This window comes from Clostridium sp. 'White wine YQ' (genome assembly GCF_028728205.1).
In the GTDB taxonomy this organism is placed as follows: Bacteria; Bacillota; Clostridia; order Clostridiales; family Clostridiaceae; genus Clostridium_T.
Map to the genome: position 1 here is coordinate 115,343 of NZ_JAQYUU010000001.1, position 57,671 is coordinate 173,013.

Annotated in this window: 59 protein-coding genes (1 of these 59 cut by a window edge); 50 read left to right on the forward strand and 9 right to left on the reverse strand. The window is 28.7% G+C overall.

Annotation, left to right across the window (positions count from 1 at the left end; genetic code table 11):
• Positions 1 to 26: 26 nt before the first annotated feature.
• The 23 genes from PTZ02_RS00580 (at position 27) to PTZ02_RS00690 (ending at position 23,314) form a co-directional block, all read left to right on the forward strand.
• Positions 27 to 1,172, forward strand: a complete 1,146-nt coding sequence (locus tag PTZ02_RS00580; protein ID WP_274225889.1) for a DEAD/DEAH box helicase — start codon at positions 27 to 29, stop codon at positions 1,170 to 1,172.
• Between the two features lie 219 nt (positions 1,173 to 1,391).
• A complete protein-coding gene (locus tag PTZ02_RS00585) occupies positions 1,392 to 1,919 on the forward strand; it encodes a DUF3284 domain-containing protein (protein ID WP_274225890.1) in 528 nt (175 codons plus the stop codon).
• Positions 1,920 to 1,937: 18 nt separating this feature from the next.
• Positions 1,938 to 2,690 carry a carbohydrate deacetylase gene (locus PTZ02_RS00590; RefSeq protein WP_274225891.1) on the forward strand — a complete coding sequence of 251 codons (753 nt, stop codon included), beginning with the start codon at positions 1,938 to 1,940 and terminating at the stop codon, positions 2,688 to 2,690.
• A 92-nt stretch (positions 2,691 to 2,782) separates the two neighbouring features.
• On the forward strand, positions 2,783 to 2,983 hold the full coding sequence (locus PTZ02_RS00595) for a small, acid-soluble spore protein, alpha/beta type (RefSeq protein ID WP_274225892.1): 201 nt from the start codon (positions 2,783 to 2,785) through the stop codon (positions 2,981 to 2,983).
• Positions 2,984 to 3,157: 174 nt separating this feature from the next.
• The gene (locus tag PTZ02_RS00600) at positions 3,158 to 3,457 is read left to right on the forward strand and encodes a hypothetical protein (protein ID WP_274225893.1); all 300 of its coding nucleotides are present in this window, start codon (positions 3,158 to 3,160) and stop codon (positions 3,455 to 3,457) included.
• A gap of 18 nt (positions 3,458 to 3,475) precedes the next feature.
• On the forward strand, positions 3,476 to 4,198 hold the full coding sequence (locus tag PTZ02_RS00605; RefSeq protein ID WP_274225894.1) for a hypothetical protein: 723 nt from the start codon (positions 3,476 to 3,478) through the stop codon (positions 4,196 to 4,198).
• Between the two features lie 544 nt (positions 4,199 to 4,742).
• Complete coding sequence (gene rfbD / locus PTZ02_RS00610; RefSeq protein WP_274225895.1) at positions 4,743 to 5,624, forward strand: dTDP-4-dehydrorhamnose reductase; 882 nt, start codon at positions 4,743 to 4,745, stop codon at positions 5,622 to 5,624.
• A 120-nt stretch (positions 5,625 to 5,744) separates the two neighbouring features.
• Positions 5,745 to 6,425, forward strand: a complete 681-nt coding sequence (locus PTZ02_RS00615; RefSeq protein ID WP_274225896.1) for a sugar transferase — start codon at positions 5,745 to 5,747, stop codon at positions 6,423 to 6,425.
• 2 nt (positions 6,426 to 6,427) lie between these two features.
• Entirely contained in the window at positions 6,428 to 7,348 is a 921-nt protein-coding gene (locus PTZ02_RS00620) for a glycosyltransferase (protein ID WP_274225897.1), read from the forward strand.
• Between the two features lie 37 nt (positions 7,349 to 7,385).
• On the forward strand, positions 7,386 to 8,426 hold the full coding sequence (locus PTZ02_RS00625) for a mannose-1-phosphate guanylyltransferase (protein ID WP_274225898.1): 1,041 nt from the start codon (positions 7,386 to 7,388) through the stop codon (positions 8,424 to 8,426).
• 51 nt (positions 8,427 to 8,477) lie between these two features.
• The gene (gene rfbA / locus PTZ02_RS00630; RefSeq protein ID WP_274225899.1) at positions 8,478 to 9,389 is read left to right on the forward strand and encodes a glucose-1-phosphate thymidylyltransferase RfbA; all 912 of its coding nucleotides are present in this window, start codon (positions 8,478 to 8,480) and stop codon (positions 9,387 to 9,389) included.
• 14 nt (positions 9,390 to 9,403) lie between these two features.
• Entirely contained in the window at positions 9,404 to 9,976 is a 573-nt protein-coding gene (gene rfbC, locus PTZ02_RS00635; RefSeq protein ID WP_274225900.1) for a dTDP-4-dehydrorhamnose 3,5-epimerase, read from the forward strand.
• Between the two features lie 3 nt (positions 9,977 to 9,979).
• Complete coding sequence (rfbB, locus tag PTZ02_RS00640; RefSeq protein ID WP_274225901.1) at positions 9,980 to 11,029, forward strand: dTDP-glucose 4,6-dehydratase; 1,050 nt, start codon at positions 9,980 to 9,982, stop codon at positions 11,027 to 11,029.
• A gap of 46 nt (positions 11,030 to 11,075) precedes the next feature.
• Positions 11,076 to 12,071, forward strand: a complete 996-nt coding sequence (locus PTZ02_RS00645) for a glycosyltransferase family 2 protein (RefSeq protein ID WP_274225902.1) — start codon at positions 11,076 to 11,078, stop codon at positions 12,069 to 12,071.
• Between the two features lie 11 nt (positions 12,072 to 12,082).
• Positions 12,083 to 12,958, forward strand: a complete 876-nt coding sequence (locus tag PTZ02_RS00650) for a glycosyltransferase family 2 protein (protein ID WP_274225903.1) — start codon at positions 12,083 to 12,085, stop codon at positions 12,956 to 12,958.
• A gap of 17 nt (positions 12,959 to 12,975) precedes the next feature.
• Positions 12,976 to 14,202, forward strand: a complete 1,227-nt coding sequence (locus PTZ02_RS00655; protein WP_274225904.1) for an O-antigen polymerase — start codon at positions 12,976 to 12,978, stop codon at positions 14,200 to 14,202.
• A gap of 11 nt (positions 14,203 to 14,213) precedes the next feature.
• Entirely contained in the window at positions 14,214 to 15,302 is a 1,089-nt protein-coding gene (locus tag PTZ02_RS00660) for a glycosyltransferase family 4 protein (RefSeq protein WP_274225905.1), read from the forward strand.
• Between the two features lie 2 nt (positions 15,303 to 15,304).
• Positions 15,305 to 16,363 carry a glycosyltransferase family 4 protein gene (locus tag PTZ02_RS00665; RefSeq protein WP_274225906.1) on the forward strand — a complete coding sequence of 353 codons (1,059 nt, stop codon included), beginning with the start codon at positions 15,305 to 15,307 and terminating at the stop codon, positions 16,361 to 16,363.
• Positions 16,348 to 17,313, forward strand: a complete 966-nt coding sequence (locus PTZ02_RS00670) for a glycosyltransferase (RefSeq protein ID WP_274225907.1) — start codon at positions 16,348 to 16,350, stop codon at positions 17,311 to 17,313. Before PTZ02_RS00665 ends, PTZ02_RS00670 begins: the two co-directional genes overlap by 16 nt.
• A gap of 4 nt (positions 17,314 to 17,317) precedes the next feature.
• Positions 17,318 to 18,658, forward strand: coding sequence for a lipopolysaccharide biosynthesis protein (locus tag PTZ02_RS00675; protein WP_274225908.1), 1,341 nt, complete (start codon positions 17,318 to 17,320; stop codon positions 18,656 to 18,658).
• Positions 18,659 to 19,347: 689 nt separating this feature from the next.
• Positions 19,348 to 20,523: a polysaccharide pyruvyl transferase family protein gene (locus PTZ02_RS00680; RefSeq protein WP_274225909.1), complete on the forward strand. Its 1,176-nt coding sequence runs from the start codon at positions 19,348 to 19,350 to the stop codon at positions 20,521 to 20,523.
• Between the two features lie 270 nt (positions 20,524 to 20,793).
• Positions 20,794 to 21,774 (forward strand): UDP-glucose 4-epimerase GalE, encoded by a 981-nt coding sequence (gene galE / locus PTZ02_RS00685; protein ID WP_274225910.1) that lies wholly within the window; start codon positions 20,794 to 20,796, stop codon positions 21,772 to 21,774.
• A gap of 229 nt (positions 21,775 to 22,003) precedes the next feature.
• A complete protein-coding gene (locus tag PTZ02_RS00690; RefSeq protein WP_274225911.1) occupies positions 22,004 to 23,314 on the forward strand; it encodes a nucleotide sugar dehydrogenase in 1,311 nt (436 codons plus the stop codon).
• Between the two features lie 121 nt (positions 23,315 to 23,435).
• On the opposite strand, the gene PTZ02_RS00695 is transcribed toward PTZ02_RS00690, so the two are convergent.
• From PTZ02_RS00695 to PTZ02_RS00705, 3 genes are all read right to left on the reverse strand, one after another.
• A complete protein-coding gene (locus tag PTZ02_RS00695) occupies positions 23,436 to 24,062 on the reverse strand; it encodes a hypothetical protein (protein ID WP_274225912.1) in 627 nt (208 codons plus the stop codon).
• A 94-nt stretch (positions 24,063 to 24,156) separates the two neighbouring features.
• Positions 24,157 to 25,659 carry a cell wall-binding repeat-containing protein gene (locus PTZ02_RS00700; RefSeq protein WP_274225913.1) on the reverse strand — a complete coding sequence of 501 codons (1,503 nt, stop codon included), beginning with the start codon at positions 25,657 to 25,659 and terminating at the stop codon, positions 24,157 to 24,159.
• Positions 25,660 to 25,858: 199 nt separating this feature from the next.
• Positions 25,859 to 26,431, reverse strand: a complete 573-nt coding sequence (locus PTZ02_RS00705) for a sigma-70 family RNA polymerase sigma factor (RefSeq protein ID WP_274225914.1) — start codon at positions 26,429 to 26,431, stop codon at positions 25,859 to 25,861.
• 199 nt (positions 26,432 to 26,630) lie between these two features.
• Here PTZ02_RS00705 and PTZ02_RS00710 point away from each other — a divergent pair, with 199 nt between their 5' ends.
• The 25 genes from PTZ02_RS00710 (at position 26,631) to PTZ02_RS00830 (ending at position 50,874) form a co-directional block, all read left to right on the forward strand.
• Positions 26,631 to 27,662: a radical SAM protein gene (locus tag PTZ02_RS00710; RefSeq protein WP_274225915.1), complete on the forward strand. Its 1,032-nt coding sequence runs from the start codon at positions 26,631 to 26,633 to the stop codon at positions 27,660 to 27,662.
• Between the two features lie 133 nt (positions 27,663 to 27,795).
• On the forward strand, positions 27,796 to 28,557 hold the full coding sequence (locus PTZ02_RS00715) for a tyrosine-protein phosphatase (protein ID WP_274225916.1): 762 nt from the start codon (positions 27,796 to 27,798) through the stop codon (positions 28,555 to 28,557).
• 607 nt (positions 28,558 to 29,164) lie between these two features.
• The gene (locus tag PTZ02_RS00720) at positions 29,165 to 29,917 is read left to right on the forward strand and encodes a YveK family protein (RefSeq protein WP_274225917.1); all 753 of its coding nucleotides are present in this window, start codon (positions 29,165 to 29,167) and stop codon (positions 29,915 to 29,917) included.
• Positions 29,892 to 30,581: a CpsD/CapB family tyrosine-protein kinase gene (locus tag PTZ02_RS00725; protein WP_274225918.1), complete on the forward strand. Its 690-nt coding sequence runs from the start codon at positions 29,892 to 29,894 to the stop codon at positions 30,579 to 30,581. The genes PTZ02_RS00720 and PTZ02_RS00725 overlap by 26 nt, the downstream gene beginning before the upstream one ends.
• A gap of 149 nt (positions 30,582 to 30,730) precedes the next feature.
• Positions 30,731 to 31,264, forward strand: a complete 534-nt coding sequence (locus tag PTZ02_RS00730) for a NeuD/PglB/VioB family sugar acetyltransferase (protein WP_274225919.1) — start codon at positions 30,731 to 30,733, stop codon at positions 31,262 to 31,264.
• A gap of 58 nt (positions 31,265 to 31,322) precedes the next feature.
• A complete protein-coding gene (locus PTZ02_RS00735) occupies positions 31,323 to 31,982 on the forward strand; it encodes a sugar transferase (protein WP_274225920.1) in 660 nt (219 codons plus the stop codon).
• Positions 31,983 to 32,276: 294 nt separating this feature from the next.
• Positions 32,277 to 33,161 (forward strand): NAD-dependent epimerase/dehydratase family protein, encoded by an 885-nt coding sequence (locus PTZ02_RS00740; protein ID WP_274225921.1) that lies wholly within the window; start codon positions 32,277 to 32,279, stop codon positions 33,159 to 33,161.
• A gap of 16 nt (positions 33,162 to 33,177) precedes the next feature.
• Complete coding sequence (locus PTZ02_RS00745; RefSeq protein ID WP_274225922.1) at positions 33,178 to 34,269, forward strand: glycosyltransferase family 4 protein; 1,092 nt, start codon at positions 33,178 to 33,180, stop codon at positions 34,267 to 34,269.
• Between the two features lie 23 nt (positions 34,270 to 34,292).
• Positions 34,293 to 35,408: a glycosyltransferase family 1 protein gene (locus PTZ02_RS00750; protein WP_274225923.1), complete on the forward strand. Its 1,116-nt coding sequence runs from the start codon at positions 34,293 to 34,295 to the stop codon at positions 35,406 to 35,408.
• A 3-nt stretch (positions 35,409 to 35,411) separates the two neighbouring features.
• Complete coding sequence (locus tag PTZ02_RS00755) at positions 35,412 to 36,284, forward strand: glycosyltransferase (protein WP_274225924.1); 873 nt, start codon at positions 35,412 to 35,414, stop codon at positions 36,282 to 36,284.
• A gap of 557 nt (positions 36,285 to 36,841) precedes the next feature.
• A complete protein-coding gene (locus PTZ02_RS00760; protein ID WP_274225925.1) occupies positions 36,842 to 37,498 on the forward strand; it encodes an O-antigen ligase family protein in 657 nt (218 codons plus the stop codon).
• A 74-nt stretch (positions 37,499 to 37,572) separates the two neighbouring features.
• The gene (locus PTZ02_RS00765) at positions 37,573 to 38,652 is read left to right on the forward strand and encodes a glycosyltransferase WbsX family protein (RefSeq protein WP_274225926.1); all 1,080 of its coding nucleotides are present in this window, start codon (positions 37,573 to 37,575) and stop codon (positions 38,650 to 38,652) included.
• A gap of 116 nt (positions 38,653 to 38,768) precedes the next feature.
• Positions 38,769 to 40,187, forward strand: a complete 1,419-nt coding sequence (locus PTZ02_RS00770; RefSeq protein WP_274225927.1) for a hypothetical protein — start codon at positions 38,769 to 38,771, stop codon at positions 40,185 to 40,187.
• Between the two features lie 43 nt (positions 40,188 to 40,230).
• Positions 40,231 to 40,422, forward strand: a complete 192-nt coding sequence (locus PTZ02_RS00775) for a sugar phosphate nucleotidyltransferase (RefSeq protein WP_274225928.1) — start codon at positions 40,231 to 40,233, stop codon at positions 40,420 to 40,422.
• Positions 40,422 to 40,637, forward strand: a complete 216-nt coding sequence (locus tag PTZ02_RS00780; protein WP_274225929.1) for a sugar phosphate nucleotidyltransferase — start codon at positions 40,422 to 40,424, stop codon at positions 40,635 to 40,637. The genes PTZ02_RS00775 and PTZ02_RS00780 overlap by 1 nt, the downstream gene beginning before the upstream one ends.
• Positions 40,638 to 40,660: 23 nt before the next feature.
• Complete coding sequence (locus tag PTZ02_RS00785) at positions 40,661 to 41,026, forward strand: sugar nucleotide-binding protein (RefSeq protein ID WP_274225930.1); 366 nt, start codon at positions 40,661 to 40,663, stop codon at positions 41,024 to 41,026.
• A 232-nt stretch (positions 41,027 to 41,258) separates the two neighbouring features.
• Entirely contained in the window at positions 41,259 to 42,626 is a 1,368-nt protein-coding gene (locus tag PTZ02_RS00790) for a UDP-glucose dehydrogenase family protein (protein WP_274225931.1), read from the forward strand.
• A gap of 2 nt (positions 42,627 to 42,628) precedes the next feature.
• Entirely contained in the window at positions 42,629 to 43,654 is a 1,026-nt protein-coding gene (locus PTZ02_RS00795) for an SDR family NAD(P)-dependent oxidoreductase (RefSeq protein ID WP_274225932.1), read from the forward strand.
• A gap of 546 nt (positions 43,655 to 44,200) precedes the next feature.
• Complete coding sequence (locus PTZ02_RS00800) at positions 44,201 to 45,925, forward strand: hypothetical protein (RefSeq protein WP_274225933.1); 1,725 nt, start codon at positions 44,201 to 44,203, stop codon at positions 45,923 to 45,925.
• A gap of 141 nt (positions 45,926 to 46,066) precedes the next feature.
• Positions 46,067 to 47,725 (forward strand): SulP family inorganic anion transporter, encoded by a 1,659-nt coding sequence (locus PTZ02_RS00805; RefSeq protein ID WP_274225934.1) that lies wholly within the window; start codon positions 46,067 to 46,069, stop codon positions 47,723 to 47,725.
• 294 nt (positions 47,726 to 48,019) lie between these two features.
• Positions 48,020 to 48,298 (forward strand): hypothetical protein, encoded by a 279-nt coding sequence (locus PTZ02_RS00810; protein ID WP_274225935.1) that lies wholly within the window; start codon positions 48,020 to 48,022, stop codon positions 48,296 to 48,298.
• 255 nt (positions 48,299 to 48,553) lie between these two features.
• Positions 48,554 to 49,018, forward strand: coding sequence for a pyridoxamine 5'-phosphate oxidase family protein (locus PTZ02_RS00815; protein ID WP_274225936.1), 465 nt, complete (start codon positions 48,554 to 48,556; stop codon positions 49,016 to 49,018).
• 40 nt (positions 49,019 to 49,058) lie between these two features.
• Positions 49,059 to 49,775, forward strand: coding sequence for a gamma-glutamyl-gamma-aminobutyrate hydrolase family protein (locus PTZ02_RS00820; protein ID WP_274225937.1), 717 nt, complete (start codon positions 49,059 to 49,061; stop codon positions 49,773 to 49,775).
• A gap of 143 nt (positions 49,776 to 49,918) precedes the next feature.
• Positions 49,919 to 50,101, forward strand: a complete 183-nt coding sequence (locus PTZ02_RS00825; RefSeq protein WP_274225938.1) for an alpha/beta-type small acid-soluble spore protein — start codon at positions 49,919 to 49,921, stop codon at positions 50,099 to 50,101.
• A 254-nt stretch (positions 50,102 to 50,355) separates the two neighbouring features.
• Entirely contained in the window at positions 50,356 to 50,874 is a 519-nt protein-coding gene (locus PTZ02_RS00830; protein ID WP_274225939.1) for a signal peptidase I, read from the forward strand.
• 59 nt (positions 50,875 to 50,933) lie between these two features.
• Here PTZ02_RS00830 and PTZ02_RS00835 read toward each other — a convergent pair whose 3' ends face one another.
• The 6 genes from PTZ02_RS00835 to PTZ02_RS00860 all read right to left on the reverse strand — a co-directional run bounded on the left by PTZ02_RS00835 (position 50,934) and on the right by PTZ02_RS00860 (position 55,449).
• Positions 50,934 to 52,049, reverse strand: coding sequence for a hypothetical protein (locus tag PTZ02_RS00835; RefSeq protein WP_274225940.1), 1,116 nt, complete (start codon positions 52,047 to 52,049; stop codon positions 50,934 to 50,936).
• A 14-nt stretch (positions 52,050 to 52,063) separates the two neighbouring features.
• Entirely contained in the window at positions 52,064 to 52,651 is a 588-nt protein-coding gene (locus tag PTZ02_RS00840; RefSeq protein WP_274225941.1) for a TasA family protein, read from the reverse strand.
• Complete coding sequence (locus PTZ02_RS00845; RefSeq protein WP_274225942.1) at positions 52,644 to 53,372, reverse strand: LPXTG cell wall anchor domain-containing protein; 729 nt, start codon at positions 53,370 to 53,372, stop codon at positions 52,644 to 52,646. Before PTZ02_RS00845 ends, PTZ02_RS00840 begins: the two co-directional genes overlap by 8 nt.
• A gap of 46 nt (positions 53,373 to 53,418) precedes the next feature.
• The gene (locus PTZ02_RS00850) at positions 53,419 to 54,033 is read right to left on the reverse strand and encodes a hypothetical protein (protein WP_274225943.1); all 615 of its coding nucleotides are present in this window, start codon (positions 54,031 to 54,033) and stop codon (positions 53,419 to 53,421) included.
• 85 nt (positions 54,034 to 54,118) lie between these two features.
• Positions 54,119 to 54,811 (reverse strand): SipW-dependent-type signal peptide-containing protein, encoded by a 693-nt coding sequence (locus tag PTZ02_RS00855; RefSeq protein WP_274225944.1) that lies wholly within the window; start codon positions 54,809 to 54,811, stop codon positions 54,119 to 54,121.
• An 83-nt stretch (positions 54,812 to 54,894) separates the two neighbouring features.
• Entirely contained in the window at positions 54,895 to 55,449 is a 555-nt protein-coding gene (locus PTZ02_RS00860; protein WP_274225945.1) for a signal peptidase I, read from the reverse strand.
• A gap of 283 nt (positions 55,450 to 55,732) precedes the next feature.
• Between PTZ02_RS00860 and PTZ02_RS00865 the strand changes: the two genes are divergently transcribed.
• On the forward strand, positions 55,733 to 56,869 hold the full coding sequence (locus PTZ02_RS00865) for a metallophosphoesterase family protein (protein WP_274225946.1): 1,137 nt from the start codon (positions 55,733 to 55,735) through the stop codon (positions 56,867 to 56,869).
• Positions 56,859 to 57,671 carry the 5' portion of an AAA family ATPase gene (locus tag PTZ02_RS00870; RefSeq protein ID WP_274225947.1) on the forward strand. It continues 1,956 nt past the right edge of the window, so 813 of the gene's 2,769 nt are visible here — the first part of the coding sequence; its start codon is at positions 56,859 to 56,861; the stop codon falls past the right edge of the window. Before PTZ02_RS00865 ends, PTZ02_RS00870 begins: the two co-directional genes overlap by 11 nt.

Genomic DNA, 57,671 nt, shown 5'->3' on the forward strand with positions numbered 1-57,671 from the left:
TAATCAAAAATTAACGAGGTATAATAATGAAGAAAACATTTGATATGTTTGGATTAGATGAAAGCCTAATTGAAGCATTAACAAAATTTAAAATAGTTGAAGCAACAGAAGTGCAAGAAAGAACAATACCTATTGCATTAGAAGGAAGAAATATATTAGCTCAATCTGAGACTGGAACAGGTAAAACATTAGCTTATTTAATTCCTTTACTTCAAAGACTAGAAAAGGGAAAGAAAGAAATACAGTGTATAATATTTGCGCCAACTCATGAACTTATAATGCAAATACATAATACAATAGGGGAAATAAAAAGAGAATCTAATCTTGATATTACATCCACTCCATTGATCGGAAGTGCTAATATAACAAGACAGATAGAAAAATTAAAAGATAAACCAAACATATTAGTAGCTTCGCCAGGAAGAGCACTAGAGCTTATTAGAAAAAAGAAGATACCAGCACAAAACATTAAGGCTATAGTTCTTGATGAGGTAGATAAGTTATTGGATAAAAAGAATTTACCTATTATTAAGGATATTTTTAAATCAACTCAAAAGCAAAAACAGGTATTAATGTTTTCAGCTACCTTAAATAATGTCACATTAAGTCTTTCAGAAGAGTTAGCTGATAATATTGAGGTAATTAGAGTAAAAGAAAGAAATAGAGTAAATGAAGACATAACTCATAATTATGTACTAGTAGAGCAAAGAAAGAAAATAGATTACTTAAGAAGATTTATTCACGCTTCAAGGGCTAAAAAGATATTAGTATTTATTAATAAGGCATTTGATGCTAATGAAGCCCTTGAGAAACTTAAATTCCATAAAGTAAATGCTGCAACTATTCATGGTAATATAGATAAAGAAGAAAGAAAAAGAGCATTAGAATCTTTTAGAAACGGAAAGGTTCAAGTGTTAGTAGCATCTGACCTAGCAGCAAGAGGTCTGGATATTAAAGGAGTTACTCAAGTAATTAATGTAGATATTCCTGAAGATCCTAAAGAATACTTACATAGAGTTGGAAGAGTTGGAAGAGCAGGTGAAAAGGGAGAGGCGTACTCATTAGTAGATTTTAAAGAGCTTCCAATAATAGAAGAATATGAAAGAAGTTTGAGAATTAAGTTTAATAAAAAATATTTATACATGGGAAGAATATTACAAGCAGAAGAATAAAATGGATACAATAGATTAATAATAGTGATTTCAAAGCAGAAACAATGAGTTTCTGCTTTTTTATTTAGTAATAATAGTTTATATATAAATACGTTGAAAATAATTACATAAATAAGTATAATATTTATAGGGTAAAAAGTACCACTTAGTGGTGTTAAGAATTTTATTCTTAATGTGCAAATATTTAAAATAATAACAAAATAGCTTAGGGGGTAAAACATGAGCTTACATGAAAGTGAAGTAATATTAGATTATTCAGTAAAAGATGTATTCAGTATTTTTGCTAAAACTGCAAAAAGAGATTTCCCGGGATTTAATGAAAAAGATCCAATTGGAACAAAAGTAACTAAAGAAGTTGGAGCTTATTCCTCAAAAACTGGGAAAATGACTGTTGAGATAACAGATTATATAAAAAATGAAGTGTATGAAATTAGAAGTACCACTAGCTCTGGTTCAATGTCATACATATCAAGATACGAGTTTACAGCTTTAGATGAAAATAAAACTAAACTTGTATTAACAGAGAGTGAAGGTGCAAATGGTATTTTTTCAACAGTAAATGTATTTATGACGAAATATCTCTTTAAGAAAAGAATTAAGAGAAGGTTTGAATATTTCGTAAAATCACTTGAAAATGAATTACAAGCATTAATGGATAGAAGAAATGGTACTAATAGAAAGCCCGCAAATACAGAAGTTGATGCTGAGGAAGTAGTTGTTGATAGGGAAGAAAATAACGAAGAGTAATTTGTGGGAAGTGATATTATGAAAAAAGTTATAATAAATGCAGATGATTTTGGTATAACCAAAGGAGTCTCTTTAGGAATATTAGATTCAATGGAGCAGGGCATAGTGACAGAAACTACAGCTATGGCAAATGGCTTATATATTGAAGAGGCGTTAAAAGAAGCTGAAAAAAGAGGAATAAACAATATAGGAATTCATTTAACATTAAGCTGGGGAAAACCTATATTGCCTAAAGAGGAAGTCAGTTCTATCGTTGATGAAACTGGGAATTTTTATAGAAGAATTGAAAATGTAAAGAAACCAAATTTTGTTGAGGTTGAAAAGGAGCTTAGAGCTCAGATAAGTAAATTACTTTTATTGGGATTAAAACCAACTCATTTAGATGCTCATCATCATTTTTTTGTTATAAATAAGGAACTTACGGATATAGTTATAAAGCTAGCAAAAGAGATGAATATACCTCTTAGATGTGTATATTCAAAAGATTATGAGTATTATATTGAAAAAGGTGTTAAAACAACAAATAATACCTCGATAGATTTTTATGGGGACAAGACAACAAAAGAATTTTTAATTAAATTATTCGAGGATGCTGATGAGGATGAAACCTTAGAGATAATGTGCCATCCAGCTTATGTAGATGAAGACTTAATTAAGGCAACTTCCTATAATACAAACAGAGCTAAAGAGTTTGAAGTATTAACTTCCAGTTCAATGATAGAGTATATAAAAAATAATGATATAAAACTTATTGGATTCAATGAGATATAGGATTTAACATACAAGTTTCCTAGAGTTTCCTAGAATAGCCCAATTTATTTATTGAAACAATAAACCTATAAATAATTATAGGAGGTATTGTTGTGTCACATAAGAATAATAAAAATTCTAAGGATAATAAAAAATCAAGACAGAAAACTCGAAAAGAAGTAAAAAAGATGCAAGAGGAAACTGCAAATGAAATAGGATTTTCAAAACAATCTAGAAAGCTCGGAAAAAATAAATCGAGAATAGAAGAAGGTATAGAAAATAGAACACCTAGAACTCCAATAAGAGAAAAATAATTTTTGAAGGTAATTTTTAAAACTATATATTAAAGAAGCGGAAACTAGTAGTTTCCGCTTTTTATATTGCAAAAAAAAATTTTTGCATTAAATATTCAAAAAATTCTTTAAATACCCCAAAAAAATAAATATCTTCTTCGTATTTATTAACATAAGGTAGATAAGGAGGAAGTTATGAAGAAGGTATTATTGATAGTTGTAATTTTTTCTAGTCTTGTTTTAGCTGGTTGTGGAAATAAGAACAATGTAACCTCCAGTGAGACAGATGGTAATAATAAAGCATCGGTTACAAATTCTACAAGCACTAGCACAAAAGATAATATTAAAACAGTTAAGCCAGGTACTGTTAAGGAATTGACACCAACTCAAAAGGCTGAGGTAAATAATAAATTAGATTCAGCAATTAGTAACATAAAAGATTCTTTAAATTCACTTGATGATGTTAAAGATATAAATTTAGATTCAGTAAATTAATTTTAGGGGGTACTTATTATGAATAAAACAAAATTAGCTGCATTAGTTATTTCAGGAGTAATGTTAACTTCAACTGCTGTATATGCTAAAGGAAAACCAGAAAACCCAGGAGCGAATAAAGCAAACGTTGTAAGTCAAGACAAAAACCAATCATCAGATGCTAAACAAAATAATGGTTCAGCTCAAAAAGAAGCTAATCAAGCAAAAAAAGATGAAAAGAAACAACAGATTAGTGAATTCAAAACAGCAATGAAAGCTAAGCATGAAACAATGAAGCAAATAAGACAACAAACAATTCAAGTTAGACAACAAATTGAAGCAAAAACTGAAGAATTAAATTCAATATTAGAAGATATAAAAGCTGGAAATAAAACACTTCCAGAAGATATGTTAAATGATTTGCTAGCGAAAGCAGCTGTTCTAAATACTTCAAGTGGTGAAGTAAAGGCTACAACAGGTGTTAGCACTGTTGAGGCTGATACACAGGATAAAGTTGAGAAAAAAGATTTTTCAAATGCATTAGCATCAATGGATAAAGTTATAGCAAAACTTCAAGCAAGATTAGATGCACTAAATAAGTTAAATTCTAATTTAGATGATGCTTTAGCAATAGCAAGGCAAGCAGCGGCTCCAGCAAAAGAGGATCCAAGTACATCAACTGGTCAAACAAGTCCAACAGACACAACAACACCATCAGACACAACAACAGACACTTCTAATACTACAAACACAAGTAAGTAATTGAATATCTATAAATTAAACAATAAGGTATACAGAGTTTTCTAGTTTATTCTGTATATCTTTTTTTATTTAATATTATTTGAGTAATTGATAAAATCATTTCAATGGTACTTTTATTATAGTTTTTTTAAGAAAAGTATAGTAAAATTAAAAATGAACTATATTATTCGTAAAAAGTTTAAAAAAATTTAATTTTTCAAATAAAATGTTATTTACAATAAATTCATATTCTTTTCATATCACTATAATATTATTTTAATATTATAGGAAATTTTGTATATGATTGGAATGTTGGGAATGAAATATATGATGATTTGGAAATATTGTATATTTATAAATGAGTTCAAAAGTAGTTTTATGTCGATAAATAGAATAATAGGTCTAGATTTTTTGATTGATGGAAAAATGCTACTATGATATTATATATGAAGTTAAAGGCATGTAAAAAAGTTTTTATAATTTGACAATAGAATGTTTCGAATTCAATTTAAAATAAACATTAAAAGATGGATGTTTCTATTATATAAAAAGGTGAGGATATGACATGAAGATATTAGTTACTGGTTCAAAAGGGCAATTGGGAAAACAAATTATAAATATATTAAAGAACAAAAGGTCAGAAATTGGAGCAATCTCTACAGAATATGATAATTTAGAAATTATTCAAGTGGATGTAGAGGAGTTGGATATTACTGACTTTATTTCTGTAAAAGAATATTTTGGTAAAGTTATGCCAGATGTAGTTATTAACTGTGCTGCATATACAAATGTTGATGCATGTGAAAGCAAAGAGGATTTAGCATTTAAAATAAATGCACTTGGGCCTAGAAATCTTGCAATAGCTTCAAATAAATTCGGAGCTAAGCTGGTTCATGTATCTACAGATTATGTTTTTAATGGAGAAGGTACAAGCCCTTTTAAGGAATATGATATGCCAAATCCAGTAAGTGTTTATGGAAAAACAAAACTTGCAGGAGAAAACTTTGTAAGAGAGTTTGCAGATAAGTATTTTATTGTAAGAACTGCATGGTTGTATGGATATGAAGGAAATAACTTTGTTTATACAATTATGAAAGTGGGAAAAGAAAAGGGTAAGCTTACTGTTGTTAATGACCAAAGAGGAAATCCAACTAATGCAGAGGATTTAGCACATCATTTACTTAAGATTGCAGTAACAGAGGAATACGGAACTTACCATTGTACTGGTACAGGAGAATGTTCATGGTATGATTTTGCAAGTAAAATTATAGAGTTCTCGGAAATAGAATGTGTTGTACAACCAGTTACATCAGAGGAATATGTAAGAGCTGCAAAAAGACCTAGTTTTTCATCACTAGATAATATGATGCTAAGAGTTACAGTTGGAGACGAAATGAGAAAATGGGAAGATGCTTTAAAAGTTTTTATAAGTAAAATAAACAAGTAGATTCTGTTGACTATGTTATTCTTATGTGAATTAGGTTAAGCTATGAAATTTAATTGGCAATTGTGTTAAAATCTCTTTAATTAGGTATAGAAGAGTTAGATATTGTTTGGGAGGTACATGATGGAGAATGTTAATAGTGAAATACTAGATAATGAAGAAACAGAAGTAGGAAGAACTGATTTAAACCTTAAATTAAGAATATATGAATTTGTTAAAAGAATTTTCGATTTTGTTAGTTCAATAATTGGACTAATTGTATTTTCACCAATTTTCTTGATACTCATTATAATAGTTAAAATGGATTCAAAAGGTCCTGTATTTTTTGGACATAAAAGAATTGGATATAAGGGAAAAACGATAAGTGTTTATAAGTTTAGGAGTATGGTGCAAAATGCAGATGAAGTTTTTAAAAATTTTACGCCAGAACAAAAGGAAGAATTTCAGAAAAACTTTAAGTTAGATGATGACCCTAGAATAACTAAGGTTGGTGATTTTTTAAGAAAGACAAGCCTAGATGAACTTCCACAGCTTATAAATATTATAAAAGGGGACATGAGTGTAATTGGACCTAGACCAATAGTTCAGAAGGAAGTAGAAAAGTATGGTAAATATGCTGAAAAACTATTTTCAGTAAAGCCAGGTTTAACAGGATATTGGCAGGCTAATGGGAGAAGTGATACTACCTATGAGGAAAGAGTTCAAATGGATATGTATTACATCGATAATAGATCAACTTGGTTAGATATAAAAATTTTATTTAAAACAGTTATTTCTGTCATAAAAAAAGAAGGGGCAGTTTAGAAATGGCAAGATATAAGATAGATTTAATATGTCCGTTGTATAAAGCAGAGAAATATATTGAAGATTTACATAAGAGTCTGCTAATGCAGTCGGGAAGTTTTGATTTAAATATTAAATATGTATTAACTAAAGTAGAAAAGGACAATACAGAGAATATATTAAAGAGAATAAATGCCCATTACAAAGCTATTAAGCCGGAAGAATTTTCGCATAGTTTAACAAGAGAAAAAGAAGCTTTTGAATCTAATGGGGATGTCATTGTGTTTATTACTCAGGATATTATAATCAGGGATAGTAGTTGGCTTGAGAAACTTACATCTCCAATTATCAGAAAAGAATGTGAGGCAAGTTTTTCCAGACAAATATGTGAAAATAAATCTATAGAGAGATATACAAGAATTAATAATTATCCAGAAGATAGCAGAATAGTCTCAAAGGATGATATAGAAAGATTAGGAATAATGACATTTTTCTTTTCAGATGCGGCATCTGCAGTTGATAATAAAATTTTTAAAGAGTTAAACGGTTATGACGCTAAAAACTTATTAACAAATGAAGATATGTATTTTGCACATAAATTAATAAATAGTGGTTATAGAATTAAATATTGTGCTGATGCGCAAGTAATTCATTCTCATGACTACAAGTTTAGTGAATTGTTTAAAAGATATTTTGATCAAGGCGTATTTCTGAAACAAAATAGCTATCTTGCAAAATATAGAGCAAATGAAAGTGCTTTTAAGTTGTTAAGATTGGTACTTGTTAAATCATTAGTGGAGGGGAATTTAAAAGCCTTTTTTAACGTAATCCCAAATTTTGCTGCTAGGTTTTTAGGAAATAGTTATGGAAAGAAATATGATAAATTGTCAAGGAACAAAATAAAAAAATATTCATCCAATAAATATTATTGGGAAAATAACTAATAAATATTATTTGCTTACATATGGAGAGGTGTTTAATATGTTGTGTGGACTAATTATGGCAGGAGGAAAAGGAACTAGATTTTGGCCATTATCAACTGAAGAGAAACCTAAACAATTTTTAACTCTTTTGAGTGATAAGAGTATGCTACAAATGACTGTGGATAGAATAAAAAATTTGATTCCATTAGAAAGAATTTTTGTATGTACAGGAGAAAATTATGTTGGACTAGTAAAAGAACAATTACCAGAATTGCCAGATAGAAATATAATTATTGAACCAGAGGGTAGAAATACAGCACCATGTATTGCATTATCTGCAATGATAATAAATAGATATTATAAAAATTCAACAATGATAGTACTGCCGTCTGATCATTTAGTAAGAGATGAAGGGGCATTTCTAAATTGTGTAAGTTTGGGATATGAATTTGTTCAAGATTATACGAATGCAATAGTTACTTTAGGCATAAGGCCAACTAGACCTGAAACTGGATATGGATATATAAAAATTCAAGATGACAATAAAATTGAAAATAAAAATATTTATAAAGCTAATAGGTTTGTTGAAAAGCCCAATATTGAAAAAGCATTAGAGTATTTAAAGCAAGGTTCTTATTTTTGGAATGGTGGAATGTTTATTTGGAAGATTAATACAATACTTAATCTAACAGAAAAGCATTTAATGAGTACATTCAGTGCTTTAAAAGAAATTTTAAACTGTCCAGAAAATGAGATACAGTCAATTGTAGATGCTAATTATAGATTAACTGAAAATACTTCAGTAGACTTTGGAATAATGGAAAAAGCAGAAGATATTTATGTTATTACTAGTGATTTTGGTTGGGATGATGTAGGAAACTGGACTAGTATAGAAAGATACTCAAGTAAAGACGAAAATGGAAATGTATTTAATGCAGATGGTGTTTCTTTTAAATCTAATAATAATATTGTTTTAACGAATAAAAAAATATTGTTAAACAACGTAAATGATTTAATTGTTGTCGAGACAGATGATTACATAATGATTTCTTCAAAGCATTCTGAGCAAGAAATTAAAAAAGCTAAGGAACTTTTGTAGGAAAAATTTTAACAACTTAATTTAAAATGATATTTTAGTAAGGAGTCTATTATGAAGGGAATTATACTAGCAGGGGGATCTGGTACAAGATTATACCCTGTAACAAAAGCAATGTCTAAGCAAATGGTACCAATTTATGATAAGCCTATGATTTATTATCCTATGTCAGTTTTAATGCTAGCTGGAATTAGAGAAATATTAATAATATCAACTGAAAGAGATTTGCCTAACTTTAAAGAACTATTTGGTACTGGTTCTGATCTAGGATTAAAACTAGAGTATGCTGTTCAGGTAGCTCCTAATGGATTAGCTGAAGCATTTGTAATAGGTGAAAAATTTATTGGTGATGATAGTGTAGCTATGATTTTAGGAGATAATATATTCTATGGTCAAAACTTTAGTAAAAATTTATATAATGCTTCTAATTTAGAAAAAGGAGCAGTAGTTTTTGGATACTATGTTCAAAATCCTAAAGCTTTTGGTGTAGTGGAATTTGATTCAGAAGGAAATGTTATATCATTAGAAGAGAAACCTGAGCATCCAAAGTCTAAATATGCGATACCAGGATTGTATTTCTATGATAATTCTGTAGTTGAAAAGGCTAAAAATCTTAAACCTTCACCAAGAGGTGAATTGGAAATAACAGATTTAAATAGATTATATCTAGAAGAAGAAACTCTTAAAGTAGAATTGCTAGGAAGAGGGATGGCATGGTTAGATACGGGAACCCATGCATCTATGCTTCAAGCATCAAATTTTGTTGAGGCTGTACAAAATACTCAAGGAACTTATATAGCATGTCTTGAAGAAATAGCATATAGAAAAGGATGGATAAGTAAAGAGGAACTTTTAGAATTATCCAAACCTTTGCTTAAAACAGGTTATGGACAGTATTTACAGGATATAGCTGAAGAATGTGAGAATGAAAACTTATCCAAAAGAGAAGTAGCAGCAACTAAATAATTAGGAGTGTTAAAATGGGGAATTTTAAATTTATAGAAACAAAAATTAAAGATTTATATATTATTGAACCTAAGGTTTTTGGTGATAATAGAGGATACTTTATGGAAACTTACAATAAAAATGCTTTTTTTGAAGCAGGTCTTACAATGGAATTTGTTCAGGATAACGAATCGAAGTCTAAAAAGGGTGTTCTAAGAGGAATGCATTTTCAAACTAAACATACCCAAGGTAAACTAGTAAGGGCTACCCAAGGTGAAGTCTATGATGTAGCAGTAGACTTAAGGAAAGGATCTCCAACATTCGGGCAATGGGAAGGCGTTCTTTTAACAGCAGAAAATAAAAGACAGTTCTATGTACCGGAAGGTTTTGCTCATGGATTTTTAGTTATGTCTGATGAGGCTGTATTTAACTATAAGTGTACAGATTTCTATGCACCAGAGTATGATTCAGGGTTATTATGGAATGATCCAGAAGTTGGTATAGAATGGCCTTTAGATGGAATAGAAGAAATTCTACTATCTGATAAGGATAAAGTTCAAAAAACTTTAAAAGAATTAGATTTACCATTTGAATATAAAGGAGAGTAATTTATGAAAACTTATTTAGTTACTGGTGGAGCAGGATTTATAGGCTCAAATTTTGTTTTATATATGTTAAATAAATATAATGATGTTAAGATTATAAACCTAGATAAATTAACTTATGCAGGAAACTTAGAAAACTTAAAATCTCTCGAAGGTAATGATAATCATGTGTTTGTTCAAGGTGATATATGTGATAAGGATTTAGTTACATCCTTATTTGAAAAATATGATATTGATTACGTAGTTAATTTTGCAGCAGAATCTCATGTGGATAGAAGCATAAAAGAACCTGAAATATTTGCACAAACTAATGTATTAGGAACAGTTAACTTGTTAAATTGTGCAAAAAATGCATGGGAAATTGAAGATGGATGGAGACCAGGAGTTAGGTATCATCAAGTATCAACAGATGAAGTATATGGTTCCTTAGGCGAAACAGGATTCTTTATGGAAAATACACCATTAGATCCTCATAGTCCATATTCATCAAGTAAGGCTGGAGCTGACTTTATGGTGAAGGCATATTTTGATACTTATAATATGCCAGTAACATTAACAAGATGTTCTAATAATTATGGTCCATATCACTTCCCAGAAAAGTTAATACCATTATTAATTAATAATTGTCTAAATCATAAGGACTTACCAGTATATGGGGATGGACTTAACATAAGGGATTGGCTATATGTAGAAGATCATTGTAAAGCAATTGATATGGTTGTGAGAGATGGTAAAGTGGGAGAAGTTTACAATGTAGGCGGACATAACGAAAGAACTAACATACAAATAGTTAAAACAGTAATAGCATACTTACATGAAAATGTAGATAAAGAAATTACAGAAGATTTAATAAAGCATGTTGAAGACAGAAAAGGACATGATAGAAGATATGGAATAGATCCTACTAAGATAAAAAAAGATTTAGGATGGTATCCAGAGACTACTTTTGAAGTAGGGATAGTTAAAACAATTAAGTGGTATTTAGATAATAAACAATGGATGGAGAATGTTACTTCGGGAGAGTATGAAAAATATTATATTCAACAGTATAAATAGTCATTTTATTTCTCAAAACATTAAAAGCTTAGGAATGTGAATGTATATGGAAAAGATCTCAATAATTATAGTTAATTGGAATGGAAAAGAGTGCCTTGAGAAGTGTATTACATCTTTAATAAATCAAACATATTTAAATAAAGAAATTATTATGGTGGATAATTCTTCAGAAGATGGGTCTATAGAATTTGTAAAGAGTAATTTTAAATCAGAAGTCCAAATTGTTGAAAATATTAATAATGGTTATGCAGGAGGAGCAAATGTAGGAATAAACTCCACAAATGGTGAGTATATAGCAATTGTAAATCCTGATGTAGTATTTGAAAAAGATTATTTTTTAAATTGCGTTAATTACTTAAATCGAAACTCAAAAGCTGGAGCAATTTCAGGAAAACTATTAAAATATGATTTTAAGACAAATACAAAAAAAAATATAATTGATAGTGTTGGAATTTCAGTCAAAAAAAATAGAGCAGCATATGATATCGGACAAAACATGGAAGATAAAGGACAGTATGAAAATGCAAAAAGAGTTTTTGCCGTTTGTGGTGCTGCTCCAGTGTATAGGAGAGAAGCACTTGAATTAATAAAATTTCAAAATGAATATTTTGATGAAGATTTTTTTGCGTATAAAGAGGATATTGATTTATGTTGGAGATTAAACTGGATAGGAATTGAATCTCATTATATTCCATGGGCAATAGCTTATCATGGGAGAGGAATGAATGGAGCTACAGGAATAATTAAAAAGATATCAAATAGAAGGAATCAGTCTAACTACCTGAAAGGAATTTCGTTTAGAAATCAATATCTTATGATTTACAAAAATGATTGCTTAAATACTGTGAAAAAGGATTTAATAAGAATTGGATTTAGATTCCTACAATATATTCTTTACTTTCTTATATTTGAGCCAGGAAACTTAAAATATCTGAAGGAATTGATTAGACTTAAGAATGAAAAATTTTTATTAAAGAAACAACATTTATTAGATATTAGAAAGATAAATGAAAATACAATTAATGGACTTTTCGAAAAATAGTGGAGGAAAACGTGGGGAAGATTCTTGCAGTAATTGTAACTTATAATGTAGAAAGTGAAATCAGTAAAAATGTAATTAGGTTAAAAAACATAGTTGACGAATTACTTATAGTTGATAATGGCTCAGATATTAGGACAAAAAAAAGCTTAGAAGCACTTGAGTCTCTAGAAGGTGTGAGAATTAAATTTTTAACTAGAAATATGGGTATTGCATATGCAATAAATACTGCCTTTAAATATGCAGAAGAGAATGGCTTCGAATGGGTTTTAACGTTGGATCAGGATAGTAAAATTTTTGATGATATGATAGAAAATATGCTGAAGACATATGAAATGATATCGGATGATGTAAGAGACAAGGTTGCTATACTTGCTCCCAAGTATTATGAAGAAAAGTTTTATGATAAAGATAACTTGAATAGCTCTGAAGAAGGATATTCAACAGTTTTAACAGAAATAACATCAGGAAATTTAGTGAAGATAAACCTATTAAAAGAAATTGGATATTTAAGAGAAGACTTTTTTATTGACTATGTAGATCATGAGTTTTGCTTAAGAATCAACAGAGAAGGATATAAAGTTTTAAAAATAGAAAATGCATTAATGTTACATAACTTAGGGAATAAGTCTGAAAATATAATTGGAAAGTACAAATTAACTAGTAGTAATCATTCTCCAATAAGAAGATATTACATGACTAGAAATAGGATGTGGACTTGGAAAGAGTATAAGCATATTTATCCTGAATGGGTAAAGGCGGATAAAATAAAGTTTTGGAGAGAATTATTTAAGATTGTTCTTTTTGAAAAACATAAGTTGAGTAAAATTAGAATGATAATCTTAGGTATTTGTGACTTTAGAAAAAAGAAATTTGGAAAGTATGAATAGAGTGAAAAGGAGAGTATATGATTAATCCATTTTTTGTATATCTAGTTAGCTTTGTAGGTGTTTTATTGACCTATTTATTAGGTTGGTCTAACTTGTATCCAAACTTGAGTTTGAGTTTGATAGTATTTTTAATAGTGACATTTCTTTCATCCGGTTTTTTGGGAAGATATTATTATAAAATTAATGGTACAGAGTTTAATTTGATAAGTTATAAAAAGAAATATATGTATGGGGTTTATTTTATAATAATTGGATTTTTACTCGAGTTTATTTATACAAAAGGAATGCCATTAACAAATTCAAGCATCATTTATGCAGATTATAAAGGAATACCAACTATTCATGTAATCTTATATACCTTTACCATATTTTATTCTATTTTTCTATTTTATTTGTTTATATGCACTAGAAAAAAGATATTAATTGGGGGATTTATTGTAACATTGATTCCATCCTTTCTATTAATATCACGCGGTATGCTTTTGAATATATTTATTGGATGCTTTTTTGTTGGACTACAATATATTGTTTCAAAAAAGCTTATAAATAAGAAAGTTATATTAGGAATAAGTTCAAGTATTTTAGTAGTATTCTTTATTTTTGGATTGTTTGGAAATTACAGAAATAATAAGCAAATTAGCAGTGTTGAAAATAAATTTAGTAGTGATTATATTTTATCTATTGGTGAAGCATCTAATGGATTCAGGAATTCTATCATACCGAAGCCATTTTTTTGGGCATATTTATACATTTCTTCTCCATTAGCAAATTTACAAAAGAATATTGATGAATATAATCCAAATATAAATAACGTTAATTTTAAAAAATTTATAACAGTAGAGATTATTCCTGATTTTATATCAAAAAGGATATCTTCGACATATGTGAAAGACAGTAGTAAGAAGGTGAAATTAATAAAGCCTAATCTTGTAGTGGGGACAGTTTTTATGGGAGCTTACTATTACCTAGGATGGGTAGGGATAATACTAATTTATTTGTATATGGCTATATTTATATTCATATATTTGAAATTAATTAAAGAGAATAAGACTTATTATGTTGTTGGTATAGCATCTTTATGTAATATAATTGCTTTAAATACATTTTCAAATATGTTATCCTATTCTGGTATGTTATTTCAGTTAGTATATCCATTAGCCTTTTTCTATTTTAGTAAATTTATTAAAATAATTAAGAAAAATGAGTATCTAAATAAGAAATTTAAGAAATTAAAAAGAATATAAGAGGTAACTATATGAAGGTATTAATTGTAAATAGAGTAGATGCGTTGGAGAATTTCGGCGGAGATACTATGCAAATGCTAGAGACACAAAAGGCTTTAAAGGAAATGGGTATTGATGTTGAAACTGTATTAGGCGTTCAAACTATTGAAACGTACAGTAAATATGATATAATTCATTTTTTTAATATACAGACGGAGGAATTTACTTATGATGAAGTGATTAAAGCAAAATCATTAGGAAAAAAGATAGTTGTTTCTCCAATATGGTGGAATTATGAGCAATTAATGAATGACCTACCAGATAATTTTTATACCAAGAAAGCAAGGATAGTAAAAAAAATACTTGGTAAAAAAATGTTGATTTTTTTAAAAAAATTAAATCAGAAGAAACGAAATAAGAAAAGGATAAAAATACTAGATATAGCAGATCAAATACTACCTAATTCAAATATGGAAATTGATTGCTTAAAAGAATCATTTGATAAGGATTATAGTTACAAATGTAAAGTTGTATATAACGGAATTTCAGAAAAATATAAGGATGTTGGAAGTGTAAAGCAGTTAGAAGAAATAGAAAAACAAGGATATATTCCTTTTAATTATGCAACACAGGTTGGAAGAGTAGAAATAGGAAAGAATACCTTGTTGACAATAAGAGCTTGCAAAGAGTTGAATATTCCATTAATTATAATTGGTAAATGGAGTAATGATGAATATTTTTATGAGTGTAAAAAAGAGGCAGAAGGGCATAAGGTTCTTTTTTTAGGTAAAAGAAGTACTGAAGAAATAATTAGTGTAAATAGTAATGCAAAGTTACATATATTGCCTAGTTTTAGGGAGACTCCTGGATTAGCAAGTTTAGAAGCAGGAGCATTGGGGTGCAATATTGTTTCAACAATTGTAGGAAGTACTGAAGAGTATTTTGAAAACTATGCTTATTATTGCAATCCTCTTGATTATAAGAGCATCAAGTCAAGTATTAGGGAAGCGTGGGAAAATGACAAAAATAAGAAATTGAGAGAACTTATTTTAAATAATTATACTTGGAATATTGCTGCAAAACAAACACTAGAAGCATATGAATTTTGTTCAAGAGGTTAAAAATGAGAATAATTATGTTTACAGATAGATTCTATCCACATATTGGTGGTGTAGAAAAGCATGTTGAAAAGTTATCCGAAGAATTAATAAAAATGGAACATGAAGTTACAATATTTACTCGAAGAGATTCTTATAAGGAATTTGAAGTCTATAAAGGAATAAAAATTATTAGGTTAAAATGTGATGGGAAATTTTCAAGAATAAAAATATTTTTAGGAATATTAAGAAATATTTCTAAGATAATAAAGGCGGATGTAATTCATTGCCATGATTATTCAACATTTTGGTACTGGTTTCTTCCATTTAGATTTATCTTACCATTTAAAAAGGTGTTTATAACATTTCATGGATGGGAGGGGATTTTTCCTCCAGAAAGAAAAGTTGTTAAAATACGTAAAAAGGTAGAAAAGTTAACTTCGGGGAATATATGTGTTGGAGATTTTATAACAAAATGGTATGATACTAAAGCAGATAAAGTTATATACGGAGCTACAGATATTAGTGATTTATCACGTGAGGAAGAAAATAAAGTAAACAAATCAGAAACTAGTATCTTGTATTTAGGAAGGCTTGAAAGCGATACTGGAATAATAATGTATATTGAAGCACTAAAAAATTTGAAAAAAGAATTTGGTGCAGATTTTAGTTTGGATGTATGTGGAACAGGAACATTATCTGATAGTATAAAGAAAATGTGTGATGAATATGAAATACCAACACATTTTCATGGGTTTGTAAGTGACGTTGAAAAATATATTATTAACTCGGACTATGTATTTACATCAGGATATTTAAGTATTCTTGAAGCAATGTCTATGAAAAAGATAGTAATATGTAATTATGATAACGAATTAAAAGAAGATTATCTAAAAATGATTCCAGAGTATAATAAAAAAATTATAATTGCAGATAATTCGGAAGCTTTAGCAAATCAATTAAACGAGATTATAATAAATAAAAATAAAAAAGACGAGTTGATACAAAACTCATATAAATGGGTAAAAGATATGAGTTGGACTAATATGGCTAAGGAGTATATGAATTTATGGACGAAATTATAAGTGTAAAAAAAATTATAGATGTATCATTAATTAGTACAGTTTATAATGAAGAAAAAGGTATTGATTCTTTCTTTTATAGTGTATTAAATATGTCAGTACTACCTAGAGAAATAATTATCGTAGATGCTGGATCAAAAGATGGCACTCTAGAAAAGTTAGAAAGTTATTCTAAAAAATATAATTTCGTAAAGATTCTAGTAGAAAAAGGATGTAATATTGCGCAAGGAAGAAATATAGCAATCAATGCTTGTAAATGTGATATAATCGCTGTAACAGACGCAGGGTGTGATATTGATAAGATTTGGCTTGAGAAAATAGCAGAGCCATTTCAATCAAAAGAGATTGATGTAGTATCAGGTTGGTACGAGCCCAAAATATATAACAAGTTTCAAGAATTAACTTCAAATATCTTATTTACAAAAGTAGAATTTGTAAATGAAGAAACATTTTTACCTTCATCTAGATCAATTGCATTTAGAAAATCAGCTTGGAAATCAGTTGGGGGATATCCTGAACATTTAAGTTTTGCTGGTGAAGATACTCTTTTTGATATCAGATTAAAAGAAAAAAATAACAAGTTCTTTTTTCAAAAGGATGCTATTGTTTTTTGGGAACCTAGAAAAAATTTAAAGCAATATATAAAACAAATATATTTATATAGTATTGGAGATGCTGAAGCGAGTAATTCTGAATACGATTATTTGAAAAAAATAGTATTTTATTTTATTGTATTACTTGGTATATTAGGGTCACTTTTATATGTTGAGATTGGTATTTTTTTATTATTATTAGTAGTTTATAAATATAGAATAGCATTAAGCAAAAAAAATAAGTTAAAACTATTATTTCTGTATATTTTTACAGAACTAATTCAAATAGCTGGTTATATTAAAGGGAAAACCAACTTGAACGTAATTAAAAAGAATAAAATATATAGAAGTGTGGAATAGAAATATGAAAAAATTGAACTTAAAAGAGATAAAGAATAAAATTCTACATAATAGAATACTAAATAATCTAATCATAATGTTAACAGGTGATACGTTAGTATCGCTTATAGGAATAGTAAATTTAAGTTTGGCATTATGGACCGTGGGACTTGAAGGAAATGGTATTATTGTAATGATACAAACTTATTGTGTAATGTTTAGTGATATCTTCAATTTTCAGTCATTTAATGCCTTAATAAAATTTTTGCCTATATATATACAGGAAAATGATAGTGTGAAATGCAAGAAAGTAATAAAACAAGCACTTACCCTAGATATAAGTACTGCCATTATAGCAACCTTGGTAGGATATGCTTGTATTTACCCAATTTCTAAAATTATGGGATGGGATAGTACAGTCATTCTATATCTAAATATATATATGGTTACAGTTATATTTAATATTAATGGGACTTCAGTAGGTATATTAAGAATTTTTAACAAGTTTAATTTAACAACATATACAGCAATTATAACAGCATTATTTAAATTGTTTTTCTATTTTGTTGGATTCTTCTTGAAATTTAATTTTATCTATTTCTTAATGGTTGAAATAACTTTGGAGATAATCAGAAATATTCTTCAATTAATCTTTGCATATAGGGTATTAAAAGAACAGCAATTAAATGATTTTTATAAATATAATTTTAAGTTTGAAAAAGAATTTTTAGTCTTTAGTTTTTATAGCAATATAGTTTCTACATTGGATATTCCAGTTAAATATTTAACTACTTTTGTAATAAATAAATATCTTGGATTCAATGAAATTTCTATTTATAAAATTTTTCAAAAGATTGGTACTATTATAGAAAAAGTAGGAGTTCCACTAAGTCAAATAGTTTATCCAGAAATGTCTAAAATGATTGCTAAGAGAGAATATGAAAATGCATTTAAATTAAACAGAAAATTGATGAAGTTATTACTATTGGGTGGCATAGTGGTATTAGCAGCTACTGGTTTAACATATAAGTTATGGTTACGTTTGTTTATTTCAGACTACAATCTATATATCAATCAATTGATTGCCTATCTGTTAGTAATTGTAATAGCATATTCAGCAATTGGAATACATTCGATTTTTATGGCATTGGGATATATAAAATATAATTTACCAATACTTTTATTTGTAAATTCTACGTATCTTATCCTATTATTTTTTGGTGTTAAAAATTATGAGTTGATTGGAGTAATATTTTCATTACTTTTACAGACGGTAATGGTAATTTCAATTAAAATCATTATTTTGAAAAGAAATGATTATAGTATTTTTGAATTTAAAAAATTAAGCATGAGTAAGAAGGAATAGAAAACAAAAGAGTAAGCGGGGAGTTTATAAGTTTTTAGAAATATTAGTGTACTTTTCTTTAAATATCAATTAATATCTCACTACATTATATTAGAAAAGTATGAATTGGTAGGTACTTGATTGGTTGTCAATTTATTCTATAATTAAATATTAAGTAATAAAACTTGTTATTGGCTATATTTCTTAGATGCATGATCTTTTTTATACAAATAAAGAGAATGCAATATTAATAGGAAATGTAAAATTAGACAAGTTTTTTTTGAGTAATTTGTAAATATATATGTCAGCGAATATATTTTGATTTCAAGCGTATCTTTAATTATCTATATACAAAGGATAATATATGAAAAATGCTTTTCTTATTTCTTCCCAATATATTAATAAAATGTTAATATAGAAATTGGTATAAGAATCAATTATATAGTATATACAATTTTGATATATGGCCAATATACATATTTTGCTCAATGTTATATTTTTATTTAAAAGCAGGAAACTTTATGTATAATCATACTTATTCATATAAAATTCACATTAGGAATATATAATTATTTTTGTAGATAAATGATATGAAGATGCAAGCTTCAGAAAATAATAGAAATACTATTTTATAAGTAAGTAGATTAGATGTTATGTAATAAATTAAATTTTGATAGATTGACCTCAAGTCATACAAAGGAGAAGATAAAATGAAGAATATTGTGATTTCTGGATGGTACGGAAATGAAAATTGTGGAGATGAAGTAATATTACAGGAGATAGTAAGAAATGTTAAGAGTATAGATAAACACTCCAATATTGTTGTAATGTCATTTAATATAAAGCATACGAATGATGTTCATAATTTAACAGCAGTAAATCAAATTCCTATACATAACTTGTCAACAATAAAATCTTTTATTAAGGGAAATTTATTTGAAACAATTAAGAATATTAGAAAATGCGATTTATTCATGATGGGTGGAGGTGGCTTCCTTTCTGATTGGCAAAATGAAGTACCATTTGGGTGGCTAAAACAAATGATTTTAGCAAAAATGTATAATAGAAAGACAATTCTCTATGGAATTGGAGCAGGCCCGTTTAATACTAAAGGTGGAAAAAGAAAGGTTGCATTTATTATTAATAAATTTGTAGATTATGTACTTGTAAGAGATAAGATATCTGAAGAAGAGTTAATAAGCTGTGGAGTAAATAAAGCCAAAGTTATTTTAGGTATAGATCCAGTTTTTAATGTTATGACAGAAAAACAAAATAGTTTAAAAAAAGAAAAAGTTATAGGAATAAATTTAGTTGAACTATTCAATAGTGAAGAGTATTGGAGCAATTCAAAAAAAAGACATAAAATTTTGATTGATAAATTTATTAGTTTAATATTTAATATTAATAAAAAATATCCAGATTATAAATTAAGATTTATTCCAATGATGAAAAGTGACGCATCTTTTATTGAAAATATTTTAAAATCAAATCCACTTTTAAAAATGGAAATCGATAAAAATTGCTTAAATAATATTGAATATACAAAGAAGTGTATAGCAGAGTGTGAAATATTTATTGGAATGAGATGTCATTCACTGATATTATCACTATCTTATGCAATTCCAACGATAGGTATTGTTTATCATCATAAGTCATTAGAAGCAATGAAAAACTATGGAATGGAAGATAAATGTATTTACATAACAGATGAAAAACAAAGTAACTTGGGAAACTTTGACCTAGATGTGGATAAGTTGCTAATGAATTTGGAAGAGATAATTAATAAGAGCAATGTCATTAAAGAAGATATTATATCTAACAGAAATGGAATAGAAGAGAGAATGAAAAAAAACATCGATATATTGAAGGAAGCTTTGAATAATTAACTATTCAAGATAAATATGAAAAAATAATCATAAAAGGTGCTATAATGTACATATTACTTCTGATGAATAAATTATTTAAATAAGCACATAATTGATAGAAATATACCAATTAATATAATGTTATAATAATAAAAAATTTATGTTTATGAATAAAATATGTGAAAAAGTAAGAGAATTATGTAAAAAGTATGTTATTATGAGCGAATCATTTTCTTATAAAACTTGTTTTGCTATAATATATGTAAAGAAGTAAATAAAGGAGAGGTTATAATGGCAATTCTAGTTTGTGGAGGGGCAGGCTACATTGGTAGTCATATGGTAGCTCATTTATTAGAAGAAGAGAAAGATGTAATAGTTGTAGATAGTTTAGAGACTGGGCATAAGGAAGCTATAGACAATTTGAAATTATATATAGGTGATTTAAGAAACAAGGAATTTTTAAGTAAGGTATTTAAGGAAAATAGTATAGATGCAGTTATAGATTTTGCAGCATTTTCTCTAGTAGGAGAAAGTATGATAGATCCACTAAAGTATTTTAACAATAATGTTTATGGTACTATAAACCTACTTGAAGTTATGAATGAGTATAATGTTAAACATATTGTATTTTCATCAACTGCAGCAACTTATGGTGAACCTGAAAATATACCAATTTTAGAAGAGGACAAGACTTTCCCAACAAATGCATATGGAGAATCAAAGCTTATGGTTGAAAAAATTCTTAAATGGTGTGATTCTGCTTATGGAATTAAATATACTGTTTTAAGATATTTTAATGCAGCTGGAGCTCATATAGATGGAAATATTGGAGAAGATCATAAGACAGAAACTCACTTGATTCCATTAATATTACAAGTAGCATTGGGCAAGAGAGAAAAAATAATGATATTTGGGGATGATTATAATACCTCTGACGGAAGTTGTATAAGAGATTATATTCATGTGTCTGATCTTGCTTCAGCTCACTTATTAGCACTTAAAAGACTCGAAAATGGTGGAGAAAGCAGGATTTATAATTTAGGAAATGGTACAGGCTTTACTGTAAAAGAGGTTATTAATGTTGCTAGGAAGGTTACTAAACATGAAATTCCTGCAGAGATTGCAGAAAGAAGAGCAGGGGATCCAGCAATATTAATTGCCTCATCAGATAGAGCAATAAAAGAACTAGGATGGAAGCCAAGATTTAACACCTTAGAAAATATAATAGAAACAGCTTGGCAGTGGCACTCAAAGCACCCAAATGGATTTTAAGTAAATAGTTTTAATTTAATAGATTAAAATGTTGTTAAAACCACTGATAATAAGGGGTTAGCAATATTTTAATCTATTTTTATGCTAAGTATTGATATTTATATAACATATAAACTATAATAATAAGGATGACTTGAAATAGAGACATAATAACGTAGGTTTTGTAAAGATAGTTTAAACTATTAACAACCTGAAATAATTAAAGCTTAACATATAGGGGGATAATAAGATGGATTTATTCCAAAAGATTATTGAAAGAGAAGAAAAAGTAGCAGTTGTAGGATTAGGATATGTAGGAATGCCGCTTGCAGTAGCATTTGCAAAGAAAATTGATGTTATAGGATTTGATGTAAATAAGGCAAAAGTAGATCTTTACAATAATGGTATCGATGTAACTAATGAAGTTGGAAATGAAGAATTAAAAGCTAGTAACTGTAAGTTTACTTATGATGAAGAAGAACTTAAAAAAGCTAAATTTTTTGTTGTAGCTGTACCAACACCAACAAATAAAGATAACACACCAGATTTAAGACCAGTAATTGGTGCATCAAGAACAGTAGGAAGAAATTTATCAAAAGGTTCAATAGTAGTTTTTGAATCTACAGTTTATCCAGGAGTTACTGAAGAAGTATGTATTCCTCTATTAGAAGAAGAATCAGGATTAAAGTGTGGAATAGATTTTAAAATTGGCTATTCACCAGAGAGAATTAATCCAGGAGATAGAGTTCACACATTAGAAAAGATAACTAAAATAGTTTCTGGAATGGACGAAGAAACATTAGAAGTAGTTGCAAAGACTTATGAACTTATAATAGAAGCTGGAGTATATAGAGCTGAAAGTATAAAAGTTGCAGAAGCAGCTAAACTTATAGAAAATACTCAAAGAGATGTAAATATAGCATTTGTAAATGAGCTTTCAATGGTATTTAATAAGATGGGAATTGATACAAGAGCAGTATTAGATGCAGCAGGAACAAAGTGGAACTTCCTTAAGTTTAATCCAGGGTTAGTTGGAGGTCATTGTATAGGAGTAGATCCTTTCTATTTAGTGCATAGAGCTCAAGAATTTGGAGTAGAAGCAAATCTTGTTGCAGCTGGAAGAAAAATAAATGATGGAATGGCTGCCTTTGTTGCTGAAAATGTAGTGAAATCCTTAATTAAAGGAGATAAAAAAGTTAAGGGTGCAAAGGTTGCAATATTAGGACTAACATTTAAAGAAAATTGTCCAGACACAAGAAATTCAAAGGTATTTGATATTATTAAAGAATTAAAAGAGTATGAAATAGAGGTATTACCATTTGACCCAGTAGCTGATAAAAATGAGTTGAAAGAAGAATATGGTATATCATCATTAGAGCTTAATGACATAAAGAATGTAGATGCAGTAGTATTTGCTACTAGCCACAGTGAATTTAGAGAATTAGATGCTCAAAGTATAAAGAATTTTTATGGAGAAGGAAATCCTGTTTTAATAGATGTAAAAGGACTTTATAATAGAAAAGATTTTGAAAAGGCTGGTTATGTTTATTTTAGACTATAGTGAATAGTTATATTTATATAATAATCATAAAAAGAAAGAACCATATCAATATCTATATGAAGATTGATATGGTTCTTAGTATTTTTAGAACATACTATTATGATTTGCTTTTAAGTCACATTTATCTATTAATAGTATTACTCATTTCAGGAACATGTTCGAATTCAGGAGTTTTTCCATTATATAAAATCTCTACACCGTTTATCCATGTGCCTGTATATTGTCTCTGGAGAATGTTTTCTGAAATTCTTTTAAAATTAATATTTGCTCCAGTAGAACCTTGAAATTTTTGGTACCAACTATTCTCATCAGTAGGCATTTTATCATCTGTAAGATTAATAACAACGATTATCTTATTATTAATTTCTTTAAATGTAACAGCATATTGAAGCCCATTAAAGTAGTTATGCATAACCTCTGAAGAAATAGTTTGTACTTTTGAATATATATCTAAATCTTTATTTATTGTATACTTATAATTTTCTTTTAGCTTCATATTGTCTTCATTAACATCATAAATAATAAAAGTTTCCATTGAAATAGTCTTGATTTCTGTAGAACTATTTGCTTGAGTATTAGTCTCTGTATTCGAGGTAGCTGGTTTAACATCTTCTTTCTGTGAAACGTTCTCAATAGTGCTGTCAGGAGTAGTTGATTTAGGAGAAGATGCTGCATTTTTAGATGTACATGCAAAAAGAGCAAATGTGGATACAATTAAAACTAATACTACGTTTAATAATCTTTTCATAATACCACCTCCAAAAATATGAATGTTATATATATATAATTATAGCATATTTTGGAGGTAGCATAAATAAAATATATGTTATTTAATAGACATATTAATTTTTAATTTGGTTAATTAAATTATCAGAAATTACTCCGGTTCCACCTAAGACATATAAATTAATGTCTCCATTAGATTTAATATATCTTAAGGTATTATTATCTATGGAATTTTTTTCCACTAGAAGCATTGGCATATTCCTTTTAGCTGCCAGTACACCACCAGTTAAGCCATCAGGGAAATCACTTCCGATGGTAATAAATACTCCACTCTTGAAACTTTCACTAAAAGTAGTAGTTATATTTACAGCAGTTTGATATCTATCTTGACCAAACACTCTAGAAACTGCGATTCCAAGTGCTTTTATTTGAGATTCAACATTTGCTGAAACTACTCCCGTACCTCCAGGAATAATTACATTTTTAATTCCGTATTTTATTAGAAAATTCTTTGTGTCAGAATTTAATTCGTTAGTAAAAGTATATAATATCGGATACTTGTTAAATGCTGCATATGGGCTTATGGATATAGTGTCAGGATAATCAAGACCAGTTGCAATAACAGCAGTTTTTGTAGTATTACTTTTCATAACTTCATTACTTATAGCTACTGCAGTTTGGAATCTATCTGTACCTTGAAGACGAACCACATTTAGATTTTTAGCTTTAAGTGTATTTTCTATCTGAGGAGTTACTACGCCATTTCCTCCTAATATAAATACATTTTTGGCTTGTAGCCTTGTAATCTCAGCTAATGTACATTGAGGAATTGATTTGCTTTCAGTTAATAATATAGGTGCATCTTTTATATATCCTAAGGAAACTCCAGATAGTGCATCAGGGAAATCAAGACCATAAGCTAGAATTACATTATCAGAAGTAGTCCAACCTGAAGCACTTATTTGTACAGCTGTAGCAAATCTATCTAAACCTGATAAGCGATTAGGAAGAATTTTTGCTGCATAGAAGTTATTGTTTATTTCGTTAATGTAATTAATGACTTCAGCTCCATAAGTTGAACTTGGAGCCCATTTTGCGCCTAAGCTAGCAACTGAATTTCCAGCAGTGCCATATAGAAAAGGAAAGTGTCTAGGGTCAGAAGTTTGTCCATCTGCTTTTGGATATCCTGCAGCTCCTGCATATAGAGCTAAATGATCTAAATGAGCAGTTACGCCTTCAGTCCAACTTGCAAAACGTTGATGGGCAGCAGGATCAGTATCATCTCCACCGTTAGTAATTTTCAAACCACATGGATTGTTAAAGCTTGCATCTATAACACCACCAAAATTACCAAAGGCTGTTTCTTTTGCTGCTTGAGCATAAGCGACAACTGGATCAATACCTCCATGACTAGGTGCATAGGTATAGTATAACTTAGCTAAGCCTATAAAAGTATCAGTTGCTCCGTGATTTTTAGCCCAAGTTTCCATCTGACTTTGAGTAGCAGTTGGAGGAGCGATTATTGGAATTGGCTTTGGGGCAGCTTGTACACTAATAACAGGAATTGATAAAACTGCTATTAGTATTAAAGAAAAAACTTTCTTTAGATTTTTAAACATTAATTCTCTTCACCTCTTTTTATTTAGGGTTTATTATAGGAAAATTAATTTATTCGTGTTTGAAAATGTCGGTATCTGAACATTTTCAAGCATGAGTAAATTATTAGTTGAACTTAAAACCCTATAATTTGATTTTATTGACATAATAATTATACACAATGTTTAATAGAATTAAAACTTACAATAAAGTGGAAATAGATTAAAGAGTTAATGCATTCTTCAATTTTGACAGTATTTTATTTCTTAAGGTAAGTACTTCACTATAAGGTAATGCTTTTTCTTTTGAATAGAGAGTAAGACCTCCCCATGTATTTTTAAAATACACATACTCAATTAATTCTTTTTCTGTAGTAGATAGAGAAGCAAGTGTTTTTGAAAGCTTATAATGGAGTTCTTTATCTAAGAAATTAGCTTCAATGTTTTCTTCGGACATAAATAAGCTATTGCAGAATTTACTATGCTTTATAGCAAGGGGGATACTCGTTTCATAAACACACTTAGTATTTTTTCGTATTTCATAAAAGTAGTTTTTATCAATAGTATTTTTCACATAAGAAATAAATGCGGAGCCTCTACTAATGTCGTATTTATTAATTGCTTTTATTATGCTAATTCGTCCAATTTGCATTAAATCATCCTCATCGTGATTTTTAATATATAGGCTTTTTGTTCTATTTTTTATTAAAGGTGTAAATAAGCTAATAATTTCTTCCATAGAATGCATATCATTTAATTTTGATTTCTTTACTAATGTTAATAAATAATCTTCCATATAACCCCTCCCAATATTAAAACGAAAAAATATGTTAAATTATTACAGAGAAATGAAGATATGTGAGATATTCCTGAATAAATTGTTAAGAAGAGTAAAAAAAAGACGATAAATTAGTTGAAATAAATAATGAAAGCTTATAAATTTCCTCAAAATGCAAAAATTTTAGGCAAGTGGGATTTTATGGAGGGATAATTATATGGTTAGTTTAGATTCATCTTTCACTATAGAAAAGTTTAGAACGTTAAAAGATGAGCTTAAAAAAAAGTCTGAAATTATTAGAAGTGCAAGAGAAGGCAATCTTGGCAATTTTGAGGGTGAATATAGTGAACTAAGTAAGAATGAACAGGGAAAATATATAATACCAAATGGATGTTTGGCAGTTATAGATAATTTACATACACTTAATAAGTTAATTTTTAATATTAATAATAATGAAAAAATATATTTATTAGAGGATTTTCTTTTAGATGATAGATTTAAAGTATTTATTTGTAGAAATAAGGTAGAACTTATGATAAATGTAACTAACAAGTGTATAGAAAAGTGCAAATATTGTAAACAGCAATGTAATTCTTCAAAATCAATTAGCAAAAAATTGGCGTTAAAAACGTTGGATACTTTTTTCTTAAAAATGCAGAGATTTAATCAAAATAAAGTTATTAATAAATACATTATTACTTTTTATGGGGGAGATCCATTACTTAAATTTCAGGAAATAAAAACAATTATGAATTATTGTAATCTTAAATTCCAAAATGAAATCTCTTTTAATATAATAACTAATGGAAATTTACTTACTGAAGAAAATGTTAGGTTTTTATTAATACACAATTCTAAGATTTTTGTTAAGTTCTATGGGCCTGAAAGTAATTATAAAAGATATGTGAGTGAAGAAAATAAAAATGAGTATAATAGCATTCTATTAAATTTGAAGAAGTGCAAAGAGGTTTATCCTTATGGTGATATAGGAATTATAGTTCCTTATGATTTTAGGACTGATTTAAAAGAAACATGTGAGTTTTTTGAAAAACAAAACTTACATAAGGTTATTTTAACTGCAAACATTTGTAATAGGACTTCAGAGGAATTTGAAAAGATGGATCAATGTGCAATTGATGATCATTTAAATCAAATATGGAGTCTTTACGAGGAACTTATAAGTAAGAAAAATGAGACTAAATATATTTCAAGCTTCTTAAAAAGTCTATTTAATAGTACATATAATTAAAGTTTATAGCTATGTTATTGTTGTTAAGTTATTCAAAATGGCTAATAAATTTGATATAATAGCAATATGATTTGAATTACAAGTAGTTATATCAACATCTGAATTTGAACTTTCGTATAAGGAGGAGGAACATATGATAGACTTTCATTCACATATTATATATGGGATTGATGATGGTTCTAAAGATATAGATATGTCTCTTAGCATGATAGAGAATGCTAAAGAAGAAGGAACTGAATATATATGTGCTACACCTCATTTTATATTAGGAAATTATGAGGTGAGTCTTGAAGAATATTCTAGCAAGATTGAAGAGTTAAGGGCTAAGAGTGAGATTAACATAGTATCTGGACTTGAGGTATATATGGATTTGAAGTTACCCGAGTTATTTAAAGAAAAGAAAATATGGGGAATCAATAATGGACCATATATGTTGATAGAATTCCCTATGCGGGAAATTCCAAGATATTCTAATGATGTACTTTATGAATTATCCATACTTGGTGTTAAACCTATAATAGCTCATCCAGAAAGAAATCTTAAACTTATGAATAATATAGATATCCTAGAAGATTGGATAGAAGAAGGATATTTACTTCAGGTAAATGCAGGTTCTCTTGTGGGACAGTACGGAAAAGAGCCTAGAGACATTTCGGAAATATTAGCTAAAAGAAATATGATCCATATTCTAGGAAGCGACGGACATAATGATTCAAGAAGGAAAACTAATATTAAAAGTGGCAGAAACAGGTTAGAGGAAATAAATCCTAGTTTAAGCACATGGATAGATAAAAATGAAAAAAAGGTTTTATTAGGTGAAGATATTGAACTTCCTGAGATAAATGAACTAAAAAAGAGTTCAAAGTCAATATTTGGATTTTTAAAAAGAAAATAAAGAGTTTGACGTGAAATCCAGATAAACATAAAATCTAGTGGAGTTTTAATGGCTATTATGAAAGCAAAGGGGAGGTACCTTTGCTTTTTATTTTCAAAAATTTATTTAATTTTTGAAAATAGTATTTGATTTATTTTACTTATGTGGTAACATGTTATGAGCGAAATGTAAAATAAAGGTAAAGATATATTTTTTTAAATAAATCATAATAATTAAAGAAAAACTTGAAATTTAAAGTATTAAGGATTTATTGAGACTATGTTAGGCTATATACCAAGAATTACATTTGAAGGAATTGTGAATTTTTTGTAACATTGAAGTAGTGATATAAATTATTATTATATTCTAAATTTATAACATAGTATCAATAGTTTTAAAATATTTATAATTATTTTAACTCTTAAGGAATAATATGGAGTTTTAGAGAGCGAATAATTAACGAACCATTTATTTCCTTAGACCTAGAAAAACTATGGAAATCATGTGAAATAACGAGAAAAATGGACAAAATATTAGTTATTTCAATTATTTTGGATGATTTTAAGTTATAAACATAAATATAAAATGATATAATTACTGATGGAATGCAAAAAAATGGAGGAGCAAGATGGAATTACAAGAATATATACAATTGATTAAAAAGAGATTACTACTGATATTTTTAATAACTCTTGCAGCAGTATTTGTTAGTGGGGTGATAAGTTTTTTTGTTATAAAACCTACTTATCAGGCAAGCATATCTGTAGATATTGGTAACAATCAAGTAAATACAGATAAAAATACTGGTAATCAGAATTATAATGATGTCTTGATGTATCAAAAACTCGTTAAAACTTATAGCATTTATGCAAAGTCTAGAGCGGTGGCAGAAGATGTAGTAAACGAGCTTAAATTAAATAAAACTCCAGAAGAGCTTAATAATATGATTACAGCTACGCCTAGTTCAGATACTGAATTTTTAACCATATCTGTTAAGTCAAAAAGTTCAGATGAAGCTAAAGATATAGCTAATCAAGTGGCTAAGTCACTAAAGACTGTTACTAAAAAAATAAAAAATGTGGACAATGTTCAATTAGTTGATGATGCAGTTTTACCTTCATCACCTATTAGTCCTAAACCATTTTTAAATATAGGGATAGCATTTATTTTAGGAATCTTTATTTCGGTAGGGTTAGTATTCTTACTTGAATACTTGGATAATACTGTTAAAGATCCAGATGAGTTGGAAAAATTATTAGAACTACCTGTAATAGGAAACATACCATTAATTGAAGTAAAGGGTAAAAAGGGAAGAGCAATAGAAACTAAGAGCAAAAAGGGAAGAGGTGGAAAACGTGATAAAAGACATAGTAATATATAACGATCCTAAGTCTTCTGTATCAGAAGCATACAGAACTTTAAGAAGTAATATCCAGTTTTCACTAGTTGATCAGGAGTCAAGTATTATTGCTGTAACTTCTTGCGGACCAGGAGAAGGAAAAAGCACTGTAATAGCGAACCTAGCGGTTGCAATGGCTCAAGCAGGTAAAAGGACATTGCTTATAGATTGTGACCTTAGAAAACCAACAGTCCATAAAAAGTTTGGTGCTTCTAATACACATGGATTAACAACACTATTACTTAAAGAAAGTACAATAGAGGAGAGCGTTTTTAAAGTAGATGTACCTAATCTTGAAATAATTCCTAGCGGGCCAATTCCGCCTAACCCTTCAGAAATGTTAGGATCCAAGAATATGAAAAAGTTATTAGCAGATCTTAAAGTAGCGTTTGAAGTAATACTAATAGATACACCACCTATTTTGGTAGTTTCTGATACATTTGTTTTAATACCTTCTATAGATGGAACTTTAATAGTTGCAGCTTATGGAACAACTGAAAAGGCAGCTATATTAAAAGCAAAAGATTCTTTAGTTAAGGTAGGAGCTAAAATACTAGGGGTAGTAGAAAATAAGATGCCAGATAATGCTAGAGGATATGGCTATGGAAGCAGTAAATATTATAATAGCTATTATTCAGAAGATTAAGATTCAGGTATTTAATAGTAATTTTTATATTTTAGAAGTAGCCTAAGGGAAGACTATTTCTAAAATTTTTTCAAATATATATGGTAAACTATGGAATAATTATTAATTCAAATATAATTAATTTAAAGTTATAGGAGATGTTTTTAGAATTGAAGAAAAATAACTTGCTTATACTAGGTGCGGGAGGCCATGGAAGAGTTGTAGCTGAAGCTGCAGAACTTCAGGGTATATGGGATAATATAGCTTTTTTAGATGATAGAGATGATTTGGATGAGGTTCTGAATTTTAATGTTATTGGAAAAATAGCTGATTATAAGAAGTTAAGAAATGAATTTAATTACGTGATTGTTGCTGTTGGAAACAATGAAATTAGGTTAGGACTTATAGATAAATTAAAAGAAGAAAACTATAAATTAGCAGTGATCATTCACCCTAAAGCGATCATAAGTAAATATGCAACTATAAATGAAGGAACTGTAATTTTGGCTGGTGCTGTTGTTAATACATGTACAAGCATAGGAAATGGATGCATTATTAATATAAGTGCAATTATTGACCACGATTGTAAACTAGGAAATGGAGTTCATGTTTCTAGTGGAGCAATTGTCAGAAGTATGTGCACAATTAGTGACCTTACTTATATAGATGCAGGTTCACTAGTTAAAGAAGGTTTTTGTATTTAAAGTAATTTTAAATTACTTAAAGATAAGATATATAGAATTCATGAGGGAGATTTGGTATATGAAGATTTATATAATGATAAAGAGGATGGTCGATTTTTTACTTTCACTAATAGCACTTATTTTACTAAGTCCTTTATTTTTAATAATAGGTATTTTAATTAAAATAGATTCACCTGGACCGATATTATTTAAGCAAAGAAGAATAGGTAAAAATAAGAAAGAATTTCTGATATTAAAGTTCAGAACTATGAGGGGGGATACTCCCAAAGATATGCCAACTCATTTATTTAAAAACTCAGAGAATTTCATAACAAAAAGTGGCAAAATGTTAAGAAGTACAAGCCTTGATGAGTTACCTCAGCTTATAAATATTATAAAAGGCGAAATGAGCATAATAGGACCAAGACCAGCATTGTGGAATCAGTTTGATTTAATTGAAGAAAGAGATAAATATGGAGCAAATGACATAATACCAGGTCTTACTGGATGGGCTCAGATAAATGGAAGAGATACTATATCAATAGAAGATAAAGCAAGATATGATGGTGATTATGTTAAAAACTTGGGATTTAAAATGGATGCAAGGGTATTTACCAAAACTATTGGTTTTGTTTTAAAAAGAGTGGGTATTGTAGAAGGCGGAACAGAGATGGTAGAGTATCAACAGATCCATACGACTAATGAGACAACATCAACTAGCGATACCTTAGGACAATAGGGATTAGAAAATTTATGAACAAATAAATAAAATTTGAATCAATAATTTTATTATTAAATTACCATTTAGCCATAGATAATAACAATTATATCCATAAATTCAAAGCTACGAAGAATATCGTTATGATTTGTGTGTAATGACGAAGTAAGGATTAGATTGTATAAGAAATTTATCCAAAACTTAAAGAATTATGTTTAAAGAGTTTTATGGATGTTGAATTTTTATAATAGAGAAAATATTCGGCAAATTGAGAGTTCTTGAAGTGAGAATGGGGAAGGGATTAGAGGTGAAAAGATGGTATTAGTTACTGGAATTACAGGGCATAGTGGCAGATACTTTTTGCAAGAGCTTATTGATAATAAATATGAAGGAAATATTCGCTGCATTGTTAGGGAAACTTCTGATACATCAATGCTGGATAGCAGCCCACTTAAGATAGAGAATGTTGTTGGTGATATCACGGATGAAGTTTTTCTTAATAAATGTATGAAAGATGTAGACACAGTAGTACACATTGTTAACATTAGACATACGCTACGAATTATAAAGGCAGCAATCAATAACAAGGTGCCCAGAGCAATTTGTGTGCATACCACAGGAATATATTCTAAATTTAGGGGTGCATCAGAGGAATATAAAATTATAGATAAAGAACTTTCTGAAATGATAAGGGGATCTGATATAAAGATTACGGTTCTCCAGCCTACTATGATATATGGCGATATATGCGACCATAATATGAGTAGATTCATTAAGATGATAGATAGATTTAGACTTTTCCCTGTAATTAATCATGGTAAATGTTTAATCCAGCCAGTTAATGCTAGAGATTTAGGAAAAGCATATTATCAGGTTTTTATGATGCCAAAGGATAAGGCAAAAACTATATATAACTTATCAGGAGAGAAGCCAATCACAGTAATAGATGCTTTTAGATTGATTAGCAAAAATCTTGGTAAGAAAACAGTATTTATAAGCTTTCCATTATGGGGGGGAGTGCTTTTAGCAAGAATTTTGAAAATGGTAACTTTGGGTAAGGTTGATTATATAGAAAAAGTTCAGAGAATGAGTGAAGACAGGTGCTTCTCACATGAAGATGCAAAAATAGATTTTGAATACAGACCTGAGTCCTTTGAAATCGGAATAGAAAGGGAAGTTAAGGCGTATCTAAATAGATAGCAGGTGATTATAAAAAGTGGCAAAAAGAATATTGATATTATCAAATCACTTTATAACATTATATAATTTCAGAAAAGAGTTGGTAGTAAAGCTAGTTGAGGACGGAAATGAAGTTTTTATTTCTATTCCAAAGGCTGAGGAAAATAACTTTTTCACTGATATGGGTTGCAAAATTATAGAAACTCCTGTGGATCGCAGAGGAATAAATCCAATCAGGGACTTTGGACTTATATTAAACTATGTAAAAATAATGAAACAATTAAAACCAGATATTATTTTTTCATATACAATTAAGCCCAATATTTACGGATGTATAGCTTCTAATTTCACAAAGAATAGACAGGTGAGTAATATAACAGGAACTGGAGCTACTTTTTTGAAGAAGAATGTAGTTAGCACGATTGCGAAGGTACTATATAAGATTTCGCTTAAGAAGTCGTATAAGGTATTTTTTCAGAATAGTGGGGACAAAGATTTTTTTGTTGAAAACAATATGATTAGAAGCAATTTTGCAATGCTTCCTGGTTCTGGTGTAAATTTAGAACAGTATGAGGTTTGTGATTTACCCTCTAAGGATGAGACTAATTTTATATTTATTGGGAGGATAATGGAGTTAAAAGGTATGAAGCAGTACCTTGATTGTGCTAAGTCAATTAAAGAGAAGTATTCTAATACAAATTTTTATATAGCAGGATTTATTGAAGAAGACAAATATAAAGAAATAATTGATGACTATCATGCAAAAGGTATTATTAATTATATAGGATTTCAAAAGGATATTAAATCATGGATACAAAAATGTCATTGCACTATTTTACCATCTCATGGTGGTGAAGGAGTACCAAATGTGCTTTTAGAGTCAGCAGCTATGGGGAGAATTTGTATTGCTTCAAAAATTAATGGTTCTAAGGATGTTATTGACGATGGTGTGACTGGTTATTTGTTTGAGACTGGAAATTCTCAAGATTTGATAGATAAAGTAGATAGTTTTTTAAGATTGGATTTTAATGATAAAAAACGAATGGGGTTGGCTGGCAGGAAAAAAGTTGAGAGAGAGTTTGATAGGCAAAGTGTTATTAAGGCTTATATAGAAGAGATTAGTCATTGATATAAAGAATTAAGGAGAATATGATGAAATATCCAATAAGAATATTACATGTACTAGGAGGGCTGAATAGAGGTGGGGCTGAAACTATGGTTATGAACTTATATCGTAATATTGACCGTAGTAAAGTCCAATTTGATTTTATTGTACATACTGAAAATAAATGTGACTATGATGATGAGATAAAATCTTTAGGCGGTAAAATTTATAGTATCCCTAGATACAAAGGAAAGAATCATATACAATATAAAAAAGTTTGGAATAGTTTTTTTGAAGAACATCCAGAATATAAAATCATTCATGGGCATGTAAGAAGTACTGCTTCAATATATCTTAAAATTGCAAAGAGAAATAATTTGAAAACTATTGCCCATAGTCATAATACATCATCAGGTAAAGGACTATCGGCATTTGTTAAAAATATACTGCAATATCCAATTCGGTATACAGCTGATTATTTATTTACTTGTTCTTTAACTGCAGGTGAATGGTTATATGGGAAGAAAGCTTGTAAACAGAAAAAATTTCATATAATAAAAAATGCCATAAATAGTAAACAGTATATATTCAATCAAGAAATTAGGGATAAAGTAAGAAAAGAATTTAATATTGAAAACAGTTTTGTTATTGGACATATTGGTAGGTTTCATCTTCAAAAAAATCATAATTATTTAATTGAGATATTTAAAGAAGTACATGAAAAAGAACCAAAGGCAGTTTTGATGTTGATAGGTGAGGGTGAACTTCAACAAAAAATAGAGAAGAAAGTTAATGATTTAGGATTGGATAATAGTGTAATCTTTACTGGAGTAAGATCTGATATTCCAGAGTTATTACAGGCAATGGATATATTTGTTTTTCCTTCACTATATGAAGGCTTAGGAATTGTTGTAATAGAAGCTCAAGCATCGGGACTTCAGTGCGTAGTTTCAGATACTGTTCCTAGAGAAACAAACATTGCTAATACTATTGAATATGTATCTTTAAAAGATTCATATAGATATTGGGGAGAAACGATATTAAAATATTTTGACAATTGTAAAAGAAAAAATACAAGAGATCAAATTATGAATTCTGGATATGACATTAAACAAACATCAGAATGGTTACAGAATTTCTACATTAGGGCTTGGAGGAATTAAAGAGTGTTTAAATATGCTGGAGTTGTTGTACTTTACAATCCTGATTGTGAAGTGAAAAAAAATATTGATAGTTATATTAATAATATCGATAAATTATTTGTAATTGATAATTCAGATAATGTAAATAAAGATATTGTGAATGGACTTAAAAAAAATGAAAAAGTTGCATATGTGTATTTAGATGGTAATAAGGGACTTGCAAAAGCACTAAAAATAGGGTGCGAGATGGCACAAAATAATGGATTTAATTATGTTTTAACAATGGATCAAGATTCTATTTTTGATGAGGGAGCTGTTGATACTATAATTGAATTTATAGAAAAGTCAAAGGAACATTATTCTATAGTTGGAGCTAATGCCGTATCAGTATATATTGATGAAAAAACAGGAGAAAAGATGGAGGCGTATACTGAACTTGCTAATGGGAATAAGGAGTGTAATTGGGTAATGACTTCAGGAAGTATGATGGACATTAATGATTATTTTCAAACTAATGGATTTGACGAAAATATGTTTATTGCACATGTAGATATTGATATTTGCATACAACTTCATAATATGGGTGGAAAAATTATTAAGCTTAAGGATGCTAAGTTGTTTCAACAATTTGGTAATTCGAAACCTCGAAGGATTTTATGGAAGGTTGTTCATCCATCATTTGCAAATCCAATAAGAACTTATTATTTATTTAGAAATCAAAAATACTTAGAAATAAAATATGGTAATGAAATTAAGAAATTTATAAATGTACATTTATATAAGTTTATTATTAAGGTTATTTTGTTTGAGAATCTAAAAATGAAAAAGCTTATATATGCAGTTAAAGGATATTTAGATGCTAGAAGTCATAAAATGGGCAAGAAATATCTTTCCTAAAGGGTGATAAAATTATGTTAAATAACAAAAGTGTTTCAGTGAAGCAAGTGCAAATTTTTCTTTTATATATTATACTTGGAATATTTTTATTAACTACTAGTAGTGAAGCTTATAATTTTATAAAATTCAATTTAGATGTTAAAGTTTCATACACGGTGATTTTTATATTACTGATTATAATTTTCATAAGCATTTTAATGAAAGCAAAGTTCGATTTTATAAGTTTTCTTCTACTAATAAGGATTTTTATTTTTACAATATCATTATTGATTTTTCAAAATTCAATTGCTATGATGCCTAGATATTTGGCTGTTATAATATGTTTTTTGAGTTATACTATATTTTTAAATTTAAAAATTGATAAAATTTCTTTTATGAAATATATAAAAATTACATATATAGTTATATGCTTACAAACTATTAGCGCAGCTCTGAATGCTCTAAAAATTAATAATAATATTAATTTTATAAAAGTGTTCATTAGGATTCCATTAGGTGGATCTAATTATATTGCATGCTTTATATTATTATTTTTGCCATTAATATGGTTTAATGAAATGAATAAGAAAAAAAAATTTGTATTAATGCTTTTAGGTATGATTGCAATATTAGCGACTCGTTCAAATACAGGGTTAATAATGCTAAGTATATTCATTTTGATAATAATATTTAATAATAAACGAAATAAGATTTTTAAAGGGATTATTATTTTACTAGTTTTTATTTCAGTTGTTTTTATTATTAAGCATTTCAATAGCGAATATTTTAATAGATATATAAACGTTTTTAGGGAAATCACAAATGCTAACTCAATTTCAGATATGTCTACAGCTTTTAATGGTAGATTCGAATTATATAATTATTCTATATATCTTATTAAAAACAATTTGTTAATAGGACTTGGAGTTAATTATGTAGAAGAGTTAGGACAACTAGCACATAACATAATATTAGAAAGTTTATTACAAGCGGGAGTATTCAATACATTAATTTTGTTTTTGATATTTTTAGTTATTATAAAAAGAACCAATAAGAATAGTAAGTTTACTAATTTACTTGGAGTTAATATATCTGTAATTTTAATTTTACTCAATGGCATGATAGAACCAAATTTATTTGCGTTTAATTTTGATTTTTTCTTTTGGATAATTTGCGGGTTTGGTATGTCACAATGTAAATATATCGAAAATAAGGATAACCAAGTTGACTTTTAATGAAGAACTATAATTTTCAAATATTTTTCGATAATTACCAAGTTTTATTAGTTTAATGAAAGGATTTAGCGATTATGAAGAAAATAATAGCAATATATTTGCCACAATATCATGAAATAGAAGAAAATAATAAATGGTGGGGAGAAGGACATACAGAATGGGTAAGTTGTAAAAAATCTAAACCTCTATTCAAAAATCATTATCAACCTAGAGTACCTTTAAATAAAAATTATTATGATTTAACTAATCAAGAAGAACAAATAAGACAGGCTCAAGTAGCAAAAAAATATGGTGTTTATGGTTTTTGTTATTATCATTATTGGTTTGAAGGAAAACAAATTATGCAAAAACCTATGGAACAAATGTTGAGAAATAAGAATATTGATATGCCATTCTGTGTTTCTTGGGCAAACCATACTTGGACAAATAGTACAAGTAGAAAAAATCGTAAGATTTTAATTAAACAAACATATGGAACAGAATTAGATTGGAAGAATCATTTTGACTATTTAAAACAATTTTTTAATGATAAAAGATATATTAAAATTGGTAACAAACCTATGATGGTTATTTATGATGCTAAGGATATAGAATGTTGGGAACAGATGAAAATGCTATGGGATTCATTAGCAAAAAATGAAGGTTGGGATGGACTTTTTTATGTAAATACTCTAAAGCATGAAGATGATGTAGCTATATCAAACAAATATAAATTTGATGCACAATTTGAATATCAGCCAACTTTTGCGTTAGGTAAAAGCAGAAAATTTGATTATAGCAAATGGTATAATTTTAAAAGAGTTTTATACAAAGAGTATTTAGACAGACCTTTAATTTGTGATTATGACAGGGTATGGAAAAGAATATTATCACAAAATTTAAACAATAGAATTACCACTTATCTAGGAGCTTATAATGATTGGGATACGACGGCTAGGTGGGGGAAAAAAGGAATTATTCATAAGGGATCATCTCCTGAAAAATTTGAGAGGTATTTACAAAAATTGATAGAGAAAAGTAATTCATATTCAGGTAGTGAATTTATTTTTGTAACTGCTTGGAATGAATGGAGTGAAGGTGCTTATCTTGAGGCTGATGAGAAATATGGATATAAGTACTTAGAAGCAATAAGTAGAGTTGTAAATTCAAAATAGCCAATACTATTATATTTAAAATATTAATCTATTTTTTTAAGAACAAGTTATAATTAATATATCAAAAAAATGATAATAAAATTTTATCAGAAAATTTAGGATCTGAGGTTTTATAATTGAGTAGCAAAGCAATTAATTTTATTAAAAATTTTTCATACACTTTAGTATCAAACTTATTATCTATGCTTGTTTCTTCTTTGGTTATATTAGTAGTTCCAAGGTTTACCGGAGTAAATGAATATGGCTATTTACAAGTATATTTATTCTATTCATCATATGTAGGTTTTTTACATTTTGGTTGGAATGATGGTATATATTTGAGATATGGAGGTAAAAAATATGAAGAATTAGATAAAAAACTATTCTTTTCGCAGTTTTATATGATGGTTATTTTACAATTAGTTTTAGCGACAATCATGTTTTTTATTTTTCCAATATGGTTCACTGATATAGATAAGATATTTATCTTAAAAATGATTTCTATTAATTTATTAATAATGAATATATTAACTATGTTATTATTTATTTTGCAGGCTACAAATAGAATTAAAGAGTATGCACAAATTACAGCAATGAGTAGAATACTCTATTTTTTACTGACTATTGTGATTATTATATGTGGATTTAGGAGCTATAAACTAATTGTATTATCTGATTTGATTGGTAAATCTATATCTTTGTTGTACGCAATGTATTGTTGTAGCGATATCGTTTTAAGAAAACTTTCAATCTTTTATTTTAGTTTTAAGGAAACAAAAGATAATATAAATGCAGGAATAAAATTATTATTTGCTAATATAGCAAGTAATTTAATTATAGGAGTTGTAAGAGCTGGAGTAGAACGTTCATGGAATGTGAAGACTTTTGGTAAAGTTTCCCTTACTCTTAGTATATCAAATCTTATGATGATATTTATAAATGCAATAGGAATTGTTATGTTTCCTATTTTGAGAAGGACTAATGAGGAAAGATTATCAAGTATATATGAAGCAATGAGAGATTTTTTGATGGTAGTATTGTTGGGTGCACTTATTATATATTATCCGCTAAAAGTTGTATTGTCAGCATGGTTACCTAAATATGCAGATAGCTTAATGTTTATGGCTTTAGTTTTCCCAATGTGTGTGTTTGAAGGGAAGATGGCATTACTTATTAATACATACTTAAAAACACTAAGAAAAGAAAAATTGATGTTAAAGATAAATTTAATATCACTTGTATTGAGTATTATATTAACTATTTTAAGTACTATATTATTTAAAAATTTGAATTTAGCAATTGTATCAATTGTTATTCTTTTAGCATTTAGATGTATATTCGCAGAGATGTTTTTGTCTAAGATTTTAAATATTTCATTGTATAAAGATATAGCATTAGAATTAACTATGACATTAATTTTTATTTTAACAGGATGGTTTATAGACTCCTGGATTACTGTCTTTATATATATAGTAGCATATATAGCATATTTATTTATAAAACGAAAAGATATTACAAAAACAATTAAGAATATAAAATTATTAATGAAAACTTAGGTCTGTATTAAATTCTTATATTAAAGAATATGGGCGATTTGAAGTGAAAAGTATTGTACTTGCAGGAGGTTCTGGAACAAAATTTTATCCAACAACTAAATCTGTATCAAAACAAATTCTTTCGATTTATGATAAACAAATGAAGTATTGTCTAATATCAGTACTAACACTAGCAGTAATTAAAGAGATACATATAATTTCCACGGAAGAAATTCTCCTTGCGATTAAGAATTGATGGATGATGGTAGTTATTATGAATTAGAATTATCTTATGCTGTACAAGCTTCACCTAATGGACTAGCAGAAACTTTCATCATAGATGAAGAGTTAATAGAAAATTACAAGGTAGCTTTTGTTTTAGGGGAAAACTTTTTATATTGTTATAGCTTTATTGAAAGACTTAAAAAAGCTGCAGAAAGAGATAAAGCTACTATTTTTGATGCCATGTAATTAGTTCAAGAGAATTTGGAGTAGTGGTACTTGATGGAGAGAGAAATACTACGCTTATTGAAACAAATATAGTAAGTCCACAAACAGTATATGGAAGTACAAAACTAAAAGGTAAAATTTTAGTAAGCGAATATAATTCAAAACATTATATAATAAGAATAGCATGGCGCTACGGAGATGGAAATAACTGTGTAAAGACTATGCTTAAGCTAAGTGAAACTAATAAAGTTTTAAAGGTTATAAGTGACAAAAAAGGAACACTTACAAGTACAGTGGATTTAGCTAGAGTTATAATTAAACTAATTGAAAATAAAACTTACGGTTTATATTTCTGTACATGCAAGTGCGAATGTACTTGGCATGAATTAACTAAAGAAATGTTTAAATAAAAGGAATAACTATAGAAGTTGTACCATGTACCACAGATGAATTCCCATGACCAGCTAAAAGCCCAAAGTATTATGTGCTTAGAAATCATGGACTAGAGAATTGTATTTGGGATATAACTAGGGAATGGCAGGAAGCACTTGAAAAGTATTTAAAATAAGTGATTTATTAAAGCTAAGATAATATTTAAGACAGTTTAAACTATTACTAAGAGTAAAAGGAAGGTAATGTATTATGTTCAAAATAGCAGTTGCAGGTACAGGCTATGTGGGTTTAGTTGCAGGGGTTTGCTTTGCAGAAGTTGGTCATCAGGTTACCTGTGTAGATATCGATGAAAATAAGGTTAACCTAATGAAAAAGGGAGAAGCTCCGATATATGAAGCAGATTTAGAGGGATTAATGCAGAAAAATTATGCACAAGGTAGGCTTCATTATACAACAGATTATAAATCAGCTTACAAAGATGCTGCTGCAATTTTTATAGGAGTTGGAACTCCGGAACAACCAGATGGTTCTGCAAATCTTAGTTATATAGCTACAGTGGCAAGACAAATAGCAGAAAACATAGAAAAAGATTGTCTTGTAGTTGTGAAATCTACAGTACCAGTAGGAACTAATGATAAAGTAGAGCAGTTTATAAAAGACTTTTTAGTTAATAATGTTAAAGTAGAAGTAGCATCAAATCCAGAATTTTTAGCACAAGGTACAGCTGTACATGATACACTACATGCAGCAAGAATTATAATTGGAACTGAAAGTAAGTGGGCTGAAGAAATGCTTAAGAAGATATATGAACCTTTTAATATTCCAATAGTATCTGTAAACAGACGTTCTGCGGAGATGATAAAGTACGCATCAAATGATTTCTTAGCACTTAAAATTTCATATATGAATGATATTGCTAATCTATGTGAACTTGTTGGAGCTAATATACAAGATGTAGCTAAAGGTATGAGTTATGATGATCGTATAGGAAGTAAGTTTTTAAATGCTGGTATTGGTTATGGTGGTTCTTGTTTTCCTAAGGATACAAAAGCTCTTGAATATTTAGCTAGGCAAAATGGATATAATCTTCGAACAATACAAGCTGCTATAGATGTAAATAAAGACCAAAAGACAAAGTTATATAAGAAGGCTTGCAGACGTCTTATTACTTTTAATGGTTTAAAAGTAGCAGCACTTGGACTTACCTTTAAGCCAGGAACGGATGATTTAAGAGAAGCACCATCACTTGAAAATATACCTTTATTATTAGATCATGGCGCAGAAGTATATGCTTATGATCCAGTTGGTAAAGATAATTTTAAAAAGAGATTCCCAGAAGGTAAAAATGGACAAGGGAGTATAAAATATGCTGATAACATAGATGAAGCTTTAAAAGGAGCTAATGTATGCTTTATATTTACTGAGTGGGGAGAAATTAAAGCACTTCAGCCAGAGGATTACAAGAAACTTATGAAAACGCCTTTAGTTTATGACGGAAGAAATTTATATAATGTTAAAGCTATGAAAGAAGCAGGGGTGGAATACTATTCTATTGGTAGACCAATGGTTAAAGCTACTGAAGGTATGGCTGAAGTTGCATTAACAAAGGAGGCGTAAAGGTGAGTTTGAAAATGTTAGATAATAATAAAACATATTTAATTACTGGAGCTGCAGGCTTTATTGGATTTTATTTATCCAAGAAGCTTTTAGAAAAAGGGTGTAAAGTAATTGGTATTGATAATATAAATGATTATTATGATGTAAATCTTAAATATACAAGATTAGAGAAGCTTAAGCCTTTTGAGAAGTTTACATTTATTAAAGGTGATATCTCTGATAAGGCTATGATAATGGACACCTTTGAAGAGTATAAACCCAATATTGTAGTAAACCTTGCTGCTCAAGCTGGTGTTAGATATTCAATAGAAAATCCAGATGTATATATAGGAAGTAATATAGTAGGATTTTTTAATATACTTGAAGCTTGTAGACATAATCCTGTAGACCATATTGTCTATGCATCATCAAGTTCTGTATATGGTTCAAATAAAAAAGTACCTTTTGAAGAATCAGACTTTGTAGATCATCCAGTTTCACTTTATGCTGCTACAAAGAAGTCAAATGAATTAATGGCGCATACTTATAGCCATCTTTATAAGATACCAGCTACAGGACTGAGATTTTTCACAGTTTACGGTCCTATGGGAAGACCTGATATGGCATACTTTGGATTTACTGATAAGTATTTTAAAGGAGAGCCAATAAAAATATTTAATAATGGTGACTTTGAACATGACTTATATAGAGATTTTACTTATGTGGATGATATAGTAGAAGGGATTGAAAGACTTCTTAACAATCCATCGAAAGAAGAAGTTCCTCATAGTGTATATAATATTGGAAATAACAGCCCTGAAAAGCTAATGACATTCATAATAACATTAGAGAAATGTTTAAGTAGAGCATTAGGAAGAGAAGTAGAGTTTGAAAAGATATTTGAGCCACTTAAAGCAGGAGACGTACCAGCAACATATGCATCTACAGACAAACTTCAAGAAGCTGTAGGATTTAAACCTTCAACGAGTATAGAAGAAGGCTTGCAGAGATTTGCTGATTGGTATGTGGAGTATTATAAGATGAAGTAAAATTGAAAGATGAAATATAGTGCTTTGTGAGAAGGTATTAATAAAGAGAAAAATATTTATATTGAGCAAGAACATCTTCATGTTTTAGAGACAAAGGCAGAATATATATAAATTCAGTGTCTTAATTGGCAAGCACCACATTTAATTTGTAAAAGAATCTATGGAGAGGTATCATTAATTTTAAGTTACTACAATTCAAAGATCATTACTTTCGTAAGCTTATAAGGTTGCGAGGTGATGACCTTTTTTCGTATAAAAAGAAAGATGGTTAAATGTTATCTTCGAAGTTATCAAAGTCGCTAAAATTTTGACGCTTACTTGAGTTTATATAATGTAATAACCAATATGAATAAAATTATGTATTTTTATCAATAAGGTAACAATTATTTGATAAAAATGGAGATACAAGTAGCTGGTTAACTATTGTAGTTCTAATATATTTATTGAAAATAACAAATTATATTTCAATGAAAAATATTGACAACGGAGAGATAAGTAGATATACTTCTTATATGGTATATAATAACTTATAAAGGAGTAAAGAAAATGTTTTTATTGTTTTATTTTTTGGTTCCAATATTATTTTTAAACCCTAACTTTAAGAGGGCAACAAAGGGAAATAATATTTTTAGATATATAGTTGGATTAATATTTTCTTTTGTAATCTTTTATGTGGCAAACAGAGATAAGAGTTTAAGTTTAATAATATCGATATTAGGATTTGTAGGTATATTTCAGATAATTATGGCTTTAATTGAAGCAGGGTTAAGTTATACAAATAGAAGCTTACAGGGAAAGTTTCCTAAAAAAATAGTACTAGCTTCATTAATTTTAGTAGTTATAGCTGGGATTTATAATACCGCACCGTTTTCCATTGCAAGTGCTAAGGGATTATATAATATGGTAGGAGCAAAGGAAAGTAATGATAAATCTCCAAAAGCAAATACAGAAAATATAATAATTGTACCACCAGAAACAGCCTACTATCAAATGCAGAATTTAATTGGATCGCTTCCAAATCCAAGTTTTTATAAAGTAGGGCAATTGAATTTAACTAAGACTCCAAATGGAGCATATTATGTAGCACCAGTTGAATTTGATGGAACAATAAAAGCTTTATTGAATAGAGAATTACCAGGAGTAATTTATGTTTCAGCAGAAAGACTAGAAGAACCAAAGCTTATAGAAGTAAGTTTTAATCATAGTGAATCACTATTATTCAATAACAACATCTATAGAAAGATGAGAAGTGCTAAGCAGGATTCTGTTTTATTAAATACAAATGTTGAACTTGATGACAATTTAAATCCTTATTATGTAGGTTCATATGGTCACTATAAATTTGGGAGAACTGGAGATATAGTTGACGGAGTCATAACATATGACTTAAAGACTGGTGAGACCAAAACTTATAGTAAGGAAGATGCCCCTAAGTGGATAGATCAGATATACACTTATAATGTAGCAGAACAATATAATCAGTATTTTGGATTATATAAGAAAGGATTTATTAATTCTAAAATTGGACAAAAAGAGGTTCACATTCCAACTGCTTGGAGTTCGGGAGTAGACCTAAAAGGCATGGAGATTGAATCGAATCAAGTTATTCCTATAGTGGGAAGTAATGGAGAGATGTATTTCTTTACAGATCATACCAATACCTCAGATAATTCTACAACTATGACAGGATATACACTTATGGATTCAAGAACAGGGGAGATGATTTATTATAAAACCCCAGGTTTATTAAATGGACAAGGTGCTATGAATGCAGTAGAAAAGCTTTTGGGAGCTGATAAAGCTAATTGGACTACATCACAGCCAATATTATATAATATCTATGGTGTAGACACATGGATAATACCTGTAATAAATAAAACGGATGGATCTTTCGTTAAACTTGGTCTTGTAGCAGCTGAGAGTAAATATGCTATTTTAGCAGATAACAAGGCAGATTTACTAGATTCATTTAAAAAGGCAATAGTAGAAGGAAAGATAAGTGAATCCTCAGATGCTAAAATAGATAATAATGCAGCTACCATTAAAGAACAAGAAGTTACAGGAAAGATATGGAGAATAAATCAAACAACAGAAGAAGGAAAGGCCATCTTTTACATTAAATTAGAGAATAATGATAAAATATTCATGATTAACAAAAATGTAAGTGCTGATGTAGTTTTGGCAAGAGATGGAGACAATGTTACATTAAAATATGCAGATATGGAAAATCAAACAATATTATCAGTAACCTCATTTAAGCTAAATAAATAATATAATGCAGGAGCCTAGGGCTCCTGTTTTTTTTGTGGAACTAATAGAATTTTCTTAAAATTCAATAAAAGGAAGTTATTATTATAAGCTATGGTATAATATTAACGTTTTAAATTATAAATATTAGGAGATGAGTTTTTAGTGTTAGTTCCAAAATCGGTTACGTGTTTTAAAAATTATAATAAAGAACAGTTCTTCAAAGATTTTATATCAGGAATCATAGTAGCAATTATTGCTATACCTTTATCTATTGCACTAGCAATTGCTTCAGGCGTATCACCAGAAAAAGGACTTTATACTGCGATAATTGGTGGACTTATAGTTGCTTTATTTGGAGGCAGCAGAGTTCAAATAGCTGGGCCAACTGGTGCTTTTGTTGTTATTGTATATGGAATTATAGAAAAGTATGGAATTCAAGGGCTAATAATTTCTACAATTATGGCAGGAATTTTTCTTGTAATAATGGGACTACTTAAGTTTGGAAGTTTATTAAAATATATACCTTCAGCTATAACCACCGGATTTACAAGTGGTATTGCTATTGTAATATTATCTACTCAAGTAAAGGACTTTTTTGGTTTAACTATAAAAAATGTACCTTCTGACTTTGCAGGTAAATGGATATCTTATATATCAAATATAAAAACTTTAAATGTAAATAGTCTTATAATATCAGTTATAACCCTATTAATTATTATTTTCTGGCCAAAAGTAAATAAGCGTATTCCAGGGACGTTTGTAGCTATCATAGTAGCAGTAATAATTAATATGGTTTTAAAGCTTAATGTAACTACAATAGGTAGTGAATTTGGAAATCTTTCATCTGCATTTCCAAAACCAATATTCCCAAAGGTTAGTTTGAATACAATTGAAAATCTTATGATGCCAGCACTTACAATTGCTATTCTTGGTTCAGTTGAATCATTATTATCTGCTGTTGTGGCAGATGGAATGATTGGAGGAAAACATCGTTCAAATATGGAGTTAATAGCTCAAGGCTTAGCTAACATATTTTCAGGAATTTTTGGAGGAATACCAGTTACTGGGGCAATTGCAAGAACAGCAGCAAATGTTAAAAATGGTGGAAGAACTCCAATGGCAGGGATAATTCATTCCTTAGGCGTTTTATTTATAATGATGATATTTATGCCATATGTAAAGCTTGTTCCAATGGCTTCATTAGCAGCAGTGTTAGTTATGGTTTCATATAACATGGGAGAATGGGAAGCATTTATAAAGATATTTAAAGCTCCTAAAAGTGATGCTATAGTATTCTTAGTGACCTTTTTCTTAACCATGTTTTTAGACTTAGTAGTAGCAATCGGAGTAGGTGTTGTACTTTCGTCATTCTTATTTATGAGAAAGATGGCAGAAATCTCAGAGGTTAAATATTTATTAGATGATTCAGAAGACGAGGATGTAATGGAACTAGTGGATAATGTAAATACTCCGGAGGATATTTCAATTTTTGAAATAACTGGACCATTTTTCTTTGGTGCAGCAAATAAATTTGTTAATGCAATAAGGGAGATGGGAAATCCATCAAAAATATTAATTATAAAAATGAGTAAGGTTCCATTTATGGATTCTACTGCATACCATTCCTTTGAAATGTTATATGATATTTGTAAAAAGCATCATACAAAATTAATCATATTAGAAGCTCAAAATCAACCTATGGAAATGCTTAAAAAGTATGGATATGTAGATATTATTGGAGAAGACAATTTTTGCAGTTCTATTACTGAAGCAATCGAACAAGCAAACTGGTTGGGAGATGGCAAAGAGCAGAGTGCATAGTTAAAAGATAGAAGTTTAAAAACTTAAGAAGTAATTTAATGTAGTAATGAGTGCATAGTGAATTGGTTTAAGTCTAAGAGTTGAAAAATATAAAGAAATTTGTAAAAAATTCATAAGACAAATTGACGTATTTTGGAAAATAGTATATGATAATGAGTATAAACATTTATAAAATGCGAAGAAATAGAGTTTATAGAACTAAAAAAAGTTTTTTTATTATAGACCCTTAAATTTATTTAAAGTTTTACGAAAATTATTATATAGATATAAATGAATTGGAGTGCGTGTGGAAATATGGATTTGTTAAATAAAATTGAAGACTTAGAAGACATAATTCTAATGAGATGCATTATAAAAAAAGATTGTGGTGATTACTTTAAGGCAGAAGATTATAATGGAAGAAAGTACATAATTGCAAAAAATAAAACATCAAAAAATTTTAAAAGGGGTACTGACGATACTTTCTATGCTTATAGAGAAAACGTTGGAATGCTTTTTAAAAAGGTAATTTACTTTCCAGTTAGTTCAGATGAGTATTTAAAATTAAAAGATATTTTTGAGGAAAAGCAATAGAGGAAAATCTATTGCTTTTTTATTTTACAATTCATGGGGAAATTACTATATTATAAAGCGTGGGATTGATTGTCACAGAGAGGGTTTTATGATAGAATCAAGTAATTATATTAATTTGACATGTACTATTAGTGATATTTTGAATTATAATATTCAATAAAGAATATTTACCTTGTAGATTGAATTCTTATATTTTTCTGCTAGAGTGGACTAGTTAGAATTAAAACCATATATATAAGTTAAAGGGGTGTTAGTATGTTTAGAGAAATGAGAAAAAAAGAAAGAGAAATATTGAAAGATGATATAGTTAAAATCTTAGATCATGAAAACTATGGTATATTTTCTGTTACTGGTGAAAATGGGTATGCTTATGGAGTGCCAGTTAATTATGTGTACCTGAACGAGGCTATTTATTTTCATTGTGCAAATGTTGGATTTAAAATAGATTCTTTAAGAAAGAATCCTAAGACTTCATTTACAGTTGTAGGAAGTGTTCAAGCTGTTCCTGAAAAGTTTACCACAAAATATGAAAGTGTAATTGCTTTTGGTGAAGCTAAAGAAATATCAGGAGCTGAGAAAATTGAAGTTCTGAAGGCCTTTATCAATAAATATTCAAGTGAGTTTACTGAAGAAGGAATGAAATATATAGAAAGAGCCCATGAAGTTACCAATATAGTAAAGATTGAAATTCACTATATCACTGGTAAAGCTAGAAGTTAATAAAATGACATAGTAATCTTGAGTAGTGGAAGGTGAAAACATGAGAAAAAAGAGAATAGGAATAGTTCCTAATTTAACGATTATTTGCGATGGCCGCGTTGTGGGTGACGAGAAAGTACAAGTTAATGCAGATTATGCCAATGCAATTGCCAAAGTTGGTGCTGTACCAATAATATTACCAGTTATAAATGATGAAGATTATATAGAAGAAATAATTTCTTCCCTTGATGGAGTAGTACTTTCTGGTGGTGGAGATATAAATCCTCTATATTATGGAGAAGAACCAAAGCCTTTGCAAGGAAGCATTAGTGCAGCTAGGGATGAATTTGATTTAAGAGTAATTAAAAGTGCATTAAATTTTAATAAAGGAATTTTAGGAATATGCAGGGGAATTCAAGCTATAAATGTATTTTTTGGAGGATCACTTCATCAGGACATAAGTTATGGATATAAGGATTACCTAAAACATTCTCAAGTAGGAGATAATGATATAGCTACTCATACTGTTGATTTTATAGATAGTGGAAACTTAGTGAAGTTATTTGGAAAATCTATAAGCACTAATAGTTTTCATCATCAATCCATAAATAGACTGGGAAAAGATTTAATTGCAACTGGATTTTCAAAGGATGGAGTTATTGAAGCGATTGAAATGCAAGGAAATAATAAGGTGTTTGGGGTTCAATGGCATCCAGAGAAAATGAGAAATAATGAGGACATGACTAGAATGTTTAAATACTTCATAGATTTAGTTTAATATATTATGAATTAAATACCATTTTAGGCAAAAATAATAAAGAATAAGTAACTTTATTGTGGTTAATATAATAGTGTAAGCTTAAAGAAATGAATTTTTCTTAGGAGCTTACAAAAATCCATAAGCCAAAGGAGGAAACCGCCATGTCAAGAAAATTAGTTCCCGAAGCAAAAAATGGTCTAAGTAAATTTAAGACAGAAATAGCTAGAGAACTTGGTGTTCCATTTAGTGATTATAATGGAGACCTAACAGCTAGGCAATGTGGTTCAGTTGGAGGCGAAATGGTAAAAAGAATGGTAGCCGAATACGAGAGCCACTTGAAGTAGAGAGAGCTAAGGGTTAGCCTCTACGGAACATTATTTACTGGTAATCATGACTTTGAAATTTTAGGAGGGATTACTATGGGAGAAGTTCCACCAGAAAGTTCAAGTTTATAAGCTACCGAGATCTTTTCAAGAGAGAGTTAATAATCTTTCTTGGAAAGATCTTTTTAAGTTATAAACATATATATTCATTCATATATTTTCATGTGAGACATAAATAATAAAGTGTAAATCTTGAAAATATAGGGAGTGGAAAAATGAAAAAGTTTTTAAAGATCATAGAAAATGTAGTGATATTTATATTGATTATTTTAGCAGTGATTTCTGTTGGTTCTTTTGTAAGCTCAAGGATATCCAAGGATAAAGTACCGGGAATAGGAAATGTTAAGTTTTTATCTGTATTAAGCGACAGTATGACTCCTACATTTAAAGCATATGATCTTATAATAGATATAGAAACGCCTATAGATAAATTAAAGTCAGGTGATGTTATTACTTTCAAAAAAGGCAATACTTTAGTTACTCATAGGATAGTGGATGTACAGAGTAATAATTCAGAAATTTTTTATAAAACAAAAGGCGATGCCAATAATGTTGAAGACGAAAAGCTGGTTAATTCAAATGATGTAGTAGGGAAATATAAGTTTAAGTTACCATATATGGGACTTATAATTACTATATTTAAAGGGCCTATTGCACTTGGAGTGATTTGGATATTGATTCTCTATGTAATTATTAAGGAAATTAGAACATTTATTAAAGAGAAAAATATATAGAATAAAGCCCTTATCTTGATTCAGAAGGTAAGGGCTTTTAAATAAAATACTTTCTAGTATTAGTTGAAAATTTCAGATGGAATATTTGAATCTTCTTCTACATTAGCCTCAGCATCTTTAGTGGTTATTTCCTTTGTATCATCTTTAGGATTCAAATAATTAACTGTGTATTCTAGAGGCGGTACCTGATATTTCCCATAAGTAAATATTACAGTACATTCGGTTCTGTCTAATCTACATCTATAATCCTCATTTGGTACCATTTCATTTAATACTAATTTCTTCATTTCTCCTGTCCAAGGAGTAGTTAAGTCCTTTCCAGTTTTTTTAGCATAAACTCTTTTACCAATAAGAAGATTATTAAGATAGTTTAAGGAAGAAGGATTTGATTTTTCATCAGGTAATACACTATACCCTTCACTTCCTATATCAAATATGATTAAATCAGCTTCTGTAGCTGGAACATAGTTTTGATTATCACCAGTTCCGGTTTTGACATATTGACCATTTACGTAGTCAAATGTAAGTATTCTATTTGTATTCTTACCAAAATTAAGTTCATTTTCATCTCTTTTTAGAACATATTCATTCATTTTATCATCTTTATTTTTCTTTTCAATACTTTGAAAGATATCTTGTTGCTCTATTTGTAATCCACAACTATTTACATTTATCTTACCTAAATTTAAACCTTCCTTTATCGGTGTACTAATAACAACTATATTGTGCATTAATGAGCCATGCTCATTATCACTACTATTGTCCTTTATTATTTCGCCAGCCCAGCTTTTAAAGCTAGAAGTAGAAATGTCATTTTTTACGTTAATAAAATCGCTATTATTAGATAAAATATTTTGAAATTTATTATAATCACTTCCCACTGGTTCTTGGGAAGTCTTGTTTAGTAAATCATTAATAATAAAAATTGATGCATTATCAAGCCACTGCCTATAATTAGGACTTTCATAGTCTTTATTACTAGTGAAGAAGTTTTTATATATTGGACCTATAGAAGCATACAGCTTAACAATTGGTTTAGGAAAAGTCCCAGTAGATATGCTATTATCAGTATTTGGAGCCTTGTGTGATAAAAAAGCATAGGTTCCTATATTGCATCCAGTCACTATAAAAACCAAGCATAGTATTAGAAAAGATAATTTTTTTCTTAAATTCATAATCTCTTCACCTCCTAATTATTATAAGACCACTGAGGATCATTTGGTTGAGTTGAGTGAATATTGATATTGAATTTAAGACTTTTTCCTTCAGCTATATAAGGAACAGTATTTTGAAGAGTAAAGCTCAATTTAACTTCAACAACACTATTTGACTTTAAAAGAATAGGGTCATTATTTTGATCTTTTAAAGTCAGTATTTTATCTGAACTATTAATATAGTCTTTTAAAGAGCCATCATATAATAGATTAGAACCAGCCTCAATCTTAAAGTTTAAATAGGGAATTAATGTATCTTTTTCTGATTCCGTAAAGTTATCTAAACTAAATGCAACTTTAGATGTTAGACTTCCTATATTTTTTATATTATAGTTTTTAGTTTGAGTTTCACCTGGAAGTAATCCGCTAATATTAACTATAGGAAATGTGATAGGTGTTTGGGTGTTTGAATCTATAAAATCAGATTTTATTGTTCCAACAGACACATTAATACTATTTTCAACTTTTTCATTATGAACAAAATAAGAATATGTGGCTCCAACTCCAGAAAAAGTTAATGTTAAACAAAGCAGAATAATCTTTATAAGTTTCTTGTTATTCAATGCTATTACCTCCTTTGTTTAGAGAGGCTTTTTTTTGTCTGTAATCAAAAAAGATTAATCCTATACCAATAAGAGCCATAGCTAATGCCGTTAAAAGAGCAAAGTTAGCTGCTGCTCCAGTTTTAGGAAGTGTAGTAATGGCAGTAGTTACGGTCCCACCATCCTTCAAGGAAAATTGAACACTTAAATTAAATAGTTGTTGTAGATTTTGAAATATATTTCCGGTGGTTTCATTTAAATATACTGTAATAGAAATATCTTCTGAACCTCCACCAGGAGTTACTATCGGTTTATCTAACAAAACACTATTATTTTTAAGGTCTTCAAATGTACCGTCAAAGAGAACCAAATCTTTATCTTTTAACTGAACTTTTAAGTTCTTTAAAAATTCATTATATATATCTTCATCTGGGTTTATAACTTTCATCAATAGAAAGTTGTTAACTGATTCTATTTTAACTGAGATTTTACTTATTTCTATGTCAGTTGCATTATCATTTTTTATAACGAAGTCCTTAGTAAGTTTTCTACCTGGATACCAAAATCCATCACTATTATCAAACATTCCTGAATTATTATCACTAACCTTAGGAACAATAGTTACCTTGTCTAGAGCACTTTGAAGTGCTGATGCCTTTATAGAGCCAACTACAAGAGAAACCATGATTGCTCCAACGAATAAGGCAAGGATAAATTTTTTGATTTGCTTTCTAATCTTCATTTTTTATACTCCTTGCTTAAAGGATTTTAATTATTAAAACCCTATATTAATTACTATAGGTTGGGTTATTCCATTGAGTGGCTGTAATATCTAGTAGTTTAAAAGCATCATTATTTAAGGTGAAGTTATTACTAGTAGAATTGATTAAATTTGTTGGAACTTCCAGTCTCACATTGAAAGTTAATATATCATTTTGTTTTACATTCTCAATATACCAAGTGTTATCATCGTTAGAATCTTTGGATATTTTTATTGATGAGTTATCTTTAATAGAGTCTGGATCAAGTTCTATTTTTAAAATAAATGGCGAGTCACTTAATAAGGTTCCCTTTGTTATCTTAAGTTTGGATTCGAGAGAACCAGTATAATTTATAGTGATCTCTTTTTCGAAAGCATCACCAGGTCTTAAATTATCAATATTAAGATCAGAAGTAAGAGTTTTTCCTTCTACAAGATCATTACTTAAAGATTTTGCATTTTCAATTTCAATAGGAGTATATTCCCAAGGAGAATTAGAGGTTTGAAGCTTTACATCTCCGAGGGTGAATGTAACCGGATCTGACTTAGTTGTAGTGGTTAGATATGCATAAACCCCTATAATACCTGAAGTTAGTAGAAGAATTGAAAGAGCAATTAAAATTATTAGCTTTGAATTCTTCATATATATCCTCCTAAATATAAAGAATTACAGTGCGATAAATATTTTTAAAGCACTGTAATATTTATGAAGTTAATATAGCAAGTGATTAGTGACCAGATTCACTCCAATTTGGGTTATTCCATTGAGTTGCATCTGCTTTTAATGTGAATGATAGAATATTATTCATACCATCATTCTTCATGCCGTTATCAACAATAACTCCAACATAAACTGCAACCTCTTGTTGTGTTTTAGCATCTAGTGTAACATAGCCAGGGTATACGCCTAAAGCGACTTCTTTTCCTCTTGAGCCATCAACATTAACTTCATAGGCTTTTATGTTGAACCAACTCAAATCTGGTAAACTACTCTTGTCTTTATCATTATCATGTCCTTTAGCAAGGCCTTTTCCAGCATCATCTGGATCAGTCACATCTATATTAGTAAGAGAAAGCTTTACTTTAGAATCTAAGTTACCAGTATTTTTAAGTGTATATTTTTTATATAAAACATCTCCAGGTGCAACGTGAGTAACTGAATCTTTACCAAGATTAATTTCATCGTTAGGTCTTCCAGGAACTTGTAAATTTAAAAAATCAAACCTTTTAAAAGCATCTAAATCAAATCCACTACCTGCGAGCTTCCAATTATCTTCGTGTGAAAATGAAACACCTACATTTCCTAATGTAATTGTTTGGTCAGATGAAGTTGAGTCTGTGAAATATGCAAAAGTCGATGCTGTACCTGCAACTAATAAAGATGCAGATAATAATAAAGCTCCAATAGATTTTTTATTCATAATTTTTCCCCCTAAAATTTTAATTTTATAATTGAATATCAAATTTATATGAAAAGCGCGCCTTTTTCATAACTTGGTAAATATTACTCGGGTTTTAATTCACTAGGTTTAGCTTTTTTTTGTTCTTTATATATTCTATATATTTCTGTTCCAGTAACTAAGAAAAACAAAAGCCATATACCTATTACTGAAGGTAATCCTTTTATTTTTAATAATAGAAATCCAAGTAATGGAATTCTAAAAGAATATTTTCCAACTATCATACTTGAAGAAATTGAAATATCGTCTTTGGCATTGTTACTATCACCTTTAGTTGTAAATAGAAGATTCCCCTTAGGGTCTTTATTAACTTCTGTTATTCTATGGGTTGCTAGAAAGTTTCCACCATACATGTAGGTTATTACATCTCCTACTTTAAGATTGGTAGTATCAACTTTTTTATCAATTATTAGGTCACCAGGATTAAATGCTGGCTTCATACTTCCAGAGAGAACAGATAGCCATGAATATGACCCAATGGATGTAAGATTACCAGGTTTTCCTTTTGATTGTATGTTGCTATAAGCTGCAACTATTACTAAAATAAAAAGTAATGCAATTACTATGTTTGATAAATACTTGAATATCTTCTTTTTCATCTTATGCCCCCCTTAAATTTATTCACAAATTTTTAAAAATAGTGTTAAATACTAGTTAAACTTTAATTTTTAAGAAAATATATAAAATTTTAACTAAGTTACAATTTTATATATATTTGCTTATTTGGATACATATTACAATTTATTTTTAAATTTAAATAAATTTTAGTTATTATTTTTAATTAAGGGGTTCTAAGGATACTCTTTTTTTCAGTGTAAACTTATGATAAAATAAGAACAAAAGTTCGATTGAGAGTAATTTTAAACCGGAAAAGGTGAGTATATGAATAGGATAAAAATTATACATGCAGCAGATTTCCATTTTGATTCTCCATTCAAAGAATTATCTAGTTCTTATGGAGAAAAGAGAAATGAAGATATAAAGAAGAGTTTTAAAAAGATTATAAATTTAGCCAATGAAGAATGTGTACAAATTCTTCTTCTCTGTGGAGATATATTTGATAATTCTTCAATAAAGAAATCAACCTTAGAATTTTTAAAAAGTGAGATAGAAACATTAAATAATACAAAAGTATTTATAGCAGCAGGAAATCATGATCCATTAAGTGATAAAAGTTTTTATAAAGTTTTTAATTGGCCTAAAAATGTATTTATCTTTTCAAAAGAATTAGAATATGTAGTTCTAGAAGATATTAAGACTGTTGTCTACGGATATTCATTTGGTTCAAATTATGAGAATACATCACTGTTAAAAAACTTTAATATTCCACAAATATATAAGGGATATATTAATATAATGGCACTTCATGGTGAAGTTACCTCCTCTACAGGAAATGAATATAACCCTATTACTATTAATGAAATAGGAAAGAGTGGTTTAAACTATTTAGCCTTAGGACATAGGCATGGCTTTTCAGGTATAAAAAGGGAAGATGATACATTCTATGCTTATTCAGGATGCCCAGAAGGAAGAGGATTTGATGAAACGGGAGAAAAGGGAATAATTTTTGGTGAAGTGTATAAGGATGGTGTGAATCTTAACTTTTTACCATTATGTGAAAGAACATATAATTCAATAGAAGTAGATATTAGCAATTGCACTAACCAAGAACAAGTAATTAATTCAATATTATTTTCTCTAAAAGATGAAGATACAGATAGAAACTTTTACAAGGTAATTTTAACTGGTTATATTAACGGTGAAATGCCTATAAAAATTAAAACCATTGAGTATAGGGTTAAAGATAGGTTATATTATATTAAAATAAAGGACGAAACAAGAGTTAATTTAGATATTGATATTATAAAGAAGGAAAATTCCTTAAGAGGAATTTATTATAGAAAAGTAGCTGAAAGGTTATTAGATGCAACTGAGGAAGAAAAAATTTATCTTGAGGAAGCTCTTAAGATAGGTTTAGAGGCGTTAATGGAAGAGGAAGTGAAGGGTAATGATTATTAAAGACCTAAAAATCAAGAGATTTGGGAATTTGAAAAATAAAGAATTAAGCTTTAAAGCAGGAATTAATATAGTTTATGGAGGAAACGAAGCAGGAAAGAGCACTCTTCAAAATTTCATAAAAGTTTGGCTTTACGGTATATCAACAAAAAGAAACAAGTCTTTAAGAGATAATTTAAGAACTAGATATGCGATATATAATTCTGAAAGATCTCAAGGAGAACTTTTAGTTAATAATAAAAATGAAGATTTGAGAATAATAAGATCCTTCGGGAGTACAAAGAAGGAAGATAACTCTAATATTATAGATGAAATATCAGGAAGTAAGGTAAGTGAAATAAGCTTGGATGAACCAGGAAAGGATCTTTTTAATATTAGCCTTAGTTCATTTGAAAACACACTTTTTATTAAAGGGTTAGGAACATATGTAAGTTCTTCTAAGGATGATGAAGTTATGCATAGATTAACCAATAGTTTCGAAAGCGGAGAAGAAGGGGTATCCTATTTCAAGGCAATTGCTAAATTAGAGTTACTACGAAAGTCAATAATAACAACAAGAGGGAATGGAGAATTAGATAAATTTAAGGAAATTAAAGATAAGTTAATAGAAGAAAGAGAAGATTTTCTTATTACCTCAAATAAAAATATAGAAGATGAAAGTAGATTAATAGATATAAAAAAAGAAAAGGAAGAAACAGAATTAAAATTAAAAAAGTTAGATTTCTATAAAAAACATATTAAAAAAATGAAGTTGCAGAAGGAATATAAAGATATTCTAGAATATTTAAGAAAAAGTCAGGAACTA

Coding starts and splice junctions, on each gene's coding strand:
- PTZ02_RS00665 (WP_274225906.1), top strand. CDS start 15,305: ATGAGAATAATTATGTTTACAGATAGATTCTATCCACATATTGGTGGT.
- PTZ02_RS00850 (WP_274225943.1), bottom strand. CDS start 54,033: ATGAAGAATTCAAAGCTAATAATTTTAATTGCTCTTTCAATTCTTCTA.
- PTZ02_RS00830 (WP_274225939.1), top strand. CDS start 50,356: ATGAAAAAGTTTTTAAAGATCATAGAAAATGTAGTGATATTTATATTG.
- PTZ02_RS00620 (WP_274225897.1), top strand. CDS start 6,428: ATGGCAAGATATAAGATAGATTTAATATGTCCGTTGTATAAAGCAGAG.
- PTZ02_RS00810 (WP_274225935.1), top strand. CDS start 48,020: ATGGATTTGTTAAATAAAATTGAAGACTTAGAAGACATAATTCTAATG.
- PTZ02_RS00655 (WP_274225904.1), top strand. CDS start 12,976: ATGATTAATCCATTTTTTGTATATCTAGTTAGCTTTGTAGGTGTTTTA.
- PTZ02_RS00680 (WP_274225909.1), top strand. CDS start 19,348: ATGAAGAATATTGTGATTTCTGGATGGTACGGAAATGAAAATTGTGGA.
- PTZ02_RS00580 (WP_274225889.1), top strand. CDS start 27: ATGAAGAAAACATTTGATATGTTTGGATTAGATGAAAGCCTAATTGAA.
- PTZ02_RS00715 (WP_274225916.1), top strand. CDS start 27,796: ATGATAGACTTTCATTCACATATTATATATGGGATTGATGATGGTTCT.
- PTZ02_RS00800 (WP_274225933.1), top strand. CDS start 44,201: ATGTTTTTATTGTTTTATTTTTTGGTTCCAATATTATTTTTAAACCCT.
- PTZ02_RS00765 (WP_274225926.1), top strand. CDS start 37,573: ATGAAGAAAATAATAGCAATATATTTGCCACAATATCATGAAATAGAA.
- PTZ02_RS00670 (WP_274225907.1), top strand. CDS start 16,348: ATGGACGAAATTATAAGTGTAAAAAAAATTATAGATGTATCATTAATT.
- PTZ02_RS00695 (WP_274225912.1), bottom strand. CDS start 24,062: ATGAAAAGATTATTAAACGTAGTATTAGTTTTAATTGTATCCACATTT.
- PTZ02_RS00820 (WP_274225937.1), top strand. CDS start 49,059: ATGAGAAAAAAGAGAATAGGAATAGTTCCTAATTTAACGATTATTTGC.
- PTZ02_RS00585 (WP_274225890.1), top strand. CDS start 1,392: ATGAGCTTACATGAAAGTGAAGTAATATTAGATTATTCAGTAAAAGAT.
- PTZ02_RS00860 (WP_274225945.1), bottom strand. CDS start 55,449: ATGAAAAAGAAGATATTCAAGTATTTATCAAACATAGTAATTGCATTA.
- PTZ02_RS00645 (WP_274225902.1), top strand. CDS start 11,076: ATGGAAAAGATCTCAATAATTATAGTTAATTGGAATGGAAAAGAGTGC.
- PTZ02_RS00700 (WP_274225913.1), bottom strand. CDS start 25,659: ATGTTTAAAAATCTAAAGAAAGTTTTTTCTTTAATACTAATAGCAGTT.
- PTZ02_RS00865 (WP_274225946.1), top strand. CDS start 55,733: ATGAATAGGATAAAAATTATACATGCAGCAGATTTCCATTTTGATTCT.
- PTZ02_RS00710 (WP_274225915.1), top strand. CDS start 26,631: ATGGTTAGTTTAGATTCATCTTTCACTATAGAAAAGTTTAGAACGTTA.
- PTZ02_RS00605 (WP_274225894.1), top strand. CDS start 3,476: ATGAATAAAACAAAATTAGCTGCATTAGTTATTTCAGGAGTAATGTTA.
- PTZ02_RS00660 (WP_274225905.1), top strand. CDS start 14,214: ATGAAGGTATTAATTGTAAATAGAGTAGATGCGTTGGAGAATTTCGGC.
- PTZ02_RS00855 (WP_274225944.1), bottom strand. CDS start 54,811: ATGAATAAAAAATCTATTGGAGCTTTATTATTATCTGCATCTTTATTA.
- PTZ02_RS00815 (WP_274225936.1), top strand. CDS start 48,554: ATGTTTAGAGAAATGAGAAAAAAAGAAAGAGAAATATTGAAAGATGAT.
- PTZ02_RS00740 (WP_274225921.1), top strand. CDS start 32,277: ATGGTATTAGTTACTGGAATTACAGGGCATAGTGGCAGATACTTTTTG.
- PTZ02_RS00790 (WP_274225931.1), top strand. CDS start 41,259: ATGTTCAAAATAGCAGTTGCAGGTACAGGCTATGTGGGTTTAGTTGCA.
- PTZ02_RS00720 (WP_274225917.1), top strand. CDS start 29,165: ATGGAATTACAAGAATATATACAATTGATTAAAAAGAGATTACTACTG.
- rfbC (WP_274225900.1), top strand. CDS start 9,404: ATGGGGAATTTTAAATTTATAGAAACAAAAATTAAAGATTTATATATT.
- PTZ02_RS00780 (WP_274225929.1), top strand. CDS start 40,422: ATGGATGATGGTAGTTATTATGAATTAGAATTATCTTATGCTGTACAA.
- PTZ02_RS00835 (WP_274225940.1), bottom strand. CDS start 52,049: ATGAATTTAAGAAAAAAATTATCTTTTCTAATACTATGCTTGGTTTTT.
- PTZ02_RS00600 (WP_274225893.1), top strand. CDS start 3,158: ATGAAGAAGGTATTATTGATAGTTGTAATTTTTTCTAGTCTTGTTTTA.
- rfbD (WP_274225895.1), top strand. CDS start 4,743: ATGAAGATATTAGTTACTGGTTCAAAAGGGCAATTGGGAAAACAAATT.
- PTZ02_RS00845 (WP_274225942.1), bottom strand. CDS start 53,372: ATGAAGATTAGAAAGCAAATCAAAAAATTTATCCTTGCCTTATTCGTT.
- PTZ02_RS00760 (WP_274225925.1), top strand. CDS start 36,842: ATGAATAAGAAAAAAAAATTTGTATTAATGCTTTTAGGTATGATTGCA.
- PTZ02_RS00750 (WP_274225923.1), top strand. CDS start 34,293: ATGAAATATCCAATAAGAATATTACATGTACTAGGAGGGCTGAATAGA.
- PTZ02_RS00675 (WP_274225908.1), top strand. CDS start 17,318: ATGAAAAAATTGAACTTAAAAGAGATAAAGAATAAAATTCTACATAAT.
- PTZ02_RS00625 (WP_274225898.1), top strand. CDS start 7,386: ATGTTGTGTGGACTAATTATGGCAGGAGGAAAAGGAACTAGATTTTGG.
- PTZ02_RS00705 (WP_274225914.1), bottom strand. CDS start 26,431: ATGGAAGATTATTTATTAACATTAGTAAAGAAATCAAAATTAAATGAT.
- galE (WP_274225910.1), top strand. CDS start 20,794: ATGGCAATTCTAGTTTGTGGAGGGGCAGGCTACATTGGTAGTCATATG.
- PTZ02_RS00615 (WP_274225896.1), top strand. CDS start 5,745: ATGGAGAATGTTAATAGTGAAATACTAGATAATGAAGAAACAGAAGTA.
- PTZ02_RS00825 (WP_274225938.1), top strand. CDS start 49,919: ATGTCAAGAAAATTAGTTCCCGAAGCAAAAAATGGTCTAAGTAAATTT.
- rfbA (WP_274225899.1), top strand. CDS start 8,478: ATGAAGGGAATTATACTAGCAGGGGGATCTGGTACAAGATTATACCCT.
- PTZ02_RS00590 (WP_274225891.1), top strand. CDS start 1,938: ATGAAAAAAGTTATAATAAATGCAGATGATTTTGGTATAACCAAAGGA.
- PTZ02_RS00690 (WP_274225911.1), top strand. CDS start 22,004: ATGGATTTATTCCAAAAGATTATTGAAAGAGAAGAAAAAGTAGCAGTT.
- rfbB (WP_274225901.1), top strand. CDS start 9,980: ATGAAAACTTATTTAGTTACTGGTGGAGCAGGATTTATAGGCTCAAAT.
- PTZ02_RS00735 (WP_274225920.1), top strand. CDS start 31,323: ATGAAGATTTATATAATGATAAAGAGGATGGTCGATTTTTTACTTTCA.